43 protein-coding genes and 1 pseudogene are annotated in these 41048 nt (G+C 64.0%); 24 read left to right on the forward strand and 20 right to left on the reverse strand.

Features of this window, described 5'->3' with window-relative positions:
- Both BUE39_RS28910 and BUE39_RS28915 read left to right on the forward strand, forming a co-directional pair.
- Positions 1-331, forward strand: a 331-nt coding sequence (locus tag BUE39_RS28910; RefSeq protein WP_143169530.1) for a transposase, incomplete at its 5' end; no start/stop codon positions are given.
- A 10-nt stretch (positions 332-341) separates the two neighbouring features.
- Positions 342-1079, forward strand: a pseudogene (locus BUE39_RS28915) (IS110 family RNA-guided transposase); the annotation flags it as partial.
- Between the two features lie 167 nt (positions 1080-1246).
- On the opposite strand, the gene BUE39_RS28920 reads toward BUE39_RS28915, so the two are convergent.
- The 7 genes from BUE39_RS28920 to BUE39_RS28950 form a co-directional block, all read right to left on the reverse strand.
- Positions 1247-1858 carry a tyrosine-type recombinase/integrase gene (locus tag BUE39_RS28920; protein ID WP_073432090.1) on the reverse strand — a complete coding sequence of 204 codons (612 nt, stop codon included), beginning with the start codon at positions 1856-1858 and terminating at the stop codon, positions 1247-1249.
- On the reverse strand, positions 1803-2891 hold the full coding sequence (locus tag BUE39_RS28925; protein WP_073432091.1) for a fatty acid desaturase: 1089 nt from the start codon (positions 2889-2891) through the stop codon (positions 1803-1805). Before BUE39_RS28925 ends, BUE39_RS28920 begins: the two co-directional genes overlap by 56 nt.
- 163 nt (positions 2892-3054) lie before the next feature.
- Positions 3055-3858 carry a CDP-diacylglycerol diphosphatase gene (locus BUE39_RS28930; RefSeq protein ID WP_090518857.1) on the reverse strand — a complete coding sequence of 268 codons (804 nt, stop codon included), beginning with the start codon at positions 3856-3858 and terminating at the stop codon, positions 3055-3057.
- A gap of 23 nt (positions 3859-3881) precedes the next feature.
- The gene (gene iaaH / locus BUE39_RS28935; RefSeq protein WP_073432093.1) at positions 3882-5336 is read right to left on the reverse strand and encodes an indoleacetamide hydrolase; all 1455 of its coding nucleotides are present in this window, start codon (positions 5334-5336) and stop codon (positions 3882-3884) included.
- Positions 5337-5349: 13 nt separating this feature from the next.
- The gene (locus tag BUE39_RS28940) at positions 5350-6273 is read right to left on the reverse strand and encodes an aminomethyltransferase (protein WP_073432094.1); all 924 of its coding nucleotides are present in this window, start codon (positions 6271-6273) and stop codon (positions 5350-5352) included.
- A gap of 212 nt (positions 6274-6485) precedes the next feature.
- Positions 6486-6701, reverse strand: coding sequence for a transcriptional regulator (locus tag BUE39_RS28945; RefSeq protein ID WP_073432095.1), 216 nt, complete (start codon positions 6699-6701; stop codon positions 6486-6488).
- A gap of 454 nt (positions 6702-7155) precedes the next feature.
- Positions 7156-7818, reverse strand: a complete 663-nt coding sequence (locus tag BUE39_RS28950; protein ID WP_073432096.1) for an NADPH-dependent FMN reductase — start codon at positions 7816-7818, stop codon at positions 7156-7158.
- 460 nt (positions 7819-8278) lie between these two features.
- On the opposite strand from BUE39_RS28950, the gene BUE39_RS28955 reads away from it, so the two are divergent.
- From BUE39_RS28955 to BUE39_RS28965, 3 genes are all read left to right on the forward strand, one after another.
- Complete coding sequence (locus BUE39_RS28955) at positions 8279-8965, forward strand: J domain-containing protein (protein WP_073432127.1); 687 nt, start codon at positions 8279-8281, stop codon at positions 8963-8965.
- Between the two features lie 129 nt (positions 8966-9094).
- Positions 9095-9298, forward strand: a complete 204-nt coding sequence (locus BUE39_RS28960) for a hypothetical protein (RefSeq protein ID WP_073432097.1) — start codon at positions 9095-9097, stop codon at positions 9296-9298.
- A gap of 224 nt (positions 9299-9522) precedes the next feature.
- On the forward strand, positions 9523-10035 hold the full coding sequence (locus BUE39_RS28965; protein ID WP_073432098.1) for an arsenate reductase/protein-tyrosine-phosphatase family protein: 513 nt from the start codon (positions 9523-9525) through the stop codon (positions 10033-10035).
- Positions 10036-10056: 21 nt separating this feature from the next.
- On the opposite strand, the gene BUE39_RS28970 is transcribed toward BUE39_RS28965, so the two are convergent.
- On the reverse strand, positions 10057-10383 hold the full coding sequence (locus BUE39_RS28970; RefSeq protein WP_073432099.1) for an H-NS histone family protein: 327 nt from the start codon (positions 10381-10383) through the stop codon (positions 10057-10059).
- A 766-nt stretch (positions 10384-11149) separates the two neighbouring features.
- Between BUE39_RS28970 and BUE39_RS28975 the strand changes: the two genes are divergently transcribed.
- The 7 genes from BUE39_RS28975 to BUE39_RS29005 all read left to right on the forward strand — a co-directional run bounded on the left by BUE39_RS28975 (position 11150) and on the right by BUE39_RS29005 (position 17942).
- Entirely contained in the window at positions 11150-11449 is a 300-nt protein-coding gene (locus tag BUE39_RS28975) for a hypothetical protein (RefSeq protein WP_073432100.1), read from the forward strand.
- A 278-nt stretch (positions 11450-11727) separates the two neighbouring features.
- The gene (locus BUE39_RS28980; RefSeq protein ID WP_073432101.1) at positions 11728-12984 is read left to right on the forward strand and encodes an MFS transporter; all 1257 of its coding nucleotides are present in this window, start codon (positions 11728-11730) and stop codon (positions 12982-12984) included.
- A 42-nt stretch (positions 12985-13026) separates the two neighbouring features.
- Complete coding sequence (locus BUE39_RS28985; protein ID WP_235004991.1) at positions 13027-13461, forward strand: lysozyme inhibitor LprI family protein; 435 nt, start codon at positions 13027-13029, stop codon at positions 13459-13461.
- A 254-nt stretch (positions 13462-13715) separates the two neighbouring features.
- Positions 13716-14468, forward strand: a complete 753-nt coding sequence (locus tag BUE39_RS28990; RefSeq protein WP_073432102.1) for an SDR family NAD(P)-dependent oxidoreductase — start codon at positions 13716-13718, stop codon at positions 14466-14468.
- 85 nt (positions 14469-14553) lie between these two features.
- Positions 14554-15882, forward strand: coding sequence for an MFS transporter (locus BUE39_RS28995; RefSeq protein ID WP_073432103.1), 1329 nt, complete (start codon positions 14554-14556; stop codon positions 15880-15882).
- Between the two features lie 48 nt (positions 15883-15930).
- A complete protein-coding gene (rhmD, locus tag BUE39_RS29000) occupies positions 15931-17109 on the forward strand; it encodes an L-rhamnonate dehydratase (RefSeq protein WP_073432104.1) in 1179 nt (392 codons plus the stop codon).
- Positions 17110-17159: 50 nt separating this feature from the next.
- Positions 17160-17942 (forward strand): SDR family NAD(P)-dependent oxidoreductase, encoded by a 783-nt coding sequence (locus tag BUE39_RS29005; RefSeq protein ID WP_073432105.1) that lies wholly within the window; start codon positions 17160-17162, stop codon positions 17940-17942.
- Positions 17943-17990: 48 nt separating this feature from the next.
- On the opposite strand, the gene BUE39_RS29010 is transcribed toward BUE39_RS29005, so the two are convergent.
- Positions 17991-18989 (reverse strand): LysR family transcriptional regulator, encoded by a 999-nt coding sequence (locus BUE39_RS29010; RefSeq protein ID WP_073432106.1) that lies wholly within the window; start codon positions 18987-18989, stop codon positions 17991-17993.
- A 135-nt stretch (positions 18990-19124) separates the two neighbouring features.
- Here BUE39_RS29010 and rhaM point away from each other — a divergent pair, with 135 nt between their 5' ends.
- From rhaM to rhaS, 6 genes are all read left to right on the forward strand, one after another.
- Positions 19125-19448: an L-rhamnose mutarotase gene (gene rhaM / locus BUE39_RS29015; protein ID WP_073432107.1), complete on the forward strand. Its 324-nt coding sequence runs from the start codon at positions 19125-19127 to the stop codon at positions 19446-19448.
- 49 nt (positions 19449-19497) lie between these two features.
- Positions 19498-20391 carry an amidohydrolase family protein gene (locus BUE39_RS29020; RefSeq protein WP_073432108.1) on the forward strand — a complete coding sequence of 298 codons (894 nt, stop codon included), beginning with the start codon at positions 19498-19500 and terminating at the stop codon, positions 20389-20391.
- An 88-nt stretch (positions 20392-20479) separates the two neighbouring features.
- A complete protein-coding gene (locus BUE39_RS29025) occupies positions 20480-22009 on the forward strand; it encodes a sugar ABC transporter ATP-binding protein (protein WP_073432109.1) in 1530 nt (509 codons plus the stop codon).
- On the forward strand, positions 22006-23064 hold the full coding sequence (locus BUE39_RS29030) for an ABC transporter permease (protein ID WP_073432110.1): 1059 nt from the start codon (positions 22006-22008) through the stop codon (positions 23062-23064). The genes BUE39_RS29025 and BUE39_RS29030 overlap by 4 nt, the downstream gene beginning before the upstream one ends.
- Positions 23057-24070: an ABC transporter permease gene (locus tag BUE39_RS29035; RefSeq protein ID WP_073432111.1), complete on the forward strand. Its 1014-nt coding sequence runs from the start codon at positions 23057-23059 to the stop codon at positions 24068-24070. Before BUE39_RS29030 ends, BUE39_RS29035 begins: the two co-directional genes overlap by 8 nt.
- Positions 24071-24126: 56 nt before the next feature.
- Positions 24127-25134, forward strand: a complete 1008-nt coding sequence (gene rhaS, locus BUE39_RS29040) for a rhamnose ABC transporter substrate-binding protein (RefSeq protein ID WP_073432112.1) — start codon at positions 24127-24129, stop codon at positions 25132-25134.
- A gap of 118 nt (positions 25135-25252) precedes the next feature.
- Here rhaS and BUE39_RS29045 read toward each other — a convergent pair whose 3' ends face one another.
- The 4 genes from BUE39_RS29045 to BUE39_RS29060 all read right to left on the reverse strand — a co-directional run bounded on the left by BUE39_RS29045 (position 25253) and on the right by BUE39_RS29060 (position 30405).
- Positions 25253-26329, reverse strand: a complete 1077-nt coding sequence (locus BUE39_RS29045; RefSeq protein ID WP_073432113.1) for a porin — start codon at positions 26327-26329, stop codon at positions 25253-25255.
- Between the two features lie 57 nt (positions 26330-26386).
- Positions 26387-27454 carry an ABC transporter ATP-binding protein gene (locus BUE39_RS29050; protein WP_073432114.1) on the reverse strand — a complete coding sequence of 356 codons (1068 nt, stop codon included), beginning with the start codon at positions 27452-27454 and terminating at the stop codon, positions 26387-26389.
- A complete protein-coding gene (locus BUE39_RS29055) occupies positions 27447-29216 on the reverse strand; it encodes an ABC transporter permease (RefSeq protein WP_073432115.1) in 1770 nt (589 codons plus the stop codon). The genes BUE39_RS29050 and BUE39_RS29055 overlap by 8 nt, the downstream gene beginning before the upstream one ends.
- A 100-nt stretch (positions 29217-29316) precedes the next feature.
- Positions 29317-30405: an ABC transporter substrate-binding protein gene (locus BUE39_RS29060; RefSeq protein WP_073432116.1), complete on the reverse strand. Its 1089-nt coding sequence runs from the start codon at positions 30403-30405 to the stop codon at positions 29317-29319.
- 139 nt (positions 30406-30544) lie between these two features.
- Between BUE39_RS29060 and BUE39_RS29065 the strand changes: the two genes are divergently transcribed.
- Together BUE39_RS29065 and BUE39_RS29070 are read left to right on the forward strand one after the other, a co-directional pair.
- Positions 30545-31216, forward strand: a complete 672-nt coding sequence (locus BUE39_RS29065) for a response regulator (RefSeq protein ID WP_073432129.1) — start codon at positions 30545-30547, stop codon at positions 31214-31216.
- Positions 31213-32667, forward strand: coding sequence for a sensor histidine kinase N-terminal domain-containing protein (locus BUE39_RS29070; RefSeq protein WP_073432117.1), 1455 nt, complete (start codon positions 31213-31215; stop codon positions 32665-32667). Before BUE39_RS29065 ends, BUE39_RS29070 begins: the two co-directional genes overlap by 4 nt.
- Before the next feature lie 13 nt (positions 32668-32680).
- Here the strand turns inward: BUE39_RS29070 and BUE39_RS29075 are convergent, their stop codons facing one another.
- From BUE39_RS29075 to BUE39_RS29095, 5 genes are all read right to left on the reverse strand, one after another.
- Positions 32681-33832, reverse strand: a complete 1152-nt coding sequence (locus tag BUE39_RS29075; protein WP_073432118.1) for a CmpA/NrtA family ABC transporter substrate-binding protein — start codon at positions 33830-33832, stop codon at positions 32681-32683.
- Positions 33833-33842: 10 nt separating this feature from the next.
- On the reverse strand, positions 33843-34418 hold the full coding sequence (locus BUE39_RS29080) for an ANTAR domain-containing response regulator (RefSeq protein WP_073432119.1): 576 nt from the start codon (positions 34416-34418) through the stop codon (positions 33843-33845).
- 479 nt (positions 34419-34897) lie between these two features.
- On the reverse strand, positions 34898-35170 hold the full coding sequence (gene infA / locus BUE39_RS29085; RefSeq protein WP_007177610.1) for a translation initiation factor IF-1: 273 nt from the start codon (positions 35168-35170) through the stop codon (positions 34898-34900).
- Between the two features lie 138 nt (positions 35171-35308).
- Positions 35309-35590 carry a hypothetical protein gene (locus tag BUE39_RS29090; RefSeq protein ID WP_073432120.1) on the reverse strand — a complete coding sequence of 94 codons (282 nt, stop codon included), beginning with the start codon at positions 35588-35590 and terminating at the stop codon, positions 35309-35311.
- 535 nt (positions 35591-36125) lie between these two features.
- Complete coding sequence (locus tag BUE39_RS29095) at positions 36126-36344, reverse strand: hypothetical protein (RefSeq protein WP_073432130.1); 219 nt, start codon at positions 36342-36344, stop codon at positions 36126-36128.
- Positions 36345-36621: 277 nt separating this feature from the next.
- On the opposite strand from BUE39_RS29095, the gene BUE39_RS29100 reads away from it, so the two are divergent.
- The 3 genes from BUE39_RS29100 to BUE39_RS29110 are packed head-to-tail and all read left to right on the forward strand — an operon-like array spanning position 36622 to position 37732.
- On the forward strand, positions 36622-37266 hold the full coding sequence (locus BUE39_RS29100; protein ID WP_073432121.1) for a helix-turn-helix transcriptional regulator: 645 nt from the start codon (positions 36622-36624) through the stop codon (positions 37264-37266).
- Between the two features lie 53 nt (positions 37267-37319).
- On the forward strand, positions 37320-37514 hold the full coding sequence (locus BUE39_RS29105; protein ID WP_073432122.1) for a DUF1653 domain-containing protein: 195 nt from the start codon (positions 37320-37322) through the stop codon (positions 37512-37514).
- A 26-nt stretch (positions 37515-37540) separates the two neighbouring features.
- Positions 37541-37732, forward strand: a complete 192-nt coding sequence (locus BUE39_RS29110) for a YqaE/Pmp3 family membrane protein (protein WP_073432123.1) — start codon at positions 37541-37543, stop codon at positions 37730-37732.
- Between the two features lie 54 nt (positions 37733-37786).
- Here the strand turns inward: BUE39_RS29110 and BUE39_RS29115 are convergent, their stop codons facing one another.
- Positions 37787-38095, reverse strand: a complete 309-nt coding sequence (locus BUE39_RS29115; protein WP_073432124.1) for a 2Fe-2S iron-sulfur cluster-binding protein — start codon at positions 38093-38095, stop codon at positions 37787-37789.
- A 151-nt stretch (positions 38096-38246) separates the two neighbouring features.
- Positions 38247-40220 carry a sigma-54-dependent Fis family transcriptional regulator gene (locus BUE39_RS29120; protein WP_073432125.1) on the reverse strand — a complete coding sequence of 658 codons (1974 nt, stop codon included), beginning with the start codon at positions 40218-40220 and terminating at the stop codon, positions 38247-38249.
- Between the two features lie 399 nt (positions 40221-40619).
- On the opposite strand from BUE39_RS29120, the gene BUE39_RS29125 reads away from it, so the two are divergent.
- Positions 40620-40910 carry a DUF1488 family protein gene (locus BUE39_RS29125; protein WP_073432126.1) on the forward strand — a complete coding sequence of 97 codons (291 nt, stop codon included), beginning with the start codon at positions 40620-40622 and terminating at the stop codon, positions 40908-40910.
- Positions 40911-41048 lie beyond the last annotated feature (138 nt).

Below are 41048 nucleotides of genomic sequence, written 5' to 3' on the forward strand. Positions count from 1 at the left end.
GGTCGGTGAACTGGCGCGTCAGGTTCAGCAGGCCACGGGCCAGACGGTCAAGGTGGCGTTCGCCGATCAGGGATATACCGGCGAAGAGCCTGCGCAGGCGGCACTCGATGAAGGAATCGAGCTTCAGGTAATCAAGCTGTCGGAGGCGAAAAAGGGCTTCGTGCTGTTGCCGCGTCGCTGGGTGGTCGAGCGCAGCTTCGGCTGGCTCAACCGCTTCCGTCGACTGGCCAGAGACTACGAGCGATTGCCCGAAACCCTGGCTGGTTTGCACTTCGTCGTCTTCTCCGTGCTTATGCTTATCCACTTTGCAGCCCTTAACAAAAGTGCCTAACACCCTCTAAGCCGGCCCCTGCGGCTATGGACTCTACAGGGAATTCGTCGAGAGAGGATTCGACTGCATGGTATGCGCGCCGTCCCTGATCCCGAAGAAACCGGGTGAGCGTGTCAAGACGGACCGACGCGACGCGGTCAAGCTCGCACGCGCACTGCGCGCTGGCGACCTGTCAGCGGTACACGTACCGGATGTTGAAGATGAGGCATTCCGGGATCTGGCGCGCACATGGGCGGCAGCGAAAGCAGATCTCAGACAGGCCCGCCAGCGATTGAAATCCTTCCTGCTATCGCATGGAGTCCGCTACTCAGGTAACGCCAACTGGGGTCCCGCGCACCGGCGATGGATAAGCGTATTTGCATTTCCAAACCACTGGCAGCAACTGGCCTTCGACGAGTGCCGTCGCACGATTGAAGACAGGTTTGCGCAATGTGAGCGCCTCGAGGCGACCTTGCACGAAGCTGTCGTCGGCTGGCGATTCTATCCGGCCATTCTGGGTCTGCAGACCATGCGCGGCATACAGTTCATCACCGCCGTGGGCATGCTTTCCGAATTGGGGGACTTCTCCCGCTTCGAGCACCCGCGCCAGCTGATGGCCTGGCTGGGCGTGACGCCGTCAGAACATTCTTCGGGTGAGCGGCGGCGCCAGGGCAGCATCACGAAGAACGGTAACAGCTATGCAAGAAAGCTGCTCGTCGAGGCCGCCTGGAGCTACAGATACCCGGCACGCGTGAGTCCGGAAATTCAGTGCGATCCACCGTCGAGACTTACTGCTACGCCGCCTCCAGGAAATTCATGCATCCACCAAAGGAAAACGAAAACCGATTCCAATTGACACGGAAAGTCATATCAGTTCATCGGTCTCTAGCGCACGATTGTGACGCGTAGCTGGAAGTGTCAGTACGTCTGAGACCTTCAGAGCCGCAATCGGTTGTTATCGGCTCGCCCGCTGATAATCGCCAGCCTGAAAATTGCGTTAAGGTGCTGACGCAGTCGCACTGCAATGTGCGGCGCACCCCCGGCCTTGCGTTCATCACCTGAAAGGGATTTGCGCTTGGCAATCGACTGCAGCAGGTCATAGACGTGGGCCACCTTGATATCGCGTGCGGGCATCTTCCCGAGCGGCGAATCTTTCACATAGCGTGAGAGAAAGCGTATGGCCTGCCCGCAGTAGTATTCGCTCCACCTGTCGCGATTTTCTTCAATCCAGTCCTCGCAGACGGACCAAAAGGTATTCTTGTTGTGTGTGATCGTCTGCAGTTGCAACTGCTTCTCATAGGCCTTGGGGTGGATGCCGGACGCCACCAGCTTGGCCGCTTCGTTGCGACGTTGGCGGGCGTCGCTTATCGACAGATCAGGGAATCGCCCAAGTGTATAACTGCAATCCTTGCCATCCAGCCGGTAGTCAAATTTCCATGCCTTCGAACCCGAAGTCGACACCCGCATGTACATGGAGTCGCGGTCACGGAGCTTATAGGGCTTGTCTTGCGGTTTGGCGTGCAGCAGGAGTAGGTAGGTCAGCTTCATGGAGTTCACCTTGACGGACAACTACCATGAATTTTACCCGCAATTTACCCGCAAATCTGCGGGAAGCAGTGGGGTCGTTCGGGATCAAGCGGGACAGGTCTCCATAAACCGGACTTGCAACCGGAGCGAACACGTAGAGCCTGAACCATTCGCTGTAACCCTTGACCAGAAAGCCTCCAGATCGATCGATGTAGTGCTGGCGGGAGGTTTCATAAACCTGTCGAAGTGCAAACCACGGCACGTGCGGCAGATCATGATGAACCAGATGATAGTTGTTGTTCAGAAACAGCAGCCGCCAGCACCACGCGGCTTCGTTAATGACCGTGCGATGTTCGCAAGCATGCGCCGCGCGATGTTCCTGAAACGAGCGGATCGAGCCCAGCGACAACGACCCGTACCCCGCGCCGAGGATAAACACCCATGCCGGTATTCCGCATGATCGTTGCAGCCAGAACGTGAGCGCGGCCAGCATGGCGAAATGCGCGAGCCATGCCGGCACGTCGCGCCAATCGCCGCGATTGATCTTTCGGAACGCATCCACGCCCGATGCCGCGATAGCGAATGCCGGGCCGACCAGCAGACGCCCGATAAACGTATTGCGCAACATCAGCAGCATGCGAATTGGCCGAGGCGCGCGTTGCCACATGCGGTGGCTGACGAAATAGCTTTCAGGATCGCGCTGCGGATTCGTCAGATGCGGATCGTCGTGATGCTGAAGATGCGAATCACGATAAACGCCGTAGGGAAACCACACCGCCAGCGGCGCGACGCCGAGCAGGGCGTTGACGAACGGCGAACGGGTCGGATGACCGTGCAGCAGTTCGTGCTGCAAGGACATGTACCACGTGCCGAACAAGGCGAGCAGCACCGTGGTCAGCGGCAAGCCGAAATCGCGCGCATGCGTCGCCACCCCGAACCATCCGCTGTAGATCGTGACGATCAGCGTCCACGTGGGCCATTGAGTGCGCCACGTCCAGCTTGTCGCCAGCCGGGCGAGCGCCTTGCGTTGCGTATCGTCGAGGTAAGTCGCCATGAGCCGGATCGGTCGGAGTGCATGTTTGGACCGATCCTACGGACCAATGCGCGGCAGCAGAACCATTTTGTTCGGCAATGCATCTGCCCGATCGTGCATAGGCAACCGCTTGCGCCACGCTACACGGGCTACACGGGCGCTGCAATGACGAAGCGACCGGCGCTCAGGCGCCGTCCGCCACGCGGCACGCGTGGTCGAGCAAGCCTTCCGCCGAGCCGGTGCCGTTGTCGACCTCCATGCCGCTGTTCACGACGAGCCAGCCGTCCTTGTCGGCGAATGCTCCCGCGCCCGTCACGAGGATGGTTTGCATGGCCATCGCCTCGACATTCTGATTGTCTCGCGCGACGAGGCTGAACGGATTGCCTGCTTGCATGACGGTGGTGACGCGCATGATCCGGTAGCGGTTGCCGTTGAGCGTATCCCAGCGCCATTCGCCGGGGGCGTCTTTCGCGTGACGCGCGAGCGCGGCGCTCACCTCGGCATGCATGCAATCGATATGGATATGCAGCTGGTTTTGCGTGCGGCGGTACTTCGAGTTGATTTCGAGGCCGAGTTGGTTGTCGGGCAGCGAGCGCTTGACCGACTTCTCGACATAACGCCGCGCCGCCCACGCGTCGGCCCAATAGTCGCGCGCATGCGGCGCGAACAGGAGCGGGCTTTCGATACCGGTGACGCGGTCGGTCGGAATCAGCAGATACTGCGAGCGGCCGACGATATCTTTCAGAATCGCATAGCGCCTGTCGAGATCGACGGCGGTGCATTGGCCCGGCGTGCCGGTGGCCTGTTGCGACGGCACGCAGCGCAGATCGACGATCTTCCACAACGCATTGGAGTCGACCGCGGCGAGGCGCGCGCACGCGCCGGCGGCGAGCGCGACGACGAGTGCCGCGGCCCATGCGGCCGCGCTGCGCAACAGGGGCCGCCTGGTGCGGGCGGAGGCGAGCGTATCGCTTGTCGTTGTTCTCATCGGCAGTGTCATCGGCGTCGGCGTTACAGCACCGGCGCCGGCAGCACGCCGAGCAACCGTTCGAATGCGACACCGATCGCCAGCAGCCGGCGATCCTCGCCGAGCGGCCCATCCAGTTCGAGGCCGACCGGCAAGCCGCTCGCGGTCATGCCCGCGGCGAGCGAAAGCCCGGGAATGCCGGACGTGCTGGCCGGATCGGTATTGCGCAGGAACGCGTCCATGGTGTCGATGGGGGCGGAGCCGTCGATCGAGACCGTCGACGAACCGTTCAGTTCGTCGATCGGCACCGCGGCGAGGCGGGTGGTGGGAAACAGCAGCGCGTCGAGATGCTCGTCGGCGAAAGTCGCGGCAATGTACTGCTGCAAGCGCGGACGCCACAGGTTCAGCGCCGCGTCGTAGCGTGCGCCGAGCGCGTCGTCGAGCACGGCGTCGTAGATCGCCCGCACGTCCGGGCTCGCGATGCGGGCCGCCATGTCGGCGAGCGTCCTGACCGGCGCGTCGTTGGCGATGAGCCAGGCCAGCACGTCCTCGCGCGGTTCATGAATCGCGATGGGACCGCCCACCCTCGCGTTCAGATCTTCCAGCTCGCTCATCGCAAGCGGCACCAACGCCACGCCCGCCGCTTCCAGCCGCTTCAACGCGGCGCGCGCCACGTCGTCCACCTGCCGTTCGAGCCCTTCCCAAAGCGGCGCGGGCAAGCCGATGCGCAAGCCGTTCAGCGTCAGCGCCGGCAACGCTCCGGCGCCGGTGATGACGCCGTCGAGCAGGGCGATATCGGCGACGGTGCGCGCCATCGGTCCGACCGTGTCGCGCGTGTGGCTGATCGGCACCACGGCGAGCGGATCGTGATAACGCCGCTCGGCGCCACCATTGCCGACCGACGGACGAAAGCCCACGGTGCCCGTCAGCGCGGCGGGAATGCGCGTCGAGCCACCGGTGTCGGTGCCCAGACCCGCGGGCACGATGCGCGCGGCAATCGCCGCCGCGGTGCCGCCCGACGAGCCGCCCGGAATCAGCGAGGGATCGTAGGGATTGCGCACCGGGCCCGCATGCGGGGCGAGGTTGGTGCTCGTGATGCCGAACGCCAGCTCGTGCATATTGGACTTGCCGAGCACGATCGCGCCGGCGTCGACGAGCCGTTGCACCGACGGCGCGTTCGTCTTCGGCACGAAGCGCTCGAGTGCGGGCGTGCCCGCCGAGGTTTGCAAGCCCGCGGTATGGATGTTGTCCTTCACGACGATCGGCAAGCCGGCGAGCGGCAAGCGTGCTTTCTCCGATGCCGGCAATGCGTCGATGCGCCGCGCGGCGGCCAGCGCGCCGTCCAGATCGATCACGGTCAGCGCATTGAGGCTCGAGAGCGCCGCCGCGCGCGCGAGCAGCGTGGCGGCATAGTCGGTGGCGCTGAGGCGGCCGGACTGGATCGCGGCGACGGCTTCGGTGGCGGTGAGCGCGAGTTGTGCATCGACGGTCCATGGCATGGCCTGCGTCTCCTTAAGGTGGCGTGCCTGGTCGGCGCGAGGATTTCATGAAGCGCAGCACTAGGCGTGCGAGCGCCGGCACCAGCTTCGGACGCAGCAGTCTCGCATCGTAGCCGCTCATGCGCCGCTCGTTTTCCGCGAGGCATAGTTCGATCATCTCGCGCGCGTTCAGCGCCTCGCCGATCACGCTGCTGTTGGCCGGCAGAAAATTCGAATCGTGCACGACGCCGTTGGCGTCGATACCCTTGGCGATCGCCACGCGCTCCCAGATCAGCACGGTCCAGATCGCCAGCACGCGCAGCGCATGCCACGGCCTGCGCCACAGCGGCATGGTGCGCCGATGCCATGCGACCCAGTTGGCGAAGAACAGAATGTGGCGCGCCTCTTCCTGAATCACCGGCTCGAAGGTCTCGACGAGCGACTCCGGAAAATAGCCGGACTGCTGCGCCGAACGAAACAGCCCGAACGCGAAGAAGCTGTCGATGCACTCGCTATAGCCCGTGCGCATCCACGCCCACTCGGGGTCGCGCGGCGCCGGATAGGCCGGCTCGGGGGCGATCTCGATGCCGTAAGCGGCGATCAGTTTGGAGAGCACGCGCTTGTGGCGCGCTTCCTCGTCGCCATCCATGCGGATCGCTTCGCGCAGCAGCGGGTCGCTCACTTGGGCGGCATAGGTGTGGACGTTGATCGAGGCGCGGCCTTCGGTTTGCACCGCGATGTCCCAGATGGGCAGTGAACACAGGCGTTCGAGCGCGTCCGGCTCGAGCGCTGGCCATTCGAGTACGGCTGGTTTATAGGGGTTGTGGGTTTCAAGCAGCATGCGGCAAAACATCTGCTTGTGCGCTTCTGAACCGAACTTCACGCGGGCGGCGCCGGTGAATGTCCAATGGCGCAGGGTGCGGTCGTCGGCAACATCTTCTATCAGTGTGTCGGACATGGCGGCGTACAGAGAGAGCGAGCTCGATGTGTCGCCTATTCTGGCACAACCGCTTGAAACAGGATGCCGGAGTGACGCAATGCGGGCCGCTGCTTGCCGCTGCTTGCCGCTGTTTGCCGCCGCATGCTTGGTGGTCGCTCGCCCGATTGCGCCAGGTTGCGCTTGCCGCGCCACGGTGTGCGGATCGCTGCCGCTATCGGCGGTCGCCGACGCTACTGGTGGTTATCGATCCACATGCGTCCCCAGCGGAATGCGTAGGCGAGCGCGTGTTCCTCGTCGAAGAAATAATCGAGCGCGTCAAACGAGTAGGCCTGGCCGTGGCTCGCGGTGGTTTTCTCGATGGTCAGGTTGGCGGCGAACAGGCCATTGGGCAGTTGTTGCGCAGCCGGTGCGACTTCGTAGCCCTTGTAGCGGATATGTGCGTTCATGATCGTGGCGGTGAATGTGCACGCATGCGATGCCCGGATGCCGGCGCATGCGACACCGTTGCGTGGCGTCGGGCGGCCGCTGAATCAGCGGACAGGGTCAAGCGTAGGCCGTGGCGCGCAGCGGGTGAACCAATGTTTCGTCGTAAGCAAATCAGCGAGGTTCTGGACACTATCCGGCGTTGCGCGGGCACGGTCTGTTGTGTGGCGCACTGTTCTGGTGAGCGGGGTGTGGCGTGGAACCGGTGGTTGCGGAAGAGCGAGGGCGGCAACGGTCTGCGGGTGGACTCGAAGCGGGCGAGCGGTTGACGGAAGAACGGAGAGCGGAGAACGGAGAACGGAGAACGGAGAACGGAGATCGGGCGAAACAACGAAAGCGGCCAGGCAAACGCCCAGGCCTATTGCCCGGTCGCAAGCGCGGAGGCCCACCGCGCCGCGACGCCATGCAAAAAAGATACTAAACCGCGTGCAGCAACCGAGCCGGTTGCGCCTCCTTGATCGCCGCGCCGCCAACCGCCGCCACGCTCGGCGTGCGATGCCCGTTGAACGCCAGCGCGAATTGCGCGGCCTGCTGTCCGACCGTGGCGAGCTGATCGACGACCTTCGCATCGGAACAGGTATCGACGGCATCGAAGCGGGTTTCCAGCGTGTTGATGCCGGCGCCGAACGGCGTCGGCCAGCCGCGCAACGCGTGGACGATCGAACGTAGCGACGTCAGCACCGAGCCGGCCGCCTGCCAGCCATACGCGGTGACGATGCAGCCGATCGCGCGGCCATCCAGGTACGGACGCTCGTCGGCGCGCAGTTCTTCCAGTGTGTCGAGCGCGTTCTTGACGAGACCGGATACGCCGCCGTGATAGCCGGGCGTGGCGATGATCAGCGCATCCGCGTGGCGCACGGCTTCGATCAGTTCGAGCTGTTCGGCGGTGCGTTGCGGGTTTTCCGGCGCGTAGTGAGGCAGGCTATGCAGGAACGTGCCGCCGAACAGACGGGTGTCAGCGCCGGCGGCCTCGGCGCCACGCAACGCGAAGCCGAGCGCGCGCTCGGTGGACGAGGCGGCGCGCGTGGTGCCGCCGATGCCGACGACGAGCGGCCGGCGCTGATGATTGAAACTGGTCAACGAAAACGCTCCTTCGGTAGCGGCTCACGGTACGCTGGCGCGGGCTTGCGCGCAGACGGGCCGGGGCGAACCGGACTTTGAAGTGTCATGTTAATGATCGCGGGCAGCCGAACGAAGCGACTTTTTGTTCTAACGATATAACCGCGCGGCTTACGACACGCTCACGGCCCTGCCGCGAGCGCCGGAAGGCAGGCGCGACGCGCGCTGCAATGCACTTCCATCGAGACCGAATAAGCATAGGGAGAACGATTGTTTGGGCGCGCGACGACGCGCGGCTATGATCGGATCGTCTCCTCCATGACATCTCCTTGACATGGGATTGGGCCTCGCTGCGTCAGTGGCGAGGCCTTTTTTTGCCCTGGGATGTTGCGCGGCCCGAACGCCGGCCGCTTCACGATAAGGCTGTCTTTCGCATGCTACGATGCTCCGCGAAGCGATTCCAGGCGAGGTCGAGCAAGCGATGACAACCCTATATGACACGCTCGGCGTGCCCATGCACGCCACCCACGAAGAGATCAAGCGCGCCTATCGCAAGGCCGCGATGAAGTGGCATCCCGATCGCAACAGCGGCGCGGAAGAAGTGGCGCGCGCCGCCTTCCAGGACATCAAGGACGCGTACGCGATCCTCTCCGATGCCGCGCAGCGCAAGGTCTACGACGCGGTCTATGCCGAGCAGATGCGCGGCTGGGAAGCGCAGCGCGCACGCCGGCAGGAGGCGCAAGCGAAACGCGAGGCGGCGGCGCGCGCGGCCGACGAAGCGGCGTATGCGGAAATGGTCTCGCTCGCCATGCGTTTCGCCGACGAAGGCCACAATCGCGACGTGCTATTCGGCGTGCTGCTGGGGCGTCGCTGCGAGGCGCGGCGAGCCGCGCAGATCGCGGACAGCGTGGCGGCCTTGCAGGCAGCGCGGCGCGAGGCCGCAAAGGCGGACCTCGCCGCCGAGGCTGAGCGGGCCGAGGGTGTCGAAGAGGTTCAGGCCGAAACCGAGGCTGCGGCCACTCCGGTGAAAAAGGACGCTGCAACGACTCATGAAGCGGCAAGCCACCGCGCCGATCAAGGCAAACGCGAAGAACCCGCCAGCGACGCACACCCGGCCGGCGCATTGGGCAGCCTCTGGTTCCAGTTCCTGAATGGCTTGCGGTTTTGATGAGGCCATGCACGGCTCATTCACTGGCCGTCAGGCGATAGAAATAGACCGAATTGATATGGAAGGCGGGCTTCGGCGTTCGAATCCGGGACTCTAGAATTAATAAAATGTCCTGGGAGACGAACCGCCATGTTCACTTTCATCGTTGTGGTCGCGCTCGCGGCGTTCATTCCCTACGTGGCGGCGCCCGGCATCGCCAATGGCGTCAAGGCGATCAATCAACAGCCGGCGGCCATGTTGTTCGAGCCCTTGCCGGCAGCCGCGGCAGACGCCGCCGCCGATGCCGCCAACCGCACCGTATCAGGCGGAACCGATACCGACGCTTCCGTCTGAAGAGAAGCCCCTTGGTGATCTTTGTTGACCTTTGGTGACGCGCGAGTGATCGCGCGCGCTGAGACTTGCCTTTTGCACAGCTAGTCGAAACCCTGGTAAAAATCCCGTGGCGTCAAAAATCGAGACATCGTAGTGTCACGAGGGCGCAAGACTCGGTCGGTACAGTGGCGCGCAGGAACACCAAAACACTAAAAACACGAAAAGACCAAGGGTACGGGGTAAGCGTGACCAAAAAATATAAGGTGCTGTTTCTCTGTCGCGAGAATTCAGCGCGCAGCATCATTGCCGAAGCTTTGCTGCGCGAACTGGCGGGACATCGATTCGATGCGTTCAGCGCGGGGCCCGAGCCGGCCGCGGCGGTTCATCCGTTCGCGCTCGCGCAATTGCGTCCCGGCATTTCTGAGCTCGGCGCGCTCAGCCCGAAAAGCTGGCTGGAGTTCACCGGCGAATGGGCGCCGCGGATGGACCTCGTCATCGCCATGGACGAGCGCGTCGCCGGACATCATGCGCCTCTTTTCCCCGGCGAACCCGAGCTTTTGAACTGGGCCCTTGCTGATCCGCTGGTGGACGGCGTATCGGACGCGCAGCGACTCCGCCTGTTCGAAAAGATGTTCTGGCAGATCGTGCGCCGAGTGAGCGCATTCATTGCATTGCCGCAGTACGCCGCACCGATGCGGGAAGCAGCCTCACGCATCGAGGCGCCGGCGCGCGACAGCGGCATTTTGCTGGCGCAATGACAACCCCGGCCACCCGGCGGCTTAGCCGTTATTCGAACGCGCGAGCGGGCTGCCCGCGAAGGGGTCGTTTTGCCAGTCCACCCTTTTCTTCGATTGCGGTGGGGGCGACGGCTTGGCCGACATTTCGAAGTGGTCGATTGATTGACCCGCGCTGATTGCCTGTTTGAGCCATTGGGGCATTTCACCCTGGCCGTCCCAGCTATCTCCCGTGGCGCTCCGGTAGCGTTCGGCCTTTTGCGCTGCCGGCTCGGCGGCCAGCACGGCAGCAAGGTCTTCCGGTTCGATACCAAACTCTTCCATGCGGTGGCGGAGATACGCAATCATGCTATCTCGCTTCCTTTCGTCCATAAGATATTCGTCCTTCTAAAGCGTCCGGCGTTCTGTCAATTACAGATTGCAAGGGAAAGCCGCGAAAGCGTGGAACCCATCTGAATGGGGCCGGCTCGCGGGTAGGTGATTGATCGAAGGAAATGCCACTGGCAGCGTTAAAAAACCATCGTTCAAAAGAAATCGCATAAGGCTAATGCCCGCTCGTGCCGCCATGAATCTGGCTATGCCAATCAGTGAATGGATGGACAAGCGCACCGGTTCCGCCGCGCGGCAATCACGCTGGATGAGCCTCACGGCGCAATTGGGAAAACGATGCTGACGATGCACTGATTAACGAACGGCCGGCTTGATCTCCGCGCCCCGTCTCCCGGCGGGTTTGGCGCGAACGCCGATTTTTTTCATTATGCCAGCATCATAACGCACTGTTGAAGCAATGCACGCCGGCCGCGCGGTTTTTGTTTTCGCGTGCGGCCTATCGCACCAAATAGATGCCGACAGGGGCCGGGACCGCCGGGATTGAATTCCTTGCTGGCCGATCTATAACGAAATTGCGGAGCAAAATTCCGCGTTGCCGGCCTGAGTGTCCGATTCCGACTATCTGCAAGCGTTCGACATCGGTTACAGGTGTGGCAACTAATCACTCGTTTAGTTCGGTGACTCGCCGCAGCAGTCACGTATCAGGTTGATTCGCCCGCCGGCTCGATCGGGCCACGAGGCGCTTTTTCACAGACCGATTCTTTGTGGAGGACGGGAACTGCTGCGCCGGATTGCAGGGAGTCTGGACATGAAACTAGCTCTATTGATGGCATTGGCAAGCGCCGTTCTCTTTCTCGCGCCGACAGCGGCCGGTGCGGCCCAGGGCGAGCAGGGCGCCGGTACGTCGGGCCAGACGCTGATGAAGGACGCGAACGAATCGGCGCAAGCCACGACCGATGTGCCGCTTGGCGGCACCGGGCAGAACGCGACGCCCGCCGCGGGAACGGTGGGATATGGCGGCGTGGCCGCGGGCCGTTCGGAAGCCGGCGGCGGACAGAGCCGCCCGTGTGGTTCCGGCTCGCAATGCAGGATCTATTTCGGTCGCTAAAACGTCAGCAGGCAGCAAGGCGCGGGATGAGCAAGTCTCGCGCCTTGCCTTCGAATAACCCCACCCCCGACTGCGATTTTCCGGCGTCGTCAGCGGGCGAATTAATACGATGTTATGGTGTGTTCCGTTCTCGTTTTCATCCGCTGATTTTCCGAATCGCAATCACAGGCAGGCCATTAAGAGCCTGCTTTTTTAATCGTGGTTACGGTGCGTGAATCGATTAGTCAGGTGAAGCCGCTCTAATTCCACCCGTTGTTGAATAACTCGCAAACAATCCTATGTTGATGGAAGACAACCTGTCGGCGAGCAGCGCCTCGTCCGACGATGGGGCCGCGTCGTCCCTGCGTTCGTGGCTCGCGGTCGTGGCCGTTGCAATCGGCGCGTTCGCGTTCGTCACCACGGAGTTTCTGCCGGTCGGACTCTTGCCGCGCATCGCGGCGGAACTGGGTGTATTGCCCGGCACCGCTGGCTTGATGGTCACCGTGCCCGGTGTGATCGCCGCAATCTCCGCGCCCGGTCTGATGCTGGTGGCGGGACGCATGGATCGCCGGCAAGTCTTTCTGTTACTCACCGCGTTACTGCTGGCGTCGAATCTGATTTCGGCCTTTGCGCCGAGCTTTGTTGTCATGCTGATCGGCCGCGCATTGCTCGGCGCCGCGTTGGGCGGTTTCTGGACGCTCGCCACGGCCGCGTCGGCCCGCCTCGTGCGGCCGAAAGACTCGGCGAAAGCCATGGCCACGATCCTCACCGGCGTAACCTGCGCCACCGTCATCGGCGTGCCGCTCGGCACGTTCATTGCCAGCTTCGCGTCATGGCGCGCCTCGTTCATGGCGACCGGCGTGCTCGTGGCCATTGCGCTGGTGGCGCAGTTCGTCTTCGTGCCTTCGTTGCCGTCGAGCGCGGCATTGCGCCTGCGCGATCTGGTGGGGCTATTGCGCCGGCCGCATCCGCGTAAAAGCATGCTGATGGTGGCGCTCGTGTTCGGCGCGCATTTTTCCTCATACACGTACATCACGCCGTTCCTGTTGCGCAATGCCAATCTGACGATGCCGACCATCACCTGGCTGTTGCTCGGCTTCGGCATGATTGGATTCATCTCGAACTTCGCCGTGTCGTCGACGGTCACGCGCAACCTGAAAATTTCGCTGGGCGTGATGATCGCGCTGCTGATGTTCGCGCTGGTCTCGCTGCCGCTGCTGCAGCATTCGCCGCTCGGCGTCGTGGCGCTCGTGCTCGCGTGGGGCATTGCCTTCGGCGCGCTGCCGCTGTGCTTCAGCATCTGGATTCAACGCGCCACGCCGGATTCGCCGGAAGCGGGCTCGGCGCTGTTCGTCAGCATCATTCAGGTCGCTATCGCGCTGGGGTCGCTGGTGGGCGGCATGGTGGTCGATCATGTGGGCATTGCCGTCGACTTCCTGTTCGGCAGCGGCCTCGCATTGCTGGGGCTGGCCGCGCTGGCCAGTTTCGGCAGAAGCGCGCGAAAGGCGGCTGCGGGGACGATCGCATGTCCGGCGTGTCCCGACGGTCAGTCGTGAACCGCGCGTTGCGCGGAACATCGCATGGCAGGCGCGGTCAACATGAACAGGACAATCTGTCCGGCCATGCCAGGAAGAATGATGAACCCGCAACGCATTCACGGCATTGAACACGAGATTGAACGAGGCATCGGGCGGCTCGCGCGCGTGGCGCTCCTTACCGCGTTCACGCTGGCGTCGGTTCCCGCACTGGCTGCCGGCTTCGACTGCAACGAGGCGCGTCTGCCTGACGAAAAAGCGATATGCGCGTCCCGGCAACTGAGCGAACTGGACGTCGAAATGACCGTCCGCTACGAAACCTTGACGGGTCTCGTTGCCATGGGCGCGCGCGGCAACATGCAGGACGAGCAGCAGGCATGGCTGAATGTGCGCAAGAAATGCGGGGCGAACGAGGCATGTCTTGTCGCGGCGTATCGGCACCGCATTCAAATGCTCAAGGATGAATACGCTCACCTCGCCAGCCGCGGACCGTTCTAAAGAACTGCCCCCGAACGCGCCCGCCCTATACATTGATTATCCAAACCGTTGCGACCTCGCTTGCCGAAAAGGCATGAGGGCCGCACGTCGATAGTGGCGCTGCCCACGTCACCCGATTCGCTTTTGTTATCACCCTTTCAAATACTCGAATTGTTATCGCATCGCCGCGCTCGTATATTGGCTGAACGGTAAGCAGCCGGCAGACCTACAACAACGCAAAGGCACGCCGCCCGGCGTGCCACAGGAGCACAGCGATGAATCGAATCGATCTGGAGGGGCGCGTCGTCGCCATTACCGGCGGCGCGCGCGGCATCGGCTACGCGGTGGCGCAACGGGCGCTGAACTCAGGGGCGTCGGTCGCCCTCTGGGACATCGACGCCGAACGTCTCGCGCGCAGCCAGCGCGAGTTGAGCGAACTGGGCAAGGTCACCGCCATCACCGTCGAACTCACTCAGGAAACGAGCGTCGCGCAGGCGGTGACGCAAACCGTCGCCGGGCACGGCGCGATCGACGTGCTGATCAATTGCGCGGGCATCACGGGCGGCAACGGCGCCACATGGGAACTGGAGCCCGACGTGTGGCGCCGCGTGATCGACGTGAATCTGATCGGCCCGTATCTCACCTGCCGCGCGGTCGTGCCGCACATGCTCCAGCGGGGCTATGGCCGGATCGTGAATATCGCCTCGGTGGCCGGCAAGGAAGGCAACCCGAACGCGTCGCACTACAGCGCCTCCAAGGCGGGGCTGATCGGCCTGACCAAATCGCTCGGCAAGGAACTCGCGACGAAGAACATCCTCGTCAACGCGGTCACGCCCGCCGCGGCCAAAACCGAAATTTTCGAGTCGATGTCGCAGCAGCATATCGACTACATGCTCTCGAAGATCCCGATGAACCGTTTTCTGTTGCCGGAAGAAGCAGCCTCGCTGATTCTTTGGCTGGCATCGGAAGACTGCGCGTTCAGCACCGGCTCGGTGTTCGATCTGTCGGGCGGCCGGGCCACTTACTGAGCCACGCTCATCGCCTGCGAGCCTCATTGCAGCAGCGCATATAAAGGCCCAAAACCGCTGGCCGCGTCCCAGCGAAGGAGACGACATGAACCCGCATGCGCCCGTTTCACTGGAGGCGATCAACAGCAAGGTCATGCGCCGGCTGTTGCCGTTTCTGTTGCTGATGTACGTTCTCGCGTTTCTCGATCGCGCCAATATCGGTTTCGCGCAGAAGGCGTTGCAGCACGATACGGGTTTGTCGAACGCGGCGTTCGCATTCGGCGCGGGGGTGTTTTTCGTCGGCTATGCGCTGTTCGAGGTGCCGAGCAATCTTCTGCTGCACCGGGTCGGCGCGCGAGCGTGGATGTGCCGGATCATGGTGACGTGGGGGCTCGTGTCGGCGGCGATGTGTCTCGCGCATACGCCCACCGCGTTCTATACGCTGCGCTTTCTGCTCGGCGTGGCCGAAGCGGGTTTCTTTCCCGGCGTGATCTATTACCTGACGCACTGGTTTCCGCAAGCGGCGCGTGCTCGCGCTGTCGGCCTCTTTTATTTCGGTGCGCCGCTCGCGTTCATTTTCGGCAGTCCGTTGTCGGGTTCGTTGCTCGAATTGCACGGCGCCCTGGGCCTGACCGGCTGGCAGTGGCTCTTTCTGGTCGAAGGCGTATTGGCCTCGCTGGTCGGCGTGTGGGCGTTCTGGTATCTCGACAACCGCCCGGAAGACGCGCGTTGGCTCGACGCACGGGAACGCACGAGTTTGCGCAACGCGCTCGACGAAGATGCGCGCGCCGCGTCGGCTCATGGTCCGCATCGCATTCTCGCCGCGCTGGTGGACCGCCGCGTGTTATTGCTGTCCGCGATCTATCTGCTGATCCAGATGAGCGTGTACGGCGTGATCTTCTATCTGCCGCAACAGGTGGCCGCGTTGCTCGGCACGACGGTCGGTTTGCGGGTCGGCGTCGTCGCCGCATTGCCGTGGCTGTGCGCGCTCGCCGTCACCTGGTACGTGCCGCGCCGCGCGGATCGCACGGGCGGTCATCGGCGCTGGGCAGTCGCGCTGCTGATCGTCGCGGGGCTCGGCATCGGCGTGTCGGGGCTCGCGCCTAACCCGTCGATCGGACTCATCGCGCTGTGCTGCGCGGCAAGCGGTTTCATCGCGGCGCAACCGCTGTTCTGGACGTTCCCCACGCGCTATCTCACCGGCGCCGCGGCGGCAGGCGGCATCGCGTTGATCAATTCGCTCGGCAGCCTCGGCGGTTTCATCGCACCGAGCTTGCGTACCGCGGCCGAAAGGGCGTTTGCGTCGACCTCGGCGGGACTCGTCGTGCTGGGCGTGTCGAGTCTGCTGGCCGCGCTGCTGATCGGCACGCTGCTGCGCCGCGACGGCGCACCGGCGAGCGGCGCTTTCCAACACTTACTGCACCGCGCCCGCTAGGCGTATTTCGGGTTGCACGTTCGACGCATCAATCACGGAGCCCCTTTCATGGCCATGCCCACTATCCGGCACGTGCGTGCCTTCATCGTCCGCGGCGGCGGTGCGGACTATCACGACCAACCCGGCGGACACTGGATCGACGATCACATTGCCACGCCAATGGCGCGTTACCCCGAGTATCGCCAGAGCCGCCAGTCGTTCGGCATCAATGTGCTCGGCACGCTCGTCGTGGAGATCGAGGCGAGCGACGGCACGGTCGGCTTCGCGGTGACGACGGGCGGCGAGATCGGCGCGTTCATCGTCGAGAAGCATCTCGCGCGTTTTCTCGAAGGGCAACTCGTTACCGACATCGAGAAGATGTGGGATCAGATGTACTTCTCCACGTTGTACTACGGCCGCAAGGGCGTGGTGCTGAATACGATCTCGGGCGTGGACCTCGCGCTGTGGGATCTGCTCGCGAAGGTGCGCAAGGAGCCGGTGTATCAACTGCTGGGCGGACCGGTGCGCGACGAACTCGTGTTCTATGCGACCGGCGCGCGGCCCGATCTTGCGAAGGAGATGGGCTTCATCGGCGGCAAGCTGCCGTTGCAGCATGGTCCCGCTGAAGGCGAAGCAGGGTTCAGGCAGAACATCGAGAAGCTGGCGGAGATGCGCAGCCGCGTCGGCGACGACTTCTGGCTGATGATCGACTGCTGGATGAGCCTCGACGTGCCGTATGCGACGCGTCTCGCGCAAGCGGCGCACGAATACGGCCTGAAGTGGATCGAGGAATGCCTGCCGCCCGACGACTACTGGGGTTACGCCGAACTGCGCCGCAAGGTGCCGCGCGGCATGATGGTGTCCACCGGCGAACACGAGGCGACGCGCTGGGGTTTTCGCATGCTGCTGGAAATGCAATGCTGCGATCTGATTCAGCCCGACGTGGGCTGGTGCGGCGGCATCACCGAGTTGATCAAGATTTCCGCGCTGGCCGATGCGCATAATGTGATGGTGGTGCCGCACGGTTCGTCGGTGTATAGCTATCATTTCGTCGTCACGCGGCACAACTCGCCGTTCGCCGAGTTTCTGATGATGGCGCCGAAAGCCGATCAGGTCGTGCCGATGTTCACGCCGCTGCTGCTCGACGAACCGGTGCCCGTGAATGGACGAATGAAGGTGCCGGACACGCCGGGCTTCGGCGTGAGACTCAATCCCGAATGCAAGCTGGTGCGGCCGTACCCGCGTTGAACGCGGCGCGGCGCACTCGCGCACCATGGATCCAGGCAAAGGAGAGTGACGTGCTGCTCAAGGACAAGGTCGTGATCGTCACCGGCGGCTCGCGGGGCATCGGCCGCGCGATCGCCGTCGCGTGCGCGGCGGAAGGCGCGGACGTGGCGATCAACTACTGGGGCGATAACGACGCATCGTATGGGCGCCGTTCCGCCGTCGCGGAAGTGGTCGGCGAAATCGAGGCGCTGGGGCGGCGCGCGATTGCGATCGAAGGCAACGTGGCCGCGCGCGAAACCGGTCAGCAGCTCGTGCGCCATACGGTCGAAGCGTTCGGCAAGGTGGACGTGCTCGCGAGCAACGCCGGTATTTGTCCGTTTCACGCCTTTCTCGACATGCCGCCGGAAGTGTTGGAGTCGACGGTGGCGGTGAATCTGAACGGCGCGTTCTACGTCACGCAAGCGGCCGCCCAGCAGATGAAGGCGCAGGGCACGGGCGGCGCGATCGTGGCGACGAGTTCGATCAGCGCGCTAGTCGGCGGCGGCATGCAGACGCATTACACGCCCACCAAGGCGGGCGTGCATTCGCTGATGCAATCGTGCGCGGTCGCGTTGGGGCCCTTCGGCATTCGCTGCAATTCGGTGATGCCGGGCACCATCGCTACCGACCTGAACGCGGAAGATCTTGCCGACGAAGCGAAAAAAGCCTACTTCGAAAAGCGCATTCCGCTCGGCCGCCTGGGCCGCCCGGAAGACGTCGCCGATTGCGTGGTGTTTCTCGCCTCCGACCGCGCGCGCTATGTGACGGGCGCGGCCTTGCTGGTGGACGGCGGCCTGTTCGTCAACCTGCAATGACGTTGAAATCACGCTGCAATAACGCTGAAATAACGCGCGACGCCGAATTCAATGAGTCGTAGCCGGCGCGCTGGCGGGGTCCGCCGCGGACGGCGCGGAATCGTCGCGTGCGAGCTTGCGCGAGAAGCCGCGCAACAGGTCGATGAAACGCAGCGCCGGTTCGGCGAGGGGTTCTTCCTTGCGCGTGAGAATGCCGAAGCCGGAGAGGCTCTTGCCGATTTCGAGCGGCAATGCGACCAGCAATTTGCCGCGCACATGATCGCGCACGACCGACTCCGGCAGCATCGCCACCGCATCGTAGTTTTCAAGCAATTGCAGCGTCGCGAAGATCGACGCGCATTCGGTCAGGTTCACCGGCGTCGCGAGTCCCGCGCGCGCGAGTTCTTCTTCGAACAACACGCGCGCCGGGCTCGTAACCGGTTGCGCGACCCACGGCCAGTCGATCAGTTCGCGCAGCGTGACGCGCGTGCGCTGCGCGAGCGGATGCACCGAACGCACGACGAGCAGCAAGGTTTCGCGCGCGAGCGGCTCGAAACTGAAATCGTTGTGTTGCAGCGGACTGGTCAGCCGTCCGAGCGCGAGGTCGACCTCGCGGCGATGCAGCAATTGCACGACCTGGTCGCTGGTTTCGCCGAGAATGCGCACGTTGAGCAAGGGGCTTTCGGTTTTCAGCGCGGCAACCGCCATCGCGAGCAGATCGGGCGCGGCGCCCATGATCGCCCCGACGGTCAACTGTCCATGGCCGCCGCGGCGCTTCACGTCGAGGTCTTCGGCGAAACGGGTCAACTCGGCGAGCGCGCGCCGCGCGTAGGCCAACGTGACCACACCGAGCGGCGTGGGCGTCATGCCGCGCGCGTTGCGCTCGAACAGCAGGAAGCCGAACGCTTCCTCGATGTCGCCGAGCATGCGGCTCGCGCTGGGCTGCGCGACGTTGACCGCTTCGGCGGCTTGATGGAGATTGCGGGCGTCGTCGAGCGCGACGAGCAGGGCGAGGTGCTTGAACTTGAGCCGATTGACGAGGGCGACGGTGGCTGCGTGTTGGCTCATGGTTCCGGTGCGATTCGGTTTGTGGATCGCCCAATCCCAACAACGGATTGAGATGCTATCGACGCAGGAATTATAGTCGCATCGGGTGCTTGCACGTTTCGGCGGGAAGATGCCCGCCTTCGAGGGAAGACAGGCATGGAAACAATCGCTTTCCGTATGGTGCTCAACCCCGGCATGCGCGAGGAATACGAACGACGTCACGCGCAAATCTGGCCCGAACTGGTTGACGCATTGCACAACGCCGGCGTGCGCGAGTACCGGATTTTCTTCGACGCGGAGTCGAATCATCTCTTCGCCATTCTCACGCGCACCACGAATCACGCGATGCACGAGTTGCCGCAACTCGACGTGATGCGCAAATGGTGGGAGTACATGGCCGACATCATGCAGGCCGCGCCGGACCATACACCGCTTCAACAGCCGCTCGAACCGGTCTTTCGTTTGAGTTCAATGAATTGACGTTGCTGACTTGCCAACGCAAGGCCAACAACACGGCGGAGAGTGTCGCATGCAGGTTGTCGATTCGCATATCCATCTGTGGGATCTGAAGACGCATCGCTATCCGTGGCTGGAAAACCCCGGCGTGTCGTTCGTCGGCGACGCGCGCGCGTTGAAGCACGACTATCTGCTCGACGACCTGCTCGGCGAGGCGGGCGATATCGAGGTGCTGAAACTGGTGCACGTCGAGGCGAATCACGATCCCGCCGATCCGGTCGAGGAGACCCGCTGGTTGCAGTCCATCGCGGATCGCAAGGAATCGCGCGGCATGCCGAATGCGATCGTGGCCGCCGTGGATCTCTCGGCGGCGAACGCGCCCGCCGTGCTCGAAGCGCACGCGTCGTTCGCCAACACGCGAGGCATACGGCAGATACTGAACGTGCACGAGAACAGGCTGTTCGACTACGTCGGTCGTCATTTCATGCGCGAGCCGCAATGGCGCGAGCACTTCGCCTTGCTGCGCCGATACGGCATGTCGTTCGACCTGCAACTCTATCCGTCGCAGATGGAAGAAGCCGCCGCGCTGGCGCGCGCGCACGGCGACACGCTGTTCATCGTCAATCATGCGGGCATGTTCGTGGATCGCGGCAGCGTGGCCGGTTATCGCGCGTGGCGCGACGGCATGCGCCTGCTGGCCGGCTGTCGGAACATCGCGGTGAAAATCAGCGGGCTTGCGATGTTCGATCATCGATGGACTGTCGAAAGCCTGCGGCCTTACGTGCTTGAAACGATCGACACGTTCGGCGTCGAGCGCGCGATGTTCGCGTCGAACTTCCCCGTCGATCGCTTGTTCGGCTCTTACACGGATTTATGGCACGCCTATGCGGCGATCGTCGAGGGTGCGAGCGTCGCCGAGAAAGAAGCGCTGTTTCGCCGTAATGCGGAGCGCTTCTACCGCATCTGAGGCCGCACGAAAACCGCATTAAAACCGCGCTAAAACCGCACGAAAACCGCGGTAAGCGAACAGAAGCCAAAAAGAAAGGAGACAAGCAGTGCAGCAACCCCTATCCGCCGTGCCCAGGCTCGAACTGCGGCACGCGAGTAAATCATTCGGCCGGGTCCGCGCGTTGTCGGACGGCGACCTCGCGCTATGGCCGGGCGAAGTGCATGCGCTGCTCGGCGAAAACGGCGCGGGCAAATCGACGCTCGTGAAGATTCTCGCGGGCGTGCATCAGCCGGATAGCGGCGAGCTGCTGGTGGACGGCGTGGCGCGCCGTTTTGCGACGCCTGCCGAAGCGCGCGACGCGGGTCTTGCGGTGATCTACCAGGAGCCGACGCTGTTCTTCGATCTGTCGATCGCGGAGAACATTTTCATGGGACGGCAGCCGGTCGATCGGATCGGCCGCATCCAATACGACGCGATGCGCCGCGAGGTGGACGGCTTGCTGGCGTCGCTCGGCGTGGATCTGCGCGCGGATCAACTGGTGCGCGGCTTGTCGATTGCCGATCAGCAGGTGATCGAAATCGCCAAGGCCTTGTCGCTGAACGCCAACGTGCTGATCATGGACGAGCCCACCGCCGCGCTCTCGTTGCCCGAAGTGGAACGGCTCTTCGCGATCGTGCGCAAGCTGCGCGAGCGCGACGTGGCGATTCTCTTCATCACGCATAGGCTCGACGAAGTCTTCGCGCTGACGCAGCGTGTCACGATCATGCGCGACGGCGCAAAGGTGTTCGACGGCTTCACCGCCGATCTCACCACCGAGGCAATCGTCACGAAGATGGTGGGCCGCGATCTGGAGACGTTCTATCCGAAAGCCGATCTGCCGCCGGGCGACGTGCGCCTGTCGGTACGCGGCCTCACGCGCGTGGGCGTATTCAAGGACATTTCCTTCGACGTGCGCGCCGGCGAGATCGTCGCGCTGGCCGGTCTGGTGGGCGCGGGGCGCAGCGAAGTCGCGCGGGCGATCTTCGGCATCGATCCGCTCGATTCGGGCGAGATCTGGATCGGCGGCCAGCCACTCAAGGCGGGCAGTCCGGCCGCGGCGGTGCGCGCCGGCCTCGCGCTGGTGCCGGAAGACCGTCGGCAGCAGGGGCTCGCGCTGGAACTGAGCATCGCGCGCAATGCGTCGATGACGGTGCTCGGCCGGCTCGTCAAACATGGTCTCATCTCCACGCGCAGCGAGACGCAACTCGCGAATCAATGGGGCACGCGCTTGCGTCTGAAAGCGGGCGACCCCAACGCGCCAGTCGGCACGCTGTCGGGCGGCAATCAGCAGAAGGTGGTGCTCGGCAAATGGCTCGCAACCGGGCCGAAAGTGCTGATCATCGACGAACCCACGCGCGGCATCGACGTCGGCGCGAAGGCCGAGGTGTATGGCGCGCTGGCCGAACTGGTGCGCGAGGGCATGGCCGTGCTGATGATTTCGAGCGAATTGCCCGAAGTGCTCGGCATGGCCGACCGCGTGCTGGTGATGCACGAAGGGCGGATCAGCGCGGAAATAGCGCGCGCCGAAGCCGACGAGGAACGCATCATGGGCGCCGCGCTCGGCCAACCGGTTCCACCGTTGGGGCACGCCGCATGATGCGCCATTCATCGACTCATCCCGCGCCGGTGCAGGCGCCGGTGGCAAAGCGCTCAACCAACGCGCCGGGCGGCTTCGTTGCGGGCGTCGCGAAGAGCCGCGAAACGACCCTCTTCGTCGTGCTGATTCTGCTGATCGTGGGCACGGCGCTCGCAAAACCGCAGTTCCTCAATCTGCAGAATCTGCGCGACGTGCTGCTCAACGTGTCGATCATCAGCCTGTTGACAGCCGGCATGACGGTGGTGATCCTGATGCGGCACATCGATCTCTCGGTGGGTTCGACGGTCGGCGTCAGCGCGTATGCGGTCGGCAGTCTGTACGTCGCGTTCCCGCATATGCCGGTGCTGGTCGCGCTGGCCGCCGGACTCGCGATCGGGCTGGTGGCGGGCGGCATCAATGCGCTGCTGGTGGCGGTGGGGCGCGTGCCCTCGCTGGTGGCGACGCTCTCCACGCTATACATCTTTCGCGGCGCGGACTACGCGTGGGTGCACGGCGGGCAGATCAACGCCACCAGTCTGCCCGAGTCGTTCTCCGGTCTCGCGACCGGCACGTGGCTCGGCATTCCGACGCTCGCGCTGATCGCGCTCGTCGTGCTGGCCGGCCTCGCCGTGTACCTCAAGCAGTTTCGCGGTGGCCGCGAGCACTATGCGATCGGCTCCAATCCCGAGGCCGCGCGACTCGCCGGCGTGAACGTCGAGCGCCGCGTGATGGCGGGCTTTCTGCTCTCCGGCGCGATTGCCGGCTTCGCGGGCGCGCTGTGGCTCGCGCGTTTCGGCACCGTCGACGCGAGCACCGCGAAGGGCATCGAATTGCAGGTGGTCGCTGCGGCGGTGGTCGGCAGCGTGGCGATTACCGGCGGCGTCGGCACGATACTCGGCGCGACGCTCGGCGCGCTGGTGCTGGGCGTGATCAGCATCGCGCTCGTCGTGCTGCACGTGTCGCCATTCTGGGAGCAGGCAATCGAAGGCGCGCTGATCGTCGCGGCGATCACCGCCGATACCTTGCTGGCCCGCTCCGTCGCCAAACGCATGATGAGGAAACGCGATCATGGCTAAACCGGATTCCGCGCTGCTCACGCGCAAACGCGAAACGCCGCTGCAATGGGAAGTCTTGCTGGTGATCGTGCTGATGTTGTCGCTCGGACTCGGGCGCTGGTTGTCGCCGGTATTTCTCACCGGCGCGAATCTGAGCAACGTATTGGCCGACCTGACCGAGATCGCGTTGATGGCGCTGCCGATGACGCTCATCATCGTCGCCGCGGAAATCGATCTTTCGGTGGCGTCGGTATTGGGCGCGTCCAGCGCGTTGATGGGCGTGCTGTGGCACATGGGCCTGCCCATGCCGCTCGTGATCGTGATGGTGCTGATTGCCGGCGCGCTGGCCGGCTGGCTGAACGGCCTCGTGATCGTGAAGCTCAATCTGCCTTCGCTCGCGGTCACGATCGGCACGCTCGCGCTGTTTCGCGGCCTCGCTTACGTGCTGCTCGGCGACCAGGCGGTCGCGGACTTCCCGCCTGGCTATACGGCCTTCGGCATGGAAACGCTCGGCTCGACCTTCATTCCGTTGCCGTTCGTGATCGTGATCGTCGGCGCGGTGCTGTTCACGGTGCTGCTGCAAGCCACCGCGTTCGGCCGCAGCCTCTATGCGATCGGCGCGAATCCCACGGCGGCGGCGTTTTCCGGCATCGAAGTGGCGAGGATCAGGCTGCGCCTGTTCGTTCTGTCCGGCGCGATGAGCGCGTTGGCGGGCGTCGTCTATACGCTGCGCTTCACCAGCGCGCGCGGCGACAACGGCGAGGGCTTCGAGTTGTCGGTGATCGCGGCGGTGCTGTTCGGCGGCGTGAGCATTTTCGGCGGACGCGGCTCGATGATCGGCGTGCTGCTGTCGCTGCTGATCATCGGCGTGCTGAAAAATGCGCTCACGCTCGACGACGTATCGAGCGAAACGCTGACGATCGTCACCGGCGCGCTGCTGCTGGCCTCGGTGCTGATTCCCAATCTGGTCGCCCGCTGGCGCGCGGCGCGCGACCGGCGTTTCATCGCGAAGTCCGCTTCCTTATAACGTCAGATCGACAACCCGGACACCACCACGTCCAACAACAAGGCAGGAGACACTTCATGTTCAAACCTCTACGTCACACCGGCACGGCCGCGCTTTGCGTGGCGCTCGTGGCGATCAGTTGCGCCGCCTCGGCCGCCGGCCTGAAAAACGGCCTGAAGATCGCGTTCGTGCCGAAGCAGATCAACAATCCCTATGAAGTGATCGCCGACGACGGCGGCATGGCCGCGATCAAGGAGTTCGGCGGCGTGGGCAAGGTGGTGGGCCCGTCGGATGCGGGCGCGTCGTCGCAGGTGCAATACATCAATACGCTCATCACGCAACGGCAGGACGCGATCGTGATCGCCGCCAACGACGCCAACGCGGTGGTGCCGTATCTGAAGAAAGCGATGTCGCAAGGCATCAAGGTCGTGACCTTCGATTCGGACACCGCGCCCGAGGGCCGGCAATTGTTCGTCAATCAGGCGAATGCGGAGGGTATCGGCCGCGGGCAGATTCAGCTCGTGTCGAAGCTGATCGGCGGTGAGGGCGAGTTCGCGGTGCTGTCGGCCACGCCCAACGCAACCAATCAGAACACGTGGATCAAGTGGATGCAGGAGGAGTTGAAGAAGCCCGAGTATTCGAAGATCAAGCTCGTGAAAATCGCCTACGGCAACGACGACGATCAGAAGTCGTTCGTCGAAACGCAAGGCTTGTTGCAGGCGTATCCGAACCTGAAGGCGATCGTCGCGCCGACCACGGTCGGCATCGCGGCGGCGGCGCGCTATATCTCGTCGTCGTCGAGCAAGGGCAAGGTGGCGGTGACGGGCCTGGGCACGCCGAACCAGATGCGCGCGTTCGTCAAGAACGGCACGGTCAAGGCGTTCCAGTTGTGGGACCCGAACCAGCTCGGCTATCTGGCCGGCTATGCGGCGGCGAGCCTCGCTTCCGGCGCGATCACGGGTAAGGAGGGCGAGTCGTTCGACGCGGGCAAGCTCGGCAAGCGCACGATTGGCCCGCAAGGCGAAATCATTCTCGGACCGCCGACCACGTTCGATTCGAGCAATATCGACAACTTCAACTTCTGAGCGGCAACGTGCGCCGCGCGCGACGTCATGAGCTGCGCGCGGCACCATGAAACGGGCGAGGCGCGTCGGGCGATGAACCGCCCGCGCGCCTCGTTCTGTTTCCAAGCGTCGAACCGCCTTAGAAACGGTGCTGAAGACCCGCCGTGACACCCGCTTGCGTATCCGCCGCGCCGGTCAGATCGCGCGACAGGCTAACCGCGTTGTCATGCTTCGCCATTGCATAGCCGCCCGCCAGATACAGCACGGTGCGCTTCGAGAGCGCGTACTGCGCGCGCAGCGAGAACAGCGTCGGATCGGCGTCGCTGCCGTCCTTGATGTTCTGATGATAGACCGCGGCAAACAGCGAGAAGAACGGCGTCACCTCGTATTGGCCGCCGAGCCAGTACATGTCGCTGCGCAAGGTCGGCGTGGCGGTGTGGAACGTGCGGCGGTAGTTGCGATATCCGGCCATCGCCTTGACCGGCCCGAAGTCGTAGCTCAAGCCCGCATGAATGCCTTGAATGTAGTTCGTGGTATCCGCGGGGGTCACGCTGTCGTTCGCGCCGTTCTGCCTGTCGAAGGTGACGACGGCGGCGAACGGACCGGTCTCGTAGCCGAGCGCGAAGTCGTATTTGGAACTCGACTTCATGCTGCCCGGCACGTTGCCGAAGCCGTACATCGCGCCGAACTTGAAGCCGGAGAACGTGCCGTCGTAACGCACCGCGTTGGACGAGCGCGAGAACAAACCGTCTTTACGCCCACCCGTCGCGGTGGATGAGCTCGCCCACGAGTAGTTCGGCGCGTAACCCATCGGGTCGAACTGCAACATGTAGTCGTAGGTGGTCGTGAAATTGCGGCCGAGCGTGATCTGCCCGAAGCGGTTTTTCAGGCCGATCGTCGCGCGGCGGTCGAAGATCGCGCCGCCGCTGTCGTCGAACTGGCCGTTGGCGATGTTGATGCCGCTCTCCAACTGGAACACCGCCTTCAGTCCGCCGCCGAGGTCCTCGACACCGCGCAGGCCCCAGCGCGAGGTGTTCTTGCCGCCCGACACGAGGCGCGTCGCGCTGCCGTCCGCACTCGCATGATTCACATATTCGATGCCCGCATCGACGATCCCATACAAAGTCACGCTGGATTGCGCCTGCGCGCTCGCCGCGAAACCGGCGAGTCCCATGCACGTTGCGCCGAGGGTTGCTTTCTTCATGCTCCACTTCATCAAGAGTCTCCTGTGGTTGATTTTGTTTGCTTCGGTTGGGGCGCTGCCGCCCGCGTTTCAACTGGCTTGCGCGAAGGCCCAGCAGTCGTTGGCGGGGAATTCGATCCAGTGACGGCCGGCGGCGCGCGGCACCGGGCCGAACGCGCGCAGGCGCAGGGCGCCGCAATGGAACAGGTATTCCCAGCGGTCGCCGAGATACATCGAAGTGATGAGTTCGGCTTCGAGCCGGTTCGCGCCCGGACCGTCGGCGACCTGCACGCGTTCGAGGCGAATCACGGCCTGGGCGTTCTGCCCGGCGGTGAGCGCTTCGCGGGCTTGGGCCTGCAATTGCCAGCCGTCGCCGGCGAGGGTCACGCGCTCGCCGTCCACCGAGGCGACGCGCGCGTCGATGCGGTTGTTGCTGCCCATGAACTCCGCCGTGTAAAGCGAGCGGGGCGAGCCGTACAGTTCGGCGGGCGTGCCTTCCTGTTCGATGCGGCCGTTGCGCAATAGCAGGATGCGGTCGGACATCGCCATCGCCTCGGTCTGGTCGTGCGTGACGCACAACGCGGACAAACCCAGCGATACGATCAGTTCGCGCAACCAGGCGCGCGCTTCCTCGCGCAGCTTGGCGTCGAGATTCGACAGCGGCTCGTCGAGCAGAATCACCGGCGGGTTGTAGACCAGCGCGCGGGCGATCGCGACGCGCTGCTGCTGTCCGCCCGAAAGCTGATACGGATAGCGCGCGGCGAGGTGGCCGAGGCCGAGCTGATCGAGCGCGCCCTGCACGCGCTTTTTCTGCTCGGCGCCCGATACGCGCCGCAGCTTCAATCCGTAGCCGACGTTGTCCGCCACCGTGCGATGCGGCCACAGCGCATACGACTGGAACACGAGACCGAGCGAGCGCTGCTCGACCGGCAGATCGACCTTCGCCGCGCCGTCGAAGAAAGCCTTGCCGTCCAGCTCGATGCGGCCCGACGACGGTTGTTCGAGCCCGGCGACCGCGCGCAGCAGCGTGGTCTTGCCGCTGCCCGATGCGCCCAGCAGGCACACCACTTCGCCGGGGTTCAGTTGGAACGACACGCCCTTCAGGATCGGGTTGTCGCCATAGCTGAGAAAGAGGTTGTCGACCGAGAGCTTATCCATGCAATTTCACTCCGAAGCGCAGAGCGACGCCGAGTCCGACGCCGACCATCGCGATGTTGATGACAGAAAGCGCCGCGACCTGATCGACCGCGCCGGTCGCCCACAGCGACACCAGCAGCGCGCCGATCACTTCCGTTCCCGGCGAGAGCAGATAGACGGCCGTCGAGTATTCGCGCTCGAAGATCATGAAGATCAGGAGCCACGCCGCGAGCAAACCGAAGCGCACGAGCGGCAGCGTCACGTCGAGACTCACGCGGGCGCGGGTGCCGCCGACGCTGCGTCCCGCTTCCTCGAGTTCCGGGCCGACTTGCAGCAGCGCGCTTTGAATCAGGCGCATGCCATAGGCGAGCCACACCACCGTGTAGGCGATCCAGATGCTCCACATGGAGCTCTTCAGTTCCTTCAAGCCCGGCACGAACAGGAAGATCCACAGGAACGCGAGACCGGCGAGCAGGCCCGGCACCGCGCGCGGCAACAGCACGAGGTAATCGAGCAGGCGCGTGGCCCAGTCGTTGCGGCGATGGCCCGCGAACGCCACCAGCGAATAGAAGCCCACCGCGAGCGCGCCGCCGAACACGCCGATGCCGAGCGTGTTCAGGATCGCGCGCACCAGGTTGTCCTGCTCGAACAGGTCGGTGAAGTTGGCGAGCGTCAGCACTTCGGCGAGCTTCACGCCTTCGCCCCAGTTGGTGACGAACGCGCGCAACGTGATGCCGGAGAGCGGCACGAAGACGGTGAGCATCAGCCACAGCGCGACGATCGCGAGCGCCACCCAGCGCCATGCGCCGAGCGGCAGCACGGTCTGACGCCCGGCCTTGCCCTTGACCGTGACGAAGCGGTTCGCGCTCTTGAGCAGCCGGCGTTGCAACAGCACCAGCGGAAACGTGATCGCGACGATGCATACCGCGACCGCGGCCATCAGGTGATAGGACGGCACGCCGAGCTTGTTGGTGAGCTTGTACAGATACGTGGCCAGCACGAGGTGCCCTTCGGGGTCGCCGAGCACGAGGGGCAGGCCGAACACCTCGAAGCCAAGGAAGAACACCAGCACGCCGGCGAACAGCAGCGCGGGCAGCGTCATCGGCAGGCTCACGTCGAGCGCGACGCGAAACGGCCGCGCGCCGGCGACGCGCGCCGCTTCCTCGACGTCCGAGCCGAGATTGCGCAGCGCCGCCGACGAATACAGGTACACGTGCGGCACATGCGTGAGGCCGACGATGATCGTGATCGCGAGAACGGAGTACACGGTCCAGGGCGCTTCGGCGGTGCCGAACAGCGCCTTCCACCAGACCGAGTAGAAGCCGACCGGGCCGGCCGCGACCACGTAGCCGAACGCGAGCACCATCGGCGAGACGAATACGGGCGTGAGCAGCATCGGTTCGAGCCAGCGGCGGCCGGGCAGGTCGGTGCGCACCATCAGGAACGCGAGAATGCCGCCGAGCGGGATCGAGATGAACAGCATCCCGCCCGCGATGATGAAGGAGTTCTTCAACGCGGACCAGAAATCCGGGTCGCTGAAAATGAACTGGAAGCCGGCGAGGCCGAGCGTGCGGTTGGCGTCGAAGAACGGCGCGTTGAGCACGCTCTGAAACAGGATGAAGCCGAGCGGCAGCGCCACCGCGATGGTGAGCACCGCGACGACGAGCCAGCGCAGCAGTCCCGCGAACGGCTGCAAGCCGCCTCGCGGCAAGGCGCCGATCGGGCCGCCGTCGGCTGCGAGCGGCGCGCTATCGCGGCGTGCGGGTGCGCTAGTGGAAAGCATGAGTGTCCCCCTGCGGCGAATGAAGCCGCATATCGACAGGTAGTGAGAGAAGGCCCGGCGCCCGCGCTTTTCGCGTGGACGCCGTCAGGTCAAGCGAGGTTTAGCGCTTGATCGACTGTTGCCATTGCTTGAGGAATTCAAGCCGTTTGGACTGGTCGAGATAGACCAGCAGGCCCGCGCCGATCGGGATCGGCTTGAGCGAATCGCCGAGCTGTTTCGTCAGACCAGCCATCGACGTTTCGCCTTCCACGTCGGAGCGGATCGAGAACAGGCTCGCCTGATTCGCGAGCAAGGTCTGGCCGCGTTGCGACAGCAGATAATCGACCCACAGCCTGGCGGCGTTCGGGCTTTTCGCCTTCTTCGAGATCGTCACGAGGCGGCTCACCACCAGCGTGTAGTCTTTCGGGTAGACGTAGCCGATCGACGGGTCTTTCTTCGCCTTGGTGAGCGCGTAGGAGCCGAGAATGTTGTAGCCGATCAGGTTTTCACCCGACGAAATACGCTCCATCATCGCGCCGGTGCTCGATTGCAGCTTCGGGCCGGTGGCGCCCATCGCCTTCACCAGATCCCACGTGACTTGCGGATTGACGCGCGCGTCTTGCGTCAGATAGTTGAAGCCGACGCCGGACTTCTCGATGTCGTAGGTCGTGACCTTGCCCTTGAACTGGTTGGGCTTGTTTTGCAGCAGCTTGATGAGGTCGGCGCGCGTTTGCGGCACGTCGCCGGCCGCGAGCAGCCGCTTGTTGTAGACGATCGCGAGCGGCTCATACGTGGTGCCGTAGGCCTGCTTCTGGTACTGCGCCCACTGCGGCAACTGCTTCGCCTCGGGAGAGTCGTAGGTCGCCATCAGGCCGTCGTTGACGAGCTTGACCTGCAGGTCCATCGCGGAGCTCCACAACACGTCGGCGCTCGTGCTGCTGGCCGCGTTTTCGCTGATGAAGCGGTTGTACAGCTCCGTGCTGTTCATGTCGTTGTATTCGACCTTGATGCCGTACAGGCTTTCGAAGTCCTTGATGAGCGGACGCACGAGCGCGGTGTCCGTGACCGAATAGACGATCAGCTTTCCTTCCTTCTTCGCCGCGTCGACGGTGCTCTGATAGTCACCGGGATAACCCGCGGGAAACGCCGCCCACACTGAGTTTGCGGCAAAGGCAGCAGCAACTGCGAGGCACTTCAAAGAGATTTTCACGTCTTCCTCCAGAAAACACTGTGTTTGTTTTGTGTGAGCGAATGGTAAGAGACGCGCGCTTTCTGAACGCTTTCAGTTTTTGAAAGAAATGAGTGACAATGGTCGAATTCGCCTCATGGATTTCCCTGGGATTTTGCTCATGCGTGTGCTGCTCGTCGAAGACAATCCGATCCTTTCCCGCTCGCTTACCGACGCGCTGACGAGCGCGAAACTCACCGTCGATTGCATGCATGACGGCGAGTCCGCCGACCACGTTCTGCGCACGCAAGACTACGCGTTGGTGATTCTCGATATCGGCTTGCCGAAGCTCGACGGGCTCGAAGTGCTGCGCCGTCTGCGCGCGCGCCGCAACGCGGTGCCGGTGCTGATCCTCACCGCGCACGGTTCGGTGGAAGAGCGCGTGCGCGGTCTCGATCTGGGCGCCGACGACTATCTCGCCAAGCCTTTCGCGCTCACCGAACTGGAAGCGCGCGCGCGTGCATTGTTGCGCCGCAGTCATGGGCAGGAGCCCTTGCATGCGCAATGCGGCACGCTGCTTTACGACAGCGTGGATCGCGGCTTCACGCTCGACGGCGAACCGCTCGCGTTGACGCCGCGCGAGCGTTCGGTGCTCGAAGTGCTGATCCTGCGCAACGGTCGCGCGATCAACAAGGAGACGTTGTCGGAGAAAATTTTCGGGCTCGACGAATCGGTGAATGCGGACGCCATCGAGATTTACGTGCACCGCTTGCGCAAGAAACTCGAACACAGTTCGGTCGGCATCGTGACGCTGCGCGGGCTCGGCTATCTGCTGGAAGCCAGAAGCCCATGACGCGGCCGAATCTGCGCGTGCGGGTGGCGCTGTGGCTGCTGTTGCCGCTGCTGTTATTGCTCGCGTTCGACGCATGGCTCACGTATCAGCGCGCGATGAACGCGGCGCACGCGGCCTTCGATCGCACGCTGGAATTTTCGTTGCGCTCGATACGCGACGGCATCCGCTTGCGCGACGGCAGGATCGAAGTCGATCTGCCGTACCTTGCTCTCGAGATGTTCGAGTCGAACGGCGGCGGCAATATCTACTATCAGATTCGTGAAGAGGGCGGCGCCGTGGTGACGGGCTATCCCGATCTGCCGGACGCGAAAAAAGCGCCGGCCGAGCCCTACAGCGTGCGGTTCTATGACGGCGTGTTTCGCGGCCGGCCGCTGCGCATCGCGATGCTGAGGCTGCCCGTGCACGACGTGCCGAGCGCGCAGACGCGCGTGGTGCTCGTGAGGGTCGGCGAAACGATCGAGCAGCGCCAGGCGTTGGCGCGCGAGATTCTCACCGGCTCGCTGCAACAGGAATTTCTGCTGGTGGTGCTCGCGCTCGGCATCGTGTGGCTGGGGGTCGCGCGTGGCTTGCGGCCGTTGAACCGCTTGTCGGCGAAAGTCGCCGCGCGCGCCGAGGACGACCCCACGCCGCTCGATACCGTGGGCCTGCCGAGCGAAGTGGCGCCGCTCGTCGATTCGATCAATCAGTACATTGGCCGCACGCAGTTGATGCAGTTGTCGCGCCGGCGCTTTTTCAACGACGCCGCGCATCAGTTGAAAACGCCGCTGGCGGTGATTCAGGCGGAGTCGGAACTGGCGCTGCGCGACAGCGACGGCGTGGGTGCTGGCGTTGGTGTGGGTTCCGCTTCTTGCGGCGAGGACAACCCGAGCGGCAATCGCCGGCAAGGCGTCCATTTGCGGCGGTTGAATCGCGCGGTGCAGCAGGCGGTGCGCATCGTGCAGCAGTTGCTGTCGCTCTCGCGGCTCGACGCGGACAGCGGCTATACGGTCAAGCATGCCGCGGTGCCGCTGCATAAGGTGGCGCGCAGCGTGACGCTCGACTGGTCGCCGGTGGCGCGCTCGCGCGGCATCGATCTCGGCTTCGAACAGGACGAGCGCATCGAGGTCATGGGTCAGACCGATCTGCTCGCGGAACTGGTCGGCAATCTGATCGACAACGCGATCCGTTATTCGGGCGACGGCGCGGTGATCACCGTGCGCGTCGCGAGCGAGAACGGGCAGCCGCTGCTGCAAGTGATCGACAACGGCCCCGGCATTCCGGTTGGTGAACGCGATGCGGTTTTTGAACGCTTCTATCGCAGCGAGGCGACGCAGACGGTCGAGGGCAGCGGGCTGGGCTTGTCGATCGTGCGGGAAATCGCGCGCGTTCACGGCGCGCTGATCGCGTTGAGCGATGCGCCCGGTGGCGGGCTGGTGGTGAGCGTGCTGTTTCCGGCATTAGAGCCGGCGTGACGTTTCCCGCGCCTTACCGGCGGATCGTGAAGCTTTGCGCGTATCCCGCGGAGGGCGTGCCGTCGCCCCACACCTTGCCGTCGATGAATACCTGCGCGGTGTGACCGGCGGGCACCGCCACGCCCACGCTTGCGGCCGCCTCGCGGTACAACTGCGTCTGATTGACCCGCGCCGCGATCTGCGCGTAATCCGCGCGCGCGTCGATCATGCCCCAGCGCTCGAACTGCGTGACGAACCACGCGCCCTCGAATGCATGCGGATAGTTCACCGCGCCGTCGTCGAAGAAGCGCACGGGCAGGCCGCGCGGCGTGGAGGCGGCGATCTCGTCGCCGAGGCGCGCGGCAATCAGGGCTTGGTCGATGCCGATGTACTCGGGCCGCGCGAGCCAGCGCGCGATTTCCTCGCGATGTCCCGCGCCGTCGAGCCAGCGGCAGGCTTCGAGCATCGTCTGCACGAGCGCGCGCGCGGCGTTCGGATTCGCGCTGACGAAATCGCGCCGGCAGGCCAGCACTTTCTCGGGATGATCGGGCCACACTTCGCTCGTGTACGCGATCGTCCTGCCGACGCCTTCGGCTTCGGCCATCGCGTTCCACGGCTCGCCCACGCACAGGCCGTCGAGCTTGTCGTCGGCGAGCGCGGCGACCATCTGCGGCGGCGGAATCACCACGCTTTCGATGTCGCGCAACGGATCCACGCCTTGCGACGCGAGCCAGTAGTACAGCCACATCGCATGCGTGCCGGTGGGAAAGGTCTGCGCGAACACGGGCTTGCGGCCGAGCGTCGCGAGCGCCTTGGGCAGCGTGCGCTGCTCGGCGAGCGCGTCGGCGAGACGGTTCGACAGCGTGATGCCCTGGCCGTTGCGGTTGAGCACCATCAGCACGGCCATGTCCGTTTGCGGACCGCCCAGGCCGAGTTGCACCCCGTAGACGAGCCCGTAGAGCGCGTGCGCCGCATCGAGATCGCCCGACAGCAGCTTGTCGCGCACGGCGGCCCACGACGGCTGACGGGATAGCTCCAGCGTCAGGCCATGCGCGTGGCCGAATTCGAGCAGCTTCGCGGCGACGAGCGGCGCGGCGTCGGAGAGCGCGACGAAGCCGAGCCGCAGATGGGTTTTTTCGAGCGGCCCCGAGGCGAGCGGCGAGGCGAGGGAAGTGGGAGCGTTCATGGGCGGCGCTTCATTTGGGCGGGTCGGCCGCCGCCACGATGGCGCGCGCGACCTCGGCGAGTTTGACGCCCTGGTTCATGGCGCGCTTGCGCAGACTGGCGTAGGCGGCGTGTTCGGTGATTTTCTGCTGATCCATCAGCAGGCGTTTGGCGCGATCGATCAGCTTGCGTTCGGCGAGTTCGCTCTCGGCTTGCGCGAGGCGTTCGCGCAACTGCGATTCCTGCGCGAAACGCGCGAGCGCGACTTCGAGGATCGGTGCAAGCCGTTCCGTGGCGAGACCCTCGACGAGATACGCGGTCACGCCCGCGCCGACCGCGTCGCGGATCAACTGCTGGTTGTCGTCGTGGCTGAACATGAGCACCGGGCGCGGCGCGGTGGCGTTCATCACCGCGAGTTGCTCGAGCGTATCGCGCGAGGGCGATTCCGTGTCGATGATGATCACGTCGGGCCGTTCGCTCTGGACCACGCGATGCAGCGCTTGCGGCGTGGCGGTGCCGGCCAGCATCTCGTAGCCGAGGCGGGCGAGGGCGTCACGGAGATCGCCGATGGGCTTGTCGGTATCGGTTACGAGGAGAACGCGCAGCATGGGGTAGGAATCGTCGACGGCTGAACATCAATTAAGCGAGAAGCGTGCCATCGGGGTCGTGATGCATCGAAAGCAACGCAATCACGGACTTATCCACGATACCGGCAGACGCCGCCGCACCGAAGCGGGGCATGCGCGAGCGATGCACCGAAGCGGCGCATTGTGTGGCCGCTTGCCGATCGGCTCGGCAGGTTCGAGCAGGCGCGCGAAAGCGCCGCCGGGAAGAAGCTGGAGCGGTGTTCGGACAGTAGGGGAAGCGAGAGAGAGTGGAGCGCTAGTCGGCCAGCGGCGCAAAGCCGATGCACCATCGAGCACCACATCTGGACGAAACGCGGCGCCGCCGCAGCGCGCCGCTCAGGCTCGAGTCAACGAGTCAAGCCGGAGAAGGCGCGCGAAAGGCTTCGCGAACAGCACAGCTGCAACGAGCTGCATGGGGTCACGCAAGGAACGCGCGGGACGCGCTCAGCGTGCCGTCGGCCTTAACGGCGACGGAACTGCGAGTTGCGGGCGCCGCCGCCACCGGTGGCGCGCTCGTCTTTGTGGCGGAAATTGATCCGGCCTTTGGTCAGGTCGTAGACCGACAGTTCCAGCGTGACGCGGTCGCCCGCGAGAATACGGATGTGGTTCTTGCGCATGCGTCCGGACGCGTAAGCGCCAACCACGACGCCGTTGTCGAGCGTGACGCGGTAACGGCTGTCCGGAAGTACTTCGTCGACGATACCGTCAAGTTCAAGCAGTTCTTCTTTCGCCATGCATAACTCCTGGTCGATGGGATAAGGGGTGTTGACCGCCGGCGAGGCCGCGCGGCGCAACATCGGATACGGTTGACAGTAGACCCTCCTGGGCCCGCTGTTTGTGCGGCATCAGCCCATGCGCTGATAGTAAACCGCTCAAAGATCGGCGACGGACTGGCCGTCCACGCGACCGTCGATCAATTGTTCAGCATGCGCCATGCACGCGATGCGCGCCTTGCCCGTGCCGTCGAACGGAAACAGGTATTGCAGACGGAACACGCGCCCGTCGGCAGCCGGATTGGCGCCCACGCGGCAGATGCGCACCGACGCGTCGTAGCCTGCGTCGGCATTGCGGCTCGTTTGGCCGTCCGCCGGGCGGCGCGGATAGACGAGCGGATGAATTTCGTAACCCTTGTACGTCTTGACAACTGAATTCATGAAGCATGTGTCCTGTATTACGTGGCCGGCGTGTCACGCGTGTTACGCGCGGCACGACAGGCCGGCGGCGCAGCGCCTTGGGGCGCGCCGCCATGGAAAAAGATTGGCGCAGCAGGCCCGATGGCAAGGGCTTGAGCGCGGATTCGATGGAGAAGAAACACGCTGATGTCGCGCGGACACCGGACGCGTAAAGCTGAACGACTCAGCTGCACAACTCGCGGCGGCGAATGCATGCGGCGCATTGCCGGAGTGACGGGATCGCCGACGGGCGGCGGTCGAACAGTCGGGGGTAGTGCGGAGATGCCGGTTTGAGACTGCCTGGTGCTGCCAGTGCTGCGAATGCGGATACAGCTATTCCAATATGATGCACTAAATGGGCCTGATTGGATAGCGAAATGTTCCGCGCACCGGCGAGCCGCCCATGTGGCGGGGCTTTGAGCGCGAGAGAGCGGCGCGCTGAATGGCGTGGCGCATGAGCGGTGCGCCGGGTGCGGGTTCTCGCCGTGGCGGCGAGAGCCCGCAGGGGCCCGATGGCTCAGCGGGAAGTTTCGGCGACGCGCTTTTGCAACTCACGTGAGGCCGCGAGCGGAATGCGCGCGTCGTCCCACACGGCCAGCCATTCGACTTCCTTCGACGTGAAGATTTGCCCGTGATTGCGCAACGCGTATTGCAGCGAATCAATGATGTGATTGCGGATGATCTCAGGCGTGCCTTCGTCGTCGAGCACGGCGCGAAACGCTTCGAGCGTGGCCATCTGTTGCTCCGTGAAATAGAGGGTTCTTTTATCGCACGAAAAAAAATCGCTCGCCAAGCGGACAAAAATCGTCATGAGCAGGCGGGTTCGCGCGGCTCGCTGGTTTTGAGGACGCCGCACCTTAAGCGGGGTCGCTACAATGGCGAGTCGTCGCGCGAAGAAGGTCGCCTTGGGACAAGCTCCGCGCGTGGCCGGCTCGCCGGCTCAATCGTCGCGCTTCGCCGTCGCCTAGCTGGTGGGAAGGCGGCGCGGCATCTCCGAACACTGCGATTTTCCAATGCGCAAGACAACCGTGCCGCCTGTGAAAGACCTGCTGCTGGACCGCTACGCACCCATCGCCGACGGCATCGCGGCGCTCTTTTATCCCTGCGCCGAAGTGGTGATTCACGACCTGCGCGATCAGACCATCGCGTATCTCGTCAACAATCTGTCGAAGCTCGAAGTGGGCGGGCCGTCCGTGCTCGACGAGGTCCACTATGCGGCGCGCGGGCGGACCATCGGTCCCTACGAGAAGCTCAACTGGGACGGCCGGCGCATGCGCTGCGTGAGCAACATCCTGTTCGACGACGACGGCAAGCCGGCCGGCATGCTGTGCATCAACTTCAATATCGCGGTGTTCGAGGACGTGCGCTCCACGCTCGATCTGTTCATCAAGGGCGGCAATCTGACGGACGCGCCGGCGGAAGATCTGTTCCGCGACGACTGGCAGGACCGCATCAACACGTATCTGCACACGTGGCTGCGCGAGCGGCAAATCGGCATCAATGCGCTCACGCGCGAACACAAGCGGGAAATCGTCGAGGCGCTGCATGCGCAAGGCGCGTTTCGCGGCCGCAGTTCCGCGAACTACGTGGCCGCCGTGCTGACGATGGGACGCGCCACCGTCTACAAGATTCTGAAGCAGATGAAAGAGGGCGGCTGAACGTTTTAACCGCGGCGCCAGCGCGCAGCGGTTGTCAATTCAAGGAGATGCGTATGGTGCGCTACCGGCACTACAAAGGCGGCATTTACGAACTGGTTTGCGAGGCGACGCTGGAGTCCGATCCGAGCGTCACGATGATCGTCTATAAAGCCAGCAATGGTACGATCTGGACGCGTCCGGCTTCGGTGTTTTTCGAGTTGGTCGAACAGGACGGCGTGAAGGTGCCGCGCTTCGCACCGATCAACTAACGGGTCATTACAAACAGGAAATCCGCATGCGTTTATTGCTTGCCATCATTTTGCCGTGGTTCCAGTTCTTCACGATCGGCCGTCCGTTTGCCGGCATCATTTGCCTGATCTTGCAGATCACGCTGATCGGCTGGATTCCTGCCGCGATCTGGTCGGTCTATGCGCTGAGCCAGTACAACACCGATAAGAAAATCGCCCGGGCGATGGGCGGGCGTTAAAGCGCGCAATAGCTCGTGGCGGCGGTGGCGTTCGCGGCGTTGCGGCGAGCGGATTTACCGGGGCGGCAATTCGACCGCCTCCGGCGCTTCGATCACCACGTCGGTTTCCGCGATCGCCACGCACGGCAGAATATAGCCTTCCGTTTTTTCTTCCCGGCTCAAACCCGGCCACTCGATCGTGTAACGCACGCGTCCGGTTGTCATCTTGCATAGACACGTGCGGCACGTGCCGTTACGGCACGAACGCGGCAGACGCAGATTGGCAAAGCCGGCGGCTTCGAGAATCGTGAGCGAATCGGGCGCTTCGAAACTCGTGCCGAGCGGTTCGACGCGAACGAGAGGCGAGCGAGTGGAGTCGGACATCGTGTGAATCGGTGACGGAGTGCGTCACTTTACACGGCGCGCGGAATGCGCGGACGTTCCGGCGTCTGGAGCGTCGCAGCGCTTCATGTCATGCGAATGCGCAAGCATGCGCACGGCGGCATTCACCTGTACGCCTCAGCCGTCCGCCGCTTCAATGCGTCGTGCCGCCGCGCCGCAAATACCGGTACACCGTATTGCGCGCCAACCCCAACTCGCGGGCCGCCGCCGAGACGTTTCCGTCGAGTCGCGCGAGCGTTTGCGCGATCAACGTGGCTTGCCACTCCTCCATCCGGGCGGGCGATGCCTGAGCGGGCGGCTCAATGGCCACGCTTGCGCCATCATCGTTCGCTGACGCCGCAGGCAATTGCGCAGGTTCGTTAGCCGGAGCCTCGACGCAATCCTGCAGGAAGTCATCCGGCAAATCCTCCAGTTCGATCTGCTCCGCGCCTTCGGCCATGATGCTCGCGGTGCGCAGCACGTTCGCCAGTTGCCGCAGATTGCCCGGCCAGCGGCATTGCGTGAATCGCTCCAGCACGGCGTCGGAGACGCGGCGCGGCAGGCGCTCGCCGTCGGGCTGCAAGGCCAGCATGCGCGTGACGAGCGCCGCGAGATCGGTGCGCTCGCGCAGCGGCGGCAAGGTCACGACGAGTCCGTTGATCCGGTAATAGAGGTCCTCGCGGAAGGTGCCCGCCTCGATCATCTCGCGCAGATTGCGGTGAGTCGCGCAGACAATGCGCAGATCCACGGGAACCGCCCCCGTCCCGCCGAGCGGCACGACGCTGCGCTCCTGGAGCACGCGCATCAAGCGCACTTGCTGGGCGAGCGGCATGTCGCCGATTTCGTCGAGAAACAGCGTGCCGCCATCCGCCTGCACGATCTTGCCGACGCTGCCGCGCTTCTTCGCGCCGGTAAACGCGCCGTCTTCATAGCCGAACAATTCCGCTTCGATCAACGTCTCCGGCAACGACGCGCAATTCAGCGCGACGAAGGGCGCGTTGCGCCGCGGCGAGTCGTGGTGGATCGCGCGCGCGAGCCACTCCTTGCCGGTGCCGGTTTTGCCGAGGACGAGAATCGGAATGTCGCGTCCGCGCAGCTTCGCGACGCGCCGCAGAACCGCTGACATCTGCGCGTCGCCGGTATCGAGCGTTTCGAGCGTGGCGAGCGGCGCCGGATCACCCAGCCGTGCCGCGCGGCGCGCCCCGGCGGACGCCGATGCAGGAGCCACCCCATCAGCCGACGCGACATGACGCGGCGCCGAATACTCGCCGCGCGCGAGCACGCGCACGCCGCTCGGCAGCGTCAGCACGATGCTTTCGCCTGGCGCGCGAGTGAGCTGCTGCAACAGCTTGGGGAAGGCGACGCCGAACAGCGCCTCGAACGATTGCCGTTGCAGATCGGCGAGCGGTTGCCCGAACTGGAATAAAGCGCTGCGATTCGCGGACAGAAACGTGCCGTCCGGCGCGAACGCCGCGAGTCCTTCAAACAGCGTGCCGATGAATTCCGCGCGCGCATGAAAACGCACGCGAATCGCGTCGGCGAACTGATTGGAGAAAAGATGATTTTCGATCATCTGCGCCGACATTCTGACGAGCGCGAGCGTGTGCTTATGAAAGCCGCGCGTGTCGCCGCTCACGTCGAGTGCGCCGATGGTGCGCCCGAACGGATCCGCGATGGGCGCGCACGAGCAGGTGAGAATCCGGTTGGCGTGCAGAAAGTGTTCGTCGGCGTGCACGACGGTCGGCTGCCCGTCGACCAGCGCGGTGCCGATCGCGTTTGTCCCGCGATCCGCTTCCGCCCATGAAACGCCCGGGCACAACGCGACGCGATTGGCTTTTTCGACGAAGTCGCTGTCGCCGAGACTGTGCAGGATCAGCCCGCGATTGTCGGTGAGCAGCACCATGCTTTGGGTGTCGACGATCTGCGCATGCAGCGTTTCCATGACGGGCAGCGCATGCGTATAGAGCGACTGATTGCGATCGACCAGTTCGCGCAGCGCGGGCCGGCGCAGCGGATGAAAGTCCGGCGTTTCCGACGCGCGCAGGCCAATCTGAAGCGAACGGGCATGAGCTTGCGCGATGACATCTGGCCGACCGATGGCGGGCGGCGTGGCAGGACGATGGGTCAAGGCATGTCTCCGGTGTTCGGATGCGGCGGGTACGTTGCCCGCCGTTGCATGCCGCAGCGCAACATAGGCGCGCGCGGCCGAACACCGATATTACAGGACCAGGCGGGAAGCGCATGGCAGGGAAAGAACGGAGTCGCGGCGCTCGCGATGACGTCCGACGAGCCGCGCCTCGCCTTCAGATCAAGCAAACGAAAGGAAAACTTGCGGAGCGGCCGAACTCGTCTAAAGTGAATCAAATCACTTCCGCGGAGCGCGAACGACGGCGCCGTCGCAGTGAAGTGACGAGCCCGCGCCACCAGCATTGGACAAGGAGGATGGAGCTGCCGGCGCGACAGACGCAACCCGCGTGCGCGTTACCCGGCGACTTCATGCGCAGCATCAACCTTCCAGGTGAACCCCATGCAGATCCTTTTCCCGAATGAAACTCCTGAATATTCAGGTCGCGAACTCACGTTGGCCTTCCCGGCGATGGTCGATGGAGAGAGGGTGGAATGCATGATCACGGCGGAGGCGCTGGAAGATCATTTCGGTGCGGCGTCGCCGCGGCTGGAGGATATGGTTGGGGCGTTCGATACGCATCGGGCGAGGATCGAGGCCGCCACGCGGCGGTTGTTGTCGGAGACTCGGGCGCAGTGTCTTGTGTTGCGGAGTGGGTATGTGAGGTTTTATGAGGCTAATTGGCGGAATTAGAATTGGCTGCGTGCCTGTGCTTTTGCTGCCTTTGGCCTTTGCCTGATTTGTTAGTGGTCTATTAGCGTTGCCCCTGTGCGGGGCAATGCTCTCAACTTAAGCCCCGCTGCATCAAGCGAGTTTGTACGCGAGATGGAA

The sequence above is a fragment of the Paraburkholderia terricola genome (assembly GCF_900142195.1).
GTDB lineage: Bacteria > Pseudomonadota > Gammaproteobacteria > Burkholderiales > Burkholderiaceae > Paraburkholderia > Paraburkholderia terricola.

Excerpts from the sequence above, each read along its gene's own strand:
- BUE39_RS28920 (WP_073432090.1), bottom strand. The coding sequence starts at position 1,858 with ATGAAGCTGACCTACCTACTCCTGCTGCACGCCAAACCGCAAGACAAG.
- BUE39_RS28925 (WP_073432091.1), bottom strand. The coding sequence starts at position 2,891 with ATGGCGACTTACCTCGACGATACGCAACGCAAGGCGCTCGCCCGGCTG.
- BUE39_RS28930 (WP_090518857.1), bottom strand. The coding sequence starts at position 3,858 with ATGAGAACAACGACAAGCGATACGCTCGCCTCCGCCCGCACCAGGCGG.
- iaaH (WP_073432093.1), bottom strand. The coding sequence starts at position 5,336 with ATGCCATGGACCGTCGATGCACAACTCGCGCTCACCGCCACCGAAGCC.
- BUE39_RS28940 (WP_073432094.1), bottom strand. The coding sequence starts at position 6,273 with ATGTCCGACACACTGATAGAAGATGTTGCCGACGACCGCACCCTGCGC.
- BUE39_RS28945 (WP_073432095.1), bottom strand. The coding sequence starts at position 6,701 with ATGAACGCACATATCCGCTACAAGGGCTACGAAGTCGCACCGGCTGCG.
- BUE39_RS28955 (WP_073432127.1), top strand. The coding sequence starts at position 8,279 with ATGACAACCCTATATGACACGCTCGGCGTGCCCATGCACGCCACCCAC.
- BUE39_RS28960 (WP_073432097.1), top strand. The coding sequence starts at position 9,095 with ATGTTCACTTTCATCGTTGTGGTCGCGCTCGCGGCGTTCATTCCCTAC.
- BUE39_RS28970 (WP_073432099.1), bottom strand. The coding sequence starts at position 10,383 with ATGGACGAAAGGAAGCGAGATAGCATGATTGCGTATCTCCGCCACCGC.
- BUE39_RS28975 (WP_073432100.1), top strand. The coding sequence starts at position 11,150 with ATGAAACTAGCTCTATTGATGGCATTGGCAAGCGCCGTTCTCTTTCTC.
- BUE39_RS28980 (WP_073432101.1), top strand. The coding sequence starts at position 11,728 with ATGTTGATGGAAGACAACCTGTCGGCGAGCAGCGCCTCGTCCGACGAT.
- BUE39_RS28985 (WP_235004991.1), top strand. The coding sequence starts at position 13,027 with ATGAACAGGACAATCTGTCCGGCCATGCCAGGAAGAATGATGAACCCG.
- BUE39_RS28990 (WP_073432102.1), top strand. The coding sequence starts at position 13,716 with ATGAATCGAATCGATCTGGAGGGGCGCGTCGTCGCCATTACCGGCGGC.
- BUE39_RS28995 (WP_073432103.1), top strand. The coding sequence starts at position 14,554 with ATGAACCCGCATGCGCCCGTTTCACTGGAGGCGATCAACAGCAAGGTC.
- rhmD (WP_073432104.1), top strand. The coding sequence starts at position 15,931 with ATGGCCATGCCCACTATCCGGCACGTGCGTGCCTTCATCGTCCGCGGC.
- BUE39_RS29010 (WP_073432106.1), bottom strand. The coding sequence starts at position 18,989 with ATGAGCCAACACGCAGCCACCGTCGCCCTCGTCAATCGGCTCAAGTTC.
- rhaM (WP_073432107.1), top strand. The coding sequence starts at position 19,125 with ATGGAAACAATCGCTTTCCGTATGGTGCTCAACCCCGGCATGCGCGAG.
- BUE39_RS29020 (WP_073432108.1), top strand. The coding sequence starts at position 19,498 with ATGCAGGTTGTCGATTCGCATATCCATCTGTGGGATCTGAAGACGCAT.
- BUE39_RS29030 (WP_073432110.1), top strand. The coding sequence starts at position 22,006 with ATGATGCGCCATTCATCGACTCATCCCGCGCCGGTGCAGGCGCCGGTG.
- BUE39_RS29035 (WP_073432111.1), top strand. The coding sequence starts at position 23,057 with ATGGCTAAACCGGATTCCGCGCTGCTCACGCGCAAACGCGAAACGCCG.
- rhaS (WP_073432112.1), top strand. The coding sequence starts at position 24,127 with ATGTTCAAACCTCTACGTCACACCGGCACGGCCGCGCTTTGCGTGGCG.
- BUE39_RS29045 (WP_073432113.1), bottom strand. The coding sequence starts at position 26,329 with ATGAAGTGGAGCATGAAGAAAGCAACCCTCGGCGCAACGTGCATGGGA.
- BUE39_RS29050 (WP_073432114.1), bottom strand. The coding sequence starts at position 27,454 with ATGGATAAGCTCTCGGTCGACAACCTCTTTCTCAGCTATGGCGACAAC.
- BUE39_RS29055 (WP_073432115.1), bottom strand. The coding sequence starts at position 29,216 with ATGCTTTCCACTAGCGCACCCGCACGCCGCGATAGCGCGCCGCTCGCA.
- BUE39_RS29065 (WP_073432129.1), top strand. The coding sequence starts at position 30,545 with ATGCGTGTGCTGCTCGTCGAAGACAATCCGATCCTTTCCCGCTCGCTT.
- BUE39_RS29070 (WP_073432117.1), top strand. The coding sequence starts at position 31,213 with ATGACGCGGCCGAATCTGCGCGTGCGGGTGGCGCTGTGGCTGCTGTTG.
- BUE39_RS29075 (WP_073432118.1), bottom strand. The coding sequence starts at position 33,832 with ATGAACGCTCCCACTTCCCTCGCCTCGCCGCTCGCCTCGGGGCCGCTC.
- BUE39_RS29080 (WP_073432119.1), bottom strand. The coding sequence starts at position 34,418 with ATGCTGCGCGTTCTCCTCGTAACCGATACCGACAAGCCCATCGGCGAT.
- infA (WP_007177610.1), bottom strand. The coding sequence starts at position 35,170 with ATGGCGAAAGAAGAACTGCTTGAACTTGACGGTATCGTCGACGAAGTA.
- BUE39_RS29090 (WP_073432120.1), bottom strand. The coding sequence starts at position 35,590 with ATGAATTCAGTTGTCAAGACGTACAAGGGTTACGAAATTCATCCGCTC.
- BUE39_RS29095 (WP_073432130.1), bottom strand. The coding sequence starts at position 36,344 with ATGGCCACGCTCGAAGCGTTTCGCGCCGTGCTCGACGACGAAGGCACG.
- BUE39_RS29100 (WP_073432121.1), top strand. The coding sequence starts at position 36,622 with ATGCGCAAGACAACCGTGCCGCCTGTGAAAGACCTGCTGCTGGACCGC.
- BUE39_RS29105 (WP_073432122.1), top strand. The coding sequence starts at position 37,320 with ATGGTGCGCTACCGGCACTACAAAGGCGGCATTTACGAACTGGTTTGC.
- BUE39_RS29110 (WP_073432123.1), top strand. The coding sequence starts at position 37,541 with ATGCGTTTATTGCTTGCCATCATTTTGCCGTGGTTCCAGTTCTTCACG.
- BUE39_RS29115 (WP_073432124.1), bottom strand. The coding sequence starts at position 38,095 with ATGTCCGACTCCACTCGCTCGCCTCTCGTTCGCGTCGAACCGCTCGGC.
- BUE39_RS29125 (WP_073432126.1), top strand. The coding sequence starts at position 40,620 with ATGCAGATCCTTTTCCCGAATGAAACTCCTGAATATTCAGGTCGCGAA.